At 67.4% G+C, this 42,700-nt stretch carries 38 protein-coding genes and 1 riboswitch (1 of these 39 cut by a window edge); of the genes, 10 read left to right on the top strand and 28 right to left on the bottom strand.

Going from position 1 to position 42,700, the window contains the following annotated elements:
- From ASG74_RS14720 to ASG74_RS14735, 4 genes are all read right to left on the bottom strand, one after another.
- Nucleotides 1-84 carry the start of a DUF2399 domain-containing protein gene (locus tag ASG74_RS14720; protein WP_056145235.1) on the bottom strand. 486 nt of this gene lie to the left of the window's left edge, so only the first 84 of its 570 coding nucleotides appear in the window; it begins with the start codon at nt 82-84; its stop codon lies off the left edge, out of view.
- Nucleotides 81-473, bottom strand: a complete 393-nt coding sequence (locus ASG74_RS17955) for a hypothetical protein (protein ID WP_056145238.1) — start codon at nt 471-473, stop codon at nt 81-83. The genes ASG74_RS14720 and ASG74_RS17955 overlap by 4 nt, the downstream gene beginning before the upstream one ends.
- A gap of 20 nt (nt 474-493) precedes the next feature.
- On the bottom strand, nt 494-979 hold the full coding sequence (locus ASG74_RS14730; RefSeq protein ID WP_056145240.1) for a hypothetical protein: 486 nt from the start codon (nt 977-979) through the stop codon (nt 494-496).
- Between the two features lie 168 nt (nt 980-1,147).
- The gene (locus ASG74_RS14735) at nt 1,148-2,392 is read right to left on the bottom strand and encodes a S1C family serine protease (protein ID WP_162252812.1); all 1,245 of its coding nucleotides are present in this window, start codon (nt 2,390-2,392) and stop codon (nt 1,148-1,150) included.
- A gap of 1,120 nt (nt 2,393-3,512) precedes the next feature.
- On the opposite strand from ASG74_RS14735, the gene ASG74_RS14740 reads away from it, so the two are divergent.
- The 3 genes from ASG74_RS14740 to ASG74_RS17270 are packed head-to-tail and all read left to right on the top strand — an operon-like array spanning nt 3,513 to nt 7,014.
- Complete coding sequence (locus ASG74_RS14740; protein WP_156465426.1) at nt 3,513-5,360, top strand: hypothetical protein; 1,848 nt, start codon at nt 3,513-3,515, stop codon at nt 5,358-5,360.
- Between the two features lie 2 nt (nt 5,361-5,362).
- Nucleotides 5,363-6,346 (top strand): hypothetical protein, encoded by a 984-nt coding sequence (locus tag ASG74_RS14745; protein ID WP_056145249.1) that lies wholly within the window; start codon nt 5,363-5,365, stop codon nt 6,344-6,346.
- Nucleotides 6,343-7,014 carry a DUF6339 family protein gene (locus ASG74_RS17270; RefSeq protein ID WP_156465427.1) on the top strand — a complete coding sequence of 224 codons (672 nt, stop codon included), beginning with the start codon at nt 6,343-6,345 and terminating at the stop codon, nt 7,012-7,014. The genes ASG74_RS14745 and ASG74_RS17270 overlap by 4 nt, the downstream gene beginning before the upstream one ends.
- A gap of 282 nt (nt 7,015-7,296) precedes the next feature.
- On the opposite strand, the gene ASG74_RS16990 is transcribed toward ASG74_RS17270, so the two are convergent.
- From ASG74_RS16990 to nrdR, 5 genes are all read right to left on the bottom strand, one after another.
- The gene (locus ASG74_RS16990) at nt 7,297-9,072 is read right to left on the bottom strand and encodes an ATP-binding protein (RefSeq protein ID WP_082569793.1); all 1,776 of its coding nucleotides are present in this window, start codon (nt 9,070-9,072) and stop codon (nt 7,297-7,299) included.
- 50 nt (nt 9,073-9,122) lie between these two features.
- Nucleotides 9,123-9,602, bottom strand: a complete 480-nt coding sequence (locus ASG74_RS16995) for a very short patch repair endonuclease (protein WP_082569794.1) — start codon at nt 9,600-9,602, stop codon at nt 9,123-9,125.
- A 34-nt stretch (nt 9,603-9,636) separates the two neighbouring features.
- Nucleotides 9,637-11,043 carry a DNA cytosine methyltransferase gene (locus tag ASG74_RS14755; RefSeq protein WP_056145254.1) on the bottom strand — a complete coding sequence of 469 codons (1,407 nt, stop codon included), beginning with the start codon at nt 11,041-11,043 and terminating at the stop codon, nt 9,637-9,639.
- Nucleotides 11,044-11,183: 140 nt separating this feature from the next.
- On the bottom strand, nt 11,184-14,138 hold the full coding sequence (locus tag ASG74_RS14760; protein ID WP_056145257.1) for a vitamin B12-dependent ribonucleotide reductase: 2,955 nt from the start codon (nt 14,136-14,138) through the stop codon (nt 11,184-11,186).
- A gap of 159 nt (nt 14,139-14,297) precedes the next feature.
- Nucleotides 14,298-14,813, bottom strand: a complete 516-nt coding sequence (gene nrdR, locus ASG74_RS14765) for a transcriptional regulator NrdR (protein WP_056145259.1) — start codon at nt 14,811-14,813, stop codon at nt 14,298-14,300.
- 407 nt (nt 14,814-15,220) lie between these two features.
- On the opposite strand from nrdR, the gene ASG74_RS14770 reads away from it, so the two are divergent.
- The gene (locus ASG74_RS14770) at nt 15,221-15,757 is read left to right on the top strand and encodes a hypothetical protein (RefSeq protein WP_156465428.1); all 537 of its coding nucleotides are present in this window, start codon (nt 15,221-15,223) and stop codon (nt 15,755-15,757) included.
- On the opposite strand, the gene ASG74_RS14775 is transcribed toward ASG74_RS14770, so the two are convergent.
- Nucleotides 15,730-16,056, bottom strand: coding sequence for a TfoX/Sxy family protein (locus ASG74_RS14775; protein ID WP_056145266.1), 327 nt, complete (start codon nt 16,054-16,056; stop codon nt 15,730-15,732). The two genes, ASG74_RS14770 and ASG74_RS14775, sit on opposite strands and share 28 nt — an antisense overlap.
- A gap of 47 nt (nt 16,057-16,103) precedes the next feature.
- Between ASG74_RS14775 and ASG74_RS14780 the strand changes: the two genes are divergently transcribed.
- On the top strand, nt 16,104-16,580 hold the full coding sequence (locus tag ASG74_RS14780; RefSeq protein ID WP_056145268.1) for a flavodoxin family protein: 477 nt from the start codon (nt 16,104-16,106) through the stop codon (nt 16,578-16,580).
- 172 nt (nt 16,581-16,752) lie between these two features.
- Here ASG74_RS14780 and ASG74_RS14785 read toward each other — a convergent pair whose 3' ends face one another.
- A complete protein-coding gene (locus tag ASG74_RS14785) occupies nt 16,753-17,271 on the bottom strand; it encodes a hypothetical protein (protein ID WP_056145271.1) in 519 nt (172 codons plus the stop codon).
- Between the two features lie 337 nt (nt 17,272-17,608).
- On the opposite strand from ASG74_RS14785, the gene ASG74_RS14790 reads away from it, so the two are divergent.
- A complete protein-coding gene (locus ASG74_RS14790) occupies nt 17,609-18,208 on the top strand; it encodes a GNAT family N-acetyltransferase (RefSeq protein WP_235499013.1) in 600 nt (199 codons plus the stop codon).
- Between the two features lie 95 nt (nt 18,209-18,303).
- Here ASG74_RS14790 and ASG74_RS14795 read toward each other — a convergent pair whose 3' ends face one another.
- Nucleotides 18,304-19,818 carry a S8 family peptidase gene (locus tag ASG74_RS14795; RefSeq protein WP_056145278.1) on the bottom strand — a complete coding sequence of 505 codons (1,515 nt, stop codon included), beginning with the start codon at nt 19,816-19,818 and terminating at the stop codon, nt 18,304-18,306.
- A 162-nt stretch (nt 19,819-19,980) separates the two neighbouring features.
- Between ASG74_RS14795 and ASG74_RS14800 the strand changes: the two genes are divergently transcribed.
- Nucleotides 19,981-21,102 (top strand): winged helix DNA-binding domain-containing protein, encoded by a 1,122-nt coding sequence (locus tag ASG74_RS14800; RefSeq protein ID WP_056145280.1) that lies wholly within the window; start codon nt 19,981-19,983, stop codon nt 21,100-21,102.
- Between the two features lie 64 nt (nt 21,103-21,166).
- Here ASG74_RS14800 and ASG74_RS14805 read toward each other — a convergent pair whose 3' ends face one another.
- The 3 genes from ASG74_RS14805 to ASG74_RS14815 form a co-directional block, all read right to left on the bottom strand.
- The gene (locus ASG74_RS14805; RefSeq protein WP_268766036.1) at nt 21,167-21,739 is read right to left on the bottom strand and encodes a GNAT family N-acetyltransferase; all 573 of its coding nucleotides are present in this window, start codon (nt 21,737-21,739) and stop codon (nt 21,167-21,169) included.
- 103 nt (nt 21,740-21,842) lie between these two features.
- A complete protein-coding gene (locus tag ASG74_RS14810) occupies nt 21,843-23,249 on the bottom strand; it encodes a plasmid pRiA4b ORF-3 family protein (RefSeq protein ID WP_235499016.1) in 1,407 nt (468 codons plus the stop codon).
- A gap of 259 nt (nt 23,250-23,508) precedes the next feature.
- Nucleotides 23,509-23,916, bottom strand: coding sequence for a LysM peptidoglycan-binding domain-containing protein (locus tag ASG74_RS14815; RefSeq protein ID WP_082569796.1), 408 nt, complete (start codon nt 23,914-23,916; stop codon nt 23,509-23,511).
- Between the two features lie 196 nt (nt 23,917-24,112).
- On the opposite strand from ASG74_RS14815, the gene lexA reads away from it, so the two are divergent.
- Complete coding sequence (gene lexA / locus ASG74_RS14820; protein WP_056145283.1) at nt 24,113-24,862, top strand: transcriptional repressor LexA; 750 nt, start codon at nt 24,113-24,115, stop codon at nt 24,860-24,862.
- A gap of 15 nt (nt 24,863-24,877) precedes the next feature.
- Here the strand turns inward: lexA and ASG74_RS14825 are convergent, their stop codons facing one another.
- The 4 genes from ASG74_RS14825 to ASG74_RS14840 form a co-directional block, all read right to left on the bottom strand.
- On the bottom strand, nt 24,878-25,300 hold the full coding sequence (locus ASG74_RS14825; RefSeq protein ID WP_056145286.1) for a VOC family protein: 423 nt from the start codon (nt 25,298-25,300) through the stop codon (nt 24,878-24,880).
- 44 nt (nt 25,301-25,344) lie between these two features.
- On the bottom strand, nt 25,345-26,229 hold the full coding sequence (locus ASG74_RS14830; protein WP_056145368.1) for a Sir2 family NAD-dependent protein deacetylase: 885 nt from the start codon (nt 26,227-26,229) through the stop codon (nt 25,345-25,347).
- Nucleotides 26,230-26,293: 64 nt separating this feature from the next.
- Complete coding sequence (locus ASG74_RS14835; RefSeq protein ID WP_056145289.1) at nt 26,294-26,953, bottom strand: response regulator; 660 nt, start codon at nt 26,951-26,953, stop codon at nt 26,294-26,296.
- On the bottom strand, nt 26,950-29,043 hold the full coding sequence (locus ASG74_RS14840) for a sensor histidine kinase (protein ID WP_200942635.1): 2,094 nt from the start codon (nt 29,041-29,043) through the stop codon (nt 26,950-26,952). Before ASG74_RS14840 ends, ASG74_RS14835 begins: the two co-directional genes overlap by 4 nt.
- A 196-nt stretch (nt 29,044-29,239) precedes the next feature.
- On the opposite strand from ASG74_RS14840, the gene ASG74_RS14845 reads away from it, so the two are divergent.
- Complete coding sequence (locus ASG74_RS14845; protein WP_156465429.1) at nt 29,240-29,890, top strand: hypothetical protein; 651 nt, start codon at nt 29,240-29,242, stop codon at nt 29,888-29,890.
- 33 nt (nt 29,891-29,923) lie between these two features.
- Here ASG74_RS14845 and ASG74_RS17275 read toward each other — a convergent pair whose 3' ends face one another.
- Entirely contained in the window at nt 29,924-30,112 is a 189-nt protein-coding gene (locus tag ASG74_RS17275) for a hypothetical protein (protein WP_156465430.1), read from the bottom strand.
- Nucleotides 30,113-30,227: 115 nt separating this feature from the next.
- Here ASG74_RS17275 and ASG74_RS14850 point away from each other — a divergent pair, with 115 nt between their 5' ends.
- Nucleotides 30,228-31,172 carry a LysR family transcriptional regulator gene (locus ASG74_RS14850; protein WP_056145294.1) on the top strand — a complete coding sequence of 315 codons (945 nt, stop codon included), beginning with the start codon at nt 30,228-30,230 and terminating at the stop codon, nt 31,170-31,172.
- A 6-nt stretch (nt 31,173-31,178) separates the two neighbouring features.
- Here the strand turns inward: ASG74_RS14850 and ASG74_RS14855 are convergent, their stop codons facing one another.
- The 8 genes from ASG74_RS14855 to leuS form a co-directional block, all read right to left on the bottom strand.
- Nucleotides 31,179-33,557 carry a ComEC/Rec2 family competence protein gene (locus tag ASG74_RS14855; protein WP_082569798.1) on the bottom strand — a complete coding sequence of 793 codons (2,379 nt, stop codon included), beginning with the start codon at nt 33,555-33,557 and terminating at the stop codon, nt 31,179-31,181.
- Nucleotides 33,554-34,303 carry a ComEA family DNA-binding protein gene (locus ASG74_RS17000; RefSeq protein ID WP_235499017.1) on the bottom strand — a complete coding sequence of 250 codons (750 nt, stop codon included), beginning with the start codon at nt 34,301-34,303 and terminating at the stop codon, nt 33,554-33,556. The genes ASG74_RS14855 and ASG74_RS17000 overlap by 4 nt, the downstream gene beginning before the upstream one ends.
- Nucleotides 34,304-34,595: 292 nt before the next feature.
- Complete coding sequence (locus ASG74_RS14865; protein WP_235499020.1) at nt 34,596-35,207, bottom strand: glycerol-3-phosphate acyltransferase; 612 nt, start codon at nt 35,205-35,207, stop codon at nt 34,596-34,598.
- Nucleotides 35,208-35,220: 13 nt separating this feature from the next.
- Nucleotides 35,221-36,063, bottom strand: coding sequence for a DegV family protein (locus tag ASG74_RS14870; protein ID WP_056145297.1), 843 nt, complete (start codon nt 36,061-36,063; stop codon nt 35,221-35,223).
- Nucleotides 36,064-36,098: 35 nt separating this feature from the next.
- Nucleotides 36,099-37,547, bottom strand: a complete 1,449-nt coding sequence (locus ASG74_RS14875; protein ID WP_056145299.1) for an aminotransferase class V-fold PLP-dependent enzyme — start codon at nt 37,545-37,547, stop codon at nt 36,099-36,101.
- Nucleotides 37,548-37,591: 44 nt separating this feature from the next.
- Nucleotides 37,592-37,706, bottom strand: a riboswitch (SAM riboswitch).
- A gap of 74 nt (nt 37,707-37,780) precedes the next feature.
- Nucleotides 37,781-38,728 carry an NAD(P)H-hydrate dehydratase gene (locus ASG74_RS14880; RefSeq protein ID WP_082569800.1) on the bottom strand — a complete coding sequence of 316 codons (948 nt, stop codon included), beginning with the start codon at nt 38,726-38,728 and terminating at the stop codon, nt 37,781-37,783.
- Nucleotides 38,721-39,473: a histidine phosphatase family protein gene (locus ASG74_RS14885; protein WP_056145302.1), complete on the bottom strand. Its 753-nt coding sequence runs from the start codon at nt 39,471-39,473 to the stop codon at nt 38,721-38,723. Before ASG74_RS14885 ends, ASG74_RS14880 begins: the two co-directional genes overlap by 8 nt.
- 28 nt (nt 39,474-39,501) lie before the next feature.
- Nucleotides 39,502-42,417 carry a leucine--tRNA ligase gene (gene leuS / locus ASG74_RS14890; protein ID WP_056145305.1) on the bottom strand — a complete coding sequence of 972 codons (2,916 nt, stop codon included), beginning with the start codon at nt 42,415-42,417 and terminating at the stop codon, nt 39,502-39,504.
- Between the last annotated feature and the right edge of the window lie 283 nt (nt 42,418-42,700).

The raw sequence follows: 42,700 nt of genomic DNA on the forward strand, positions 1-42,700 counted from the left end.
GAGGCCCCGCGCTCGCCCGCTGTCGCTCCACACCTGCCCCTGCAACCTCCACACCAGACACGTCGAGGACACGAGGTCGGTCACGACACCAAGGCGGTGTCATCCCACGCCGAACGACGTTGCCGCCGTCTCGGCGACTGCGAGTCGGCGGCGATGAAGGCCCGCCGGTAGTGCAGCACCTCGAGCGCGGAGGTCACGAGAGTGACAGGCTCCGGGTCCCTGCCAAGGAGAGCGTCCGAGCGCGGGGTCGCCAGCCATCCTCCGACCCACGGCCAGTCGACCTCTGGGTGCGGCTCCACCCAGGCCACGGCCGCAGCGGTCGGCTCGGCGCGACGCGCGGCCTGCCGTGCCGCCCGCGCTCGGCGATCGACCAGTGCCCGCCGCAAAAAGGTCAGCGCAGCCTCAACCAGGCCCAGGCCAGCCCGCATCCTCATCCTCTGGTCGAGGTCGGGACATTCGCTCGGGACTCGCACCGATCCGTCGACGAACGGCTTTAGCTCGAAAGGTCCTCAAGGAACTGCGCAACGGAATTCAAGACCTGCTGGCCGTCCTGGCCTTCGGCCACCAGGGTCTCCACTCCTGACCCGACGATGTACGCCATCAGGTACGCGGCATTTCCCTTGAAGTTCTTGTCCAGGTCCGCCAAGGACGGGCCCGGGGCCAGCTCTTGGGTTCCCGCGCGGTCAGCCTCACGCACTCGCGTGAACAGGCTGTTGAGCATGTCGAGCGCCTCCTCACCGCGGCGTCGACCCGCCAGGATGATGACCTCGGACGGCGGCCGCGGGATGACGGCCACCCCTGCCTCACCGTCGGTGCCCTGGCCACCGAAGTTGTCGCCGAACGCCACGAGCGCCGTGAAGCACGCGTACGTCAGTGGGTAGCCATGCTCGTCCCACGCCTCGCGACTGGCGTCGAGCAACTTCTCTGGTGATTGCGGGGTCGACATGAGGTCCAACGCACGGGCAGCGGATGGGTGCATCCCTTCACCCTAGGTCTGCAAACCGCCGCGATGTGACGACCTCACTTTTGCCCCAATGCGTCGGTATGCCGTCCGCTCCCCTCGAGCAGTCGGCATACCCCTCTTGATTCCAAGACTCGAGCAACGCTGGAGGAGACCGAATTCCTCTCGCCGCCCCAACCAGACCGCTCAGCAGGAGTGATAGGCGGAGCCGCCGCCATGGGCCTTCGCGCGTCGGATCTGCCATGGGTCCCCCGTCGGGACGAGGGTGTAGTCCAGGTCCCAGACAGTGCAGGTCTGCCCCTCCGGCCCCTGCTCCGATGCCTGGGTGCTCACGAAGTACACGTGCGCGGTGGCGCTCCCGTCCTTGCCCGGCTTGACCGAGTGCACCACCACTCCGAAGTCAATGGTCGAGGAGAGTGAGTCGGCAAAGGTGGTGACATCGGACGGGCGCAGACGCGGACTCATCAACGCCCACGCCTGGTCGTAGTCGGCTCCGTTGATGGCCGTGAAGTAGTCGCGGAACAGCTGCGTCACCTCCACAGCCAAGGGGTCGTCACTGGGCGGGACGATGTCGAAGTCACTGGTGCGATCAGGGGCGGTGGGGGCCTCACAGTCGGCGTCGACGACCGACTTCGTGTTGCCCCGCCACTGCTCGGTCAGCCTCCGAACCGTTGCAGCGGGGATGGCGTAGGCGATTCCCTGCGCGTCGGTCCGCACGGCATCGGCAACGCCCTGCACCGCACCCTTGAGGTCCAGCATCGGGCCGCCCGAGTTCCCCGGGTTGATGGCTGCGTCCGTCTGGATGAGTCCTTGGAAGGTGCGGCCCTCGAAGCTGATGGTCCGGTTGAGCCCGGAGACGATGCCGCTGGTGAGCGTCATCGGCTCACCCTGTGGGAAGCCGATGGCGACGACGCTCTGGCCGACGTCTGGTTGCGAGTCGGCCAGGCCGAAGACGTGTCCGTCCAGGTCTCGGTCAGCCCGGATCAACGCCATGTCCGTCTCCCGGTCGATGCCCACCACCACGCCTGACGCGACAGTGGGATCCGACTCGTCACCGAAGGTGAGGCCGAGCGACGCGGCTCCCTCGACCACATGCGCCGCAGTCACGATCAGGGCATCGTCGATCAGGAAGCCCGTCCCGATGCCACCACCGTCACACGTCGACGAGTCGATCCGGACCACGCCGCTGCGCACCTTCGAGAAGATCTGCGCGAAGTCGCCCGGGACCTCGCTGGCCGATGGCGACGGACTCGCACTGGCCGGCGTCGGCGAAGGGCTGGTTGGGGTGGGCGAAGGACTGACGCGCGTCGGCGTCACGGAGGGTGTGGCGCGGGCGCTGTCGACGGGCGTCGTCGACGTCGCGTCGGGTTTGAGGAGCTGTGATGCCGCGAACGCCGCCGACCCAAGCAGCACGACCAGAGCTGCGACCAAGGCCACCCACCGCCCACGGTTTCGACGACGCGGGAAGGGGAATCCGCATTGGGGACAGGACTGGGCCTGCGGGTCGTGCGCGCTGCCGCACTTCGGGCAGAACCCCCAGCCCTGACTGCCGGACCCACTCATTTGCGTTCTCCCCTTGCCCGGCGCGTTCCTGGACTGATCCTAGGTGGCCGCCTCGGGGTTACCGCCGGATTCCTTCAACTCGCCGGATCCGATCACACCACTACTTGGCCTCGTTGACTGCCGCCGCGACGGAGGTTGCGAGGGCCCGAGCGCGGTCATCAGAGACGTTCAGAGCGTCTGTGGAGATCGTGACCTCGGTGTCCAGCGTGGCGCTCTCTGGATGCTTGCCGTACCCGATCGGCTGGCCAGTCGCCACCCACAACCCCGTGGCCGGCTTCGAGTTGAGATATCACGCCCCAAACACGGTGCGGCGCTGGCTCTGCGACGTCACACAGTTGCTTTCGTATGCCGCGTTGCTCGTCTGCGGTGCGAACCGTCACCACGGTCGTGGTGGCGTCATATAGGGCGTGCCCCACGAGCAGCCAGAGCGGTCCGCGACCGGCTGGACCTTCCTTCCGACGATCTTGGCGACCTTGCCTGCTGTGAGGTTGGCGCAGGTGCTCGCCGGCGCTACAGGCACCGTGCCCTTCGCCGGTGGCTTCTTCACCACGGCACCGCTCTTGCGGGCTGAGGCGGACGCCTTCGGTTTTGGCACCGTACTGGTGTTGATTGACGGGGTCGGGCTGGGACTCGACGCCCCTCCCCGAGTGACCCGATCCGTGAGCCCACCAGCCAGCCGGTCCGGCAGCTCTTGGAACGGGGCCAGGCTCACACCCATCCAGAGCATGTCCGCGTCGACGCGGACATGCCGGGACGCATCACCATCGGTCGCCTTCGCCATGCCTGACGGGGCTGGACGGACTGAAGCCCGATGCGAGGTCTTGGCAATAAGGCCTCCGGCAGGCTGCGGTCAAGCCCCTCAACCGAGGAAGTCACCCTCCCTTCGCTGGCATAACCAGACCATGGTCCTCCCAAGCATTTCGGCGGTTTCCGCCCTTCAACCTCGCGATGGTGGTACTTATGATCAGTGCTATCTGAGGGGGAATCTATGAGCAGCAGTGTCGAATGGGTCTTTGATCCTGTCCCACCGTCCGGAGCATTGAGTGGCGGCGACCCCAAGTCGTATGTCTTCAGCCCGAACATCGATTCACTCGTACGTGAGGTGGTGCAGAACTCAACCGATCAGCAGGTCGGCGAGAAACCCGTTCGGGTACGGTTCACGCTTCACGAACTCAGCGACGACGCCCGAGACGACTTCTTGGCAACGCTCAGATGGGAGCGCCTCAGCGACCACCTCGCCGGTGTGGTCAACAGCAAGTCGCTCATCAACGGGCGTGTCCGAGATGCGCTTGACGAGATCGAAGACGGTCGGCTACTGCTACTTCAGATTGAAGACGGCGGAACTAAGGGGCTGACCGGGGAGGAGGACGGGACCGCGGGCAACTTCGCCGCCCTCTGTAAACACGTCTTAGTCACCAACGACGACAAGGCAGCGAAGGGCGGATCCTACGGCTTGGGTAAAGCGGTTCTCTGGCGCTTCTCGGCGGTTGAAACCGTGCTGTTCGGGTCGAAGTTCCGTAAACCCGACGGGGTCTTGGACAGGCGTGTGTTTGGTCGGACCGAACTCCCATTTCACAATGCCGAGAAGCGGCAGTGGGCGGGGCCGGGATGGTTCGGTATGCCAGAAGAGACCTCAGCAGGGCGAAGAGCCATCTCCGTCCGCGGAGGGGCCGCTGCGGATCTGGAGCGAAGGCTTTTTCTGGAGCGCGATGATGAAGTGGGGACCGGCACCACGGCTCTGATCGTCGGCTTCTCCGAGCCGGCGTCTGAGCAGCACAGGCCAGTCACTGACATCGTGTTCGAGATCGTCCAATCGGCTGCAAGGTGGTTTTGGCCCCGCATCAACGACGGAACCCTCATCGTCGAAGCGTCTGGCTACGTTGGCGGAGATCTCATCATTCATGAGTCTGCGGTAGCCGCATTAGCCGACCCAGGTTTTGTCAGCGCCGCGCAGCTGGCTACGACAGGGGACGTGGCGCTCAAGCCGGGAGATGTCGCCGAGCGCTCACTCGAGCTGCGCGTCCCGCGAGAAAAGACCAGCGAACTCCCCGGCGAAATTGAGGGTCAAGTCCTCCTGCGGCTCTTCCGAGTTGACGACGATGGCGGGAGCGACAGTTCGTCGGTGGCCCTGATCCGCGGTGCCGGGATGGTGGTCAAGCATCACCGGGTGGCCGGAATTCCCCTGCAAGGTGGGGGGTACCGAGCTGTACTAGTCGCGGGGACCCGGCACGGTGCCGATCCGTCGGATGCAGCTATCGAGGAATTTCTGCGCTCTGCTGAGCCGCCAGAGCACGACCAATGGGTTCATCACACCAACGCTCTGCGTTCTCGCTATCGCCCCGGCGCCAAAGCGCGCCTAGACGAAATGTGGAACAAGATCCGATTGGCCGTCATGGAGATGACCAGTTCGAAACCGGGCACGAGCGAAGAAGGTCCCTCAATGCTCGCACGGTACTTTCAGATGGGCGGCAAGACCGGCACCCAACGTCAGAAGCATCGCTTCCTTATCGAATTCGAATCAATGCGCTTCGACGGAGTCCAGTGGGCGGTAGAGGGAAGGGCGCGGCGAACCAAGGGCGACAAACCTTGGCACATTGACCTGGACGCGAAACTGGCTGGGGAGAGCGCCAAGGTGCCGTTGGAGATCCTTGACGGATCGTCGCAAAATGCGCATGCGAGCGTGGTCGATGCCGCGCGCCAAGTGTTGCGGATTGAGGTGGCAAGAGACGTTTCCGACGTCCGATTCAAGCTGAGTGCTCTCCCGCGGGAGGAAGATCGCTCCCTAGCTCTGGAGAGCACGCTTCGAGTCGACGCCCGTCCGCATGAGGAGGTCTGAACATGACTTGGCAGCGCGCGTTTCCCTATGCCACCGATAATTTGGCCGTTGTAGGTGTAGCGAAGCTACTGAACAGTGACGTCCTCGAGCGATCCGATGGCACATGGGACGCGTACTCCGAGAGCGTCGCCTGCGTACGCTTTGCGCTGCGGATTGAAAGCCAGATCGATAGGCTCGCCGATTGCCTACCGCCGGGTGCCGACGTCGAGTGTACGCTCGAACTCGTCGTGAGCCTCGAAGGAGTTCACTCTCGTCAGCGCCGAAACCTCTACACGCTGGACGTTGGATCACACGATTTGGAGATCGAACTCGACCCAGCCGAATATCTCGGGCGGGTTGACCTCGCGATCTCCGCCAGGCTGAAGACTGACCTACCGGCCCAGCCCGGCTTTGCGCACCTGAGGGCCTCGCGCGTCTCGCAAGTCTCACTTCCGAGCATCTGGTTCTCTGAGCCACCCACGTCGGTAGGAGACGCGCTAGAGGTCCGCTGGGAGAACTTCGACGAGGACGGAGACCTTGTCGACGGGCAACTCTTCGCAGTCCGACTGGAGGAACGGCCGGTGATTCTCCTCAACTCGGAGATCCCGAAGGCCTACGACATCCTTGGCTCGAAGGGGACTTGGGGCTCCGCCGCCCGAATCAGAGATGCCATCTACGGTCAGATTGTCCATCAGGCGTGGTCATCCATTATCGCGCATTGCATCCTAGAGATCACAAGACATGATGAAGCGGATGCTCCTGAAACAGTTCTTGCCGAACTTGACGAATGGCAGGCCCAAGTGATCCGGGCGTGGGCGTCGGAGTTTGTACCCGGCGAGCCGGATCCCGAGGCTGCCGCAGTGACTCTCATTGAACACTGCCGCGAGACCGGAAGCTTAGTGCTGCTTCATCAACTCCCGGAAGTCATTCAGAGACGGTGCTCCACGATTGACGGGTTCAACGGCCTTATCAAGGAGTCCCACAGGTTCGATGGAGGTGGATCATGACGAGCCTGAAGCGGTTCGGTTCTCCAATTAACGGTGCCCAATTGCGTACGCTCATCGAAGGCCATGCCGTTCCCTCGACCCGGGACCTAGGAGCGTCTGCTGACTTGGGGCCGCTCAAGCAGGTTGTTGCGAGCATCGCACACGGCGGATCCATCGAATCGTCGACGGACGCAGACCTTGCTCCTCACGTCCATGGGACATTTCGTGGTTTGCCACGAAGGGTCCTGCTGGATCATCGATTCTGGCAGTGGTTAACCTGTATGGAGTTTCGTGAATACACACGCGCACGTTGGGCGCCGGAGGTCGATTTCACGCTTGACCCTGTGCTGAAGCCGAGTCAACAAGCCCGATTTCTTGGAAACGCGGGGCTCAATGGTCTGGGGCGCAATGCTCTGTCAAGGCTATTCTGGGCTGCGGAGGTGATGAACGACAGCGACGAGGGCTACGTCCTTACCCGCGCCCTCTTCAAGAAACAGGACCTGGCGGTCGGCGTCGTTGAGCGTTCATTCGGTCTCATCCCGGAGGTCGCGAGAGCTTGCGCGCGCCACTTGGCTGACGTCCCAGAGAAAGAGCATCGTGAGGCGCTGAAGCGACTTAACCTGCGTGCATCCACAGTAGTCCTCGAGGGCGCATCCGAGGAACAAGTCCGCGCACTTCTTTTGGCTTAAGTCACATGTGAATGAGGGACTCACGGCTCGCCGTCGATGGTGAAATTTGGCCCTTAGGGAAACATCTGCTACGCGGCGCTGACTGATTGAACAATCGGCGGCCAATTCTGACGGACTGAGTAGAAAGCAGCCATTGACAACTGCACCAAGAGGGTTGGGTCTGTGAACCTGTGAGCAAAGTCACGCTCCTCCCCCTTGATGTAAGTTGCGCAATCTTGGCCGTTCCTAGGGTTTTCTTGCGACAGTTCCTCGACATGAGCGCCGAGGTATGGCGTAGGACTGTTAGTCTTTCGAGACTCTTTCCGCAAGGCTTTTGAGTACAATCACAGGAATTGGCTCTGGACTGATATCCAAAGGCAGGTTCAATTCATGCGTCACTCCGTCGTACGGTGGTTGAGAGACCAGCGTTAGCGACATCCCGACTTCTGCCACCTTGGCATGATTGGCATCCCAGCAAACGAGCAGGTCTATGTCACCGATGGACTTGATCCCATCGCGGAAGTCGGTAAGAACAGATTCAAGCTTGTCCTTGAACTCGATGACCAGCGGCAGCACATCCCCACCACCCACGTAGTGGGCCAAGAGATCGTACTGAGTCGCGTAACCGGTCGCGAGTGGGCGGAAGTTCGCGATAACACCTGCGCCAAGCAATTCGTGGAAGAGGGCAGCAACAGCGGCCTCTTGATTTGTCGGAACCTTGTGGAATGCGATTCCTGGCCAATTTAGGTCGTGGCGACCTTCCGCTTCTTCCCACATTTTCTTGATTCGCAACTTCCTCTCTGCGGAAGTCTCGGGTGAGGGCGGAAGCGGCTTTGATTCCATGGGACCTTGGTATTTCGCTACCCGCTCAAACTGAATAAACAGCTCAGCAACCGCGTCTTGCAGTCGGCGCTTGTGCTGCCAGTGCATCGATTTTCGACCCAAGTCGAAATCGATGCGATCCGACTCGACCAAGAAAATGCAGCGCTTGTAGTACGCCGGGTAGGCGCCCCGTGCAGCAGGTTCGATTGTGATACCGGTGGGCATCGATTTCGTGACAACGAATATCCCAGCATGGAGGAGAGGGTTTGAGTCCTCTTGATTCATATCCAAATGATACGACTCGGCGAGCGTATCGATGGCCTTATTCCCGGGCAGCATGACTCCATAGACGCGAAGCGTGTCATTTCCGTGGCCGATCACCTTGCTGCCCACCACAACCTTGCCACCAAGGTACTTCCTAGAGGCGCTTTCGGACTTGCCAACTAGGTTGCTGTTGACTTCCTCGATCGTAAGTGCCTTTGGGTTTGCAAGTGGCGGATAGCCAAACTCGACCTTCCCTTCCACATGTTCACCATCTACCGAAGTCCAAGAGTAGGTGATGAGAATTGGTGGCAGGACCTCTCCCCGAAGTACTTGACGCGTGTCACCCACCGCGGTCCTAGTACGCAGGATCCACTTTAGTTGCTCCGTTGATAGGGAAAAGAGATCGGTAGAGGACCGCGATGGAATTCCCGCGATGCGTATTCGAGTGAATGTACCCTGCTCAAAACCCTGAGGTACATCGACCTCGCCGCGCTTGGCGAACTCCGGCGCATGCACTGCCGCGTCTTCACTAGAAACCCAAGTGGCGGCTCCCGTTAGGCTGCACCGCACGGCGTCCTCAGCACTACGTGTCTCAAGCGAAAAGTTGTCGCCACTAAAGGCGACGTAGGTTAGCCCGACGCCCTTCTCACCGATTTGGTGGTCCAGCACAGACTTGTCGCCGCCGCCAGGGGCTAGCACTTCCTCAACGAAGTGACTCGGAATCCCAACGCCATTATCGATTACATCGACTGCCCGCTGAGTCGCATCTAGAGAAATGTGAATCTGGCCCTCGACATGGGTCGACCCTGAAGCGGCCTCCAGTTCCCAACGCCTCTCGATAGCATCGCGCGAGTTCTGTAGGAGCTCTGCAAGGACGTCCCAGTAGTGGTGATAACTCTGGAGGATGCCCTTGAGTTCGCGTTTTACAGCCCGTGCGCTCTTAGCCCGAAGGAAGTCAGGGACTTCGTGACCTGACTGGCTAAACTGAACCACAGATACCCCTTAAGACGAAAGGACAGCGCTGACACCGCGCTAACCGCACCCTACAGCCCCCCCTTCCGGTTGGGGATGGGTTGTGATGCCGCCTTAGGCGACACCAGGTCGCTTAACGCTTGCTCGACGCTCCCAGCGACTACCAAGAGGTTGTTTCGCACGTCATGCTCCCACACACGAAGGACTCGCCAAGCATGTTCTGTCAATAGCTGCGTCGTCTCAGAATCGCGTACCCGGTTCCGATCGATCTTCTCTCTCCACCACTCGGCATTAGCCTTCGGAGGGACGCCATGGATGGGGCATCCGTGCCAGAAGCAACCGTCCACAAAGATGGCAAGGCGCTGCCGTGGAAACGTGATATCTATCGTTCGGCGGGGCAGGCCTGGTACCGGGTAATTCACTCTGTATCGCATCCCGCGACGAAACAATTCCCGACGAAGGGCCATCTCAGGACGCGTGTCTCGCGTCTTCTGGCGCCTGAAGCGGAGCCGTACTCTCTCACTGGAGGGCTGTGGTCGAGCCTTTACCATGCATCCTCAACTCTTGGGGCAGATTTTCTGGACCTCAGCGGTCCAGCACTGCCGCCACCCGCTCGGCGATCTGCACCGCAAGAAGCGGCGGCACGGCGTTCCCAACTTGGTGGTATTGCATGGTTCGCGGTCCGGCGAACCAGTAATCGTCTGGGAAGGTTTGAAGCCGTGCTGCCTCGCGGACGGTCAGACTTCGCATCTGACGTGCGTCCGGGTGGATGTAGTAATGGCCGTCCTTGCTGATGTGCGATGCCACAGTGCTACTGGGAGCATCCCATCGCTGCACTTTGAAGCGATCAGAGAACGGTGTCCCCTGTCCCGAAATGTTGCTGTGCATCGGCCGGAGGCCGGGCGGGAACTCGTGAACTCGGCGCGATATGCCCCTAGCTGCCAATATGGCCAAGTAGGCATATCGCGCGAGATCGAGGTCCATGTGGGCCCGCGGCTCGTGCAGTGAGATGGGTGCGCTGCACCCGTTCAACCAAGTTCGAAGCTCAGCGTGCGCGGTGCCGTCCGTCGCGGGCAATCTCGGGACTCCGTGCACCTCACGCTTGGCAAGCGTAGAACCAAGGATCTGGGCGGACCCCCACGTGAGGCCCCCAGGTCGACGACGCGATACCGATGACTTCACCTGAGGCAGGTCCCCGATGGCATCCCTTACCGTGGTGACAGAGGCGGTCTGTGCGAGGGGCACAAGTCGCTGGGTGCCTATGTCGGAACGCACTCCGACCAAAATGACGCGGTGCCGCGCCTGCGGGATCCCATATCGCTCGGCCCGCAGGACGAAGTCTCGCGGCTCTACGTCACCCCCCGGAACGGCAAGGCTTCGAATCTCGTAGGCGCCCCCCAGTTGCAGGTCGTCGATGATGCGATCCATCATGCTCTTCCCCCCGTGCCCAGCCGAGAGGAGACCTTTGACGTTCTCCATTACAAAAACGGATGGTCTGAAGCGGCGAAGGATGTCCAAGTACTCCCGGTATAAAAAGTGCTTCTTGTCGTCCTCAAATGACTCGTCGTTCGTCCGACGTGCCCGACCGATGAGCGAATACGCTTGGCAGGGTGGGCCACCGATTAGAACCCAGTGTTCAGCGCCGCTGATGGCTCCCTTGATCAGCCGGCCCGCCTCGGCGCGCGCTTCAGGGCCCAACTCTATGGCATGAACGTGATCTTCAGCCTTGGCCATTTGAGCCGCGAATTCAGCGTTCCCGAGCAGATCACGAACAGAGGTCTTTGAGGCTAGCAGGTCGCGGTAGGGCCCGTAGAGCTCGGTGTCACGGCTGAGCGCCCGGACGGCAGAGCGGATCTTGAGGGTCTGCACTGCATGACGGTCCATTTCGAACGACGCAGTGATGTCGAAGACTGGCTCACCGTCGCGCTTGAACTGCGCAAAGCCTTCATTGAGTCCTCCTGGCCCTGCGAAGACATCGACTACTGGCAGCATCTGCGCTGATCTCCCTTATTCACTTCCACAAATGTACCTGCCTTAATGATCCGCTTACCTTGATACGCGAGCGGCTCCTAGGCACGCGCCCAAGAGCCACTCGCGATTGGCCGCCCTCTCGGACCTCAGGTCAGATCAGATCAGCTGCAGCCGCTGGTGCTTCCGCAGCCTTCGCAGACGTAGCAGGAGCCTGCCGGGCGCATCTTCGTGCCGCAGGTCATGCACATCGGCGCATCAGCGGAGACGCCCTGGAACTTCTCGAGCAGCTCGGCCGAGGAGTGCACGTCGTCCGAGATCTTGCGGGCCGAGGCCGCGCCTGCACCGGAGTTGTCCGTGACCTCTTCGCCGACCTTGGCCGAGGAGTCAGCCTTGGTTGGAGCCACCTCTGCCGTCTTCTTCGGTGAGGTCGCACCGACACCCTGCGAGAACGACTCGATCTCGTCCTCGATCGCCTCGGCGTCCTCGTCATCGACCGTCGACGGGGCGTACGAGCCCGTCTCCAGCTGGCGCTGACGCTCCTCGGCGGTGTGGATGCCCATGAACGACCGGGTCTCGAAGTCGAGGTGGTCGAGCGCCAGGCGGCGGAAGACGTAGTCGACGAGCGACTGGCCCATCCGGATGTCCTGGTCGTCGGTCATGCCGGCCGGCTCGAAGCGCATGTTCGAGTACTTCTCGACGAACGTCTCGAGCGGCACGCCGTACTGCAGGCCAACCGACACAGCGATCGAGAACGCGTCCATGACACCGGCGAGCGTGGAGCCCTGCTTGCCGAACTTGAGGAAGACCTCACCGAGGCGACCGTCCGCGTAGGTGCCGGCCGTGAGATAACCCTCGGCGCCACCGATGGCGAACGACGTCGTCTGCGAGGAGCGACGCTTGGGCAGACGCTCACGCGTCGGGCGGTAGACGACCTTCTCGACGACCTGGGCGCCAGCCGCAGCAATACCAGCAGCCTTGTCGGCCGCAGCGTCCTTGGCGGTGGAGCCACCATCGGAGAGCGGCTGGCCGACCTTGCAGTTGTCGCGGTAGACCGCGAGCGCCTTGAGGCCCATCTTCCAGCCCTGAACGTAGACGTCCTGGATCTCCTCGACCGAGGCGTTCTCGGGCAGGTTGACCGTCTTGGAGATGGCACCGGACAGGAACGGCTGCACCGCAGCCATCATCCGCACGTGACCCATGGGGGCGATGGAGCGCGCACCCATGGCGGTGTCAAAGATCTCGTAGTGCTCGGTCTTGAGACCGGGCGCGTCGATGACGTGACCCTTGTCGGCGATGAACTCGACGATCGCCTCGACCGTCTCCTCCGTGTAGCCGAGCTTGCGCAGGGCACGCGGGATGGTGAGGTTGACGATCTGCATCGAGCCGCCACCGACGAGCTTCTTGAACTTGACGAGCGAGAAGTCCGGCTCGATGCCAGTCGTGTCGCAGTCCATCATGAAGCCGATGGTGCCGGTCGGCGCGAGCACCGACGCCTGGGCATTGCGGTAGCCGTTCTTCTCACCGAGCTTGACGACGTCGTCCCACGCCTTCGTCGCGACGCGGTGGATATCCTTGTCCATCGTGTGGATGGTACGGATCGAGTCGTTGGCCGAGGCGTGCTTGCGCATGACGCGCTTGTGGGCGTCGGAGTTGCGGGCGTAGCCGTTGTAGGGGCCGACGACCGCAGCCATCTCGGCGGAGCGCTTGTAGGCGGCACCGGTGAGCAGCGAGGTGATCGACGCGGCGAGCGCGCGGCCACCGTCGGAGTCGTAGCCGTGGCCGGTGGCCATGAGCAGCGCGCCGAGGTTGGCGTAGCCGATGCCGAGCTGGCGGTAGTTGCGCGTCGTCTCACCGATGGGCTCGGTCGGGAAGTCGGCGAAGCAGATGGAGATGTCCATCGCCGTGATGACGAGCTCGGTGACCTGCTGGAACAGCTTGGCGTCGAAGGTGTCGTCGTCCTTGAGGAACTTCAGCAGGTTGAGCGAGGCCAGGTTGCACGAGGAGTTGTCGAGCGACATGTACTCGGAGCAGGGGTTGGACGCGGTGATGCGGCCGGTCTCGGGGTTGGTGTGCCAGTCGTTGATCGTGTCGTCGTACTGGATGCCCGGGTCGGCGCACTCCCACGCGGCCTTGGAGATCTTGCCCATGAGCTCGCGGGCGTCGATGGTCTCGATGACCGAGCCGTCCTTGCGCGAGCGCAGACCGAACTCGGAGCCCTCCTCGACGGCGCGCATGAACTCGTCGTTGACGCGCACGGAGTTGTTGGCGTTCTGGTACTGCACGGACACGATGTCCTTGCCGCCCAGGTCCATGTCGAAGCCGGCGTCACGCAGCGCGCGGATCTTGTCCTCCTCGCGCGCCTTGGTCTCGACGAACTCGACGATGTCGGGGTGGTCGACGTCGAGGACGACCATCTTGGCCGCACGACGGGTCGCGCCACCGGACTTGATCGTGCCCGCGGACGCGTCGGCGCCACGCATGAACGACACCGGGCCCGAGGCCGTGCCACCGGAGGACAAGAGCTCCTTGGACGAGCGGATGCGCGACAGGTTGAGACCCGCGCCGGAGCCGCCCTTGAAGATGAAGCCCTCCTCCTTGTACCAGTTGAGGATGGAGTCCATCGAGTCGTCGACGGCGAGGATGAAGCAGGCGGAGACCTGCTGCGGCGAGGCCGTGCCGACGTTGAACCAGACCGGCGAGTTGAAGCTGAACACCTGGTGCAGCAGGGCGTAGGTCAGCTCGTGCTCGAAGATCTCGGCGTCCTCGTCGGTGCCGAAGTAGCCGTGCTCCTTGCCGGCCTTGACGTAGGTGAGGACGACGCGGTCGATGAGCTGCTTGAGCCCGGTCTCGCGTGCCTCGGTGCCGACGGCGCCGCGGAAGTACTTCGTCGTGACGATCGTGGAGGCGTTGACGCTCCAGAAGTCGGGGAACTCGACCCCGCGCTGCTCGAAGATCGTTGCGCCGGTCTTCCAGTTCTGCTGGACGACGTCGCGCTTCTCCCAGGTGACCTCGTCATAGGGATGCACACCGGGGGTCGTGAAGATGCGCTCGACAAACACGCCCTTGCCCTTGGTGGACTTCCGCGCCCCTGCACGTGCGCCGGCGGTCTCCGTCATGGTGTGGCTCCCTCTTCTGCCCGGCTCAACCCGGACGATTTCTGTGACTTCATTGATGAGTATTGACGTGACCACTGACAGTGGCCGGGGGGTCGCACGAGGCGACCACAGTGCGGTGTTCTTCCGTATGCCGCGTGGTCCGGGGCGGCGGTGGAGCCGTCAGCCCGGCGGGGCGACGGGGGCACCCGAGCTGCTCGACGGCATACGTTCGGGTTCTCGACCCAGCGCCTCGCGCTCGACCCGGAGCAGGGTGATCGCCTGCTCGAAATCCTCGAGGCTGTCGAAGGCCTGGTAGACGCTGGCGAACCGCAGGTAGGCGACCTCGTCGAGGCTGCGCAACGGGTCGAGGACGGCCAGGCCGACCTCGTGGGCGTCGATCTCGGCCTGACCGGCGGCCCGGATGCTCTCCTCGACCTGGTGGGCGAGGAGGGCGAGCTGGTCCTCGGTGACCGGGCGACCCTGGCAGGCCTTGCGGACGCCGACGAGGACCTTGGCTCGGCTGAACGGCTCGGCAGCACCGGACCGCTTGACCACGGACAGTGCCGCGGTCTCGACGGTCGTGAAGCGCTTGCCGCACTCGGGGCACTGACGGCGACGGCGGATGCTGGCACCGTCGTCGGTGGCGCGCGAGTCCATGACGCGAGAGTCGGTGTGACGGCAGAACGGGCAGTGCATGAACCGGGCTCCTCTGCGCGTGTGTGGACCGTGGACGGGCCGCGAAATGGGGACAAGTGTGGGGACGGGCTGGGGACAACGTGTGGAGAACTACCCCGCCCCTGTGAACCACATGTGGATGAACTACATCGGTGTAACCACTAGATGTAGTAGCCAGTATGCGCCCCTGTGACCCGGGTCGCAAGCCCTGCCGGACACTTCCTGCGTGTCGTGCGTGACATCGGCGTGTCGCCCCACCAACCCTCGACTCATTGCCCGTTCGGCCACACCACCGCACCACTTATTGCGCGTTCGAGTAGTGCCAGCGCTCCCGCTGAGCGCTAGCTTCTGAGCCGAGAAGCTGCAAAGCTCCGCGAGTGATCGAGTACCGCCAGCTCTCGCGGCCACCGGCCGACGAGCTGGAACGGGTGGAGCTCGACGCGGTGGGCGCACTGGCCCAGCAGTTGCGGCTCCATCTCCAGAACGACGCCACTGCGATCGCCTCCCTTCATCGACACGGCGCCCAGAGCAAGGCGATCCAGGACCGGGTCGGCAGCCTCCTCGAGGAGCAACTGGGCTTCCAGTCGGAGGTTGTCGTCACACCTGACGAGGGCTTGGTGACCCAGGCCCGGCCTGACTTCTACTTCCCGCTCTCCGACAGGACCGGCGTCATTGCTGAGGTCGAGCGCGGGGGCACCACCGCGAACAACCATGACCTCAAGGACCTGTGGAAGACACACCTGGCCGTCAACGCGAACCATCTCTTCCTCGTTGTGCCCAACCAGTTGTTCAAGGAGTCGGGGGCTGTCCGGGAGAAGGCCCTATCCCAAGGTGGTTCGCCGGATGAGCGCCTTCTTCGGGACACCGCGGTCCCACGTCGATGTCCTGAGCGTCCACATCTTCGGGTACTGACGCCGCGCGGTGGATTGGCGGACCGTCACTTCGGCGGCAGCGACCTCGCGTAGCTCAGCCCTCGGGACACGATCTCGCGCAGTTGCTCGTCGGACTCCACCCCTTCGACGTCGACGTGCAGCCAGCCGGACATCACCCGCTCCCCCATGACCTGCGGCCGGATGTGATCTCCAATGGGGTCCGGACGCTCGGGGTCACGACGGAACATCATCGCTCCATCGGATCCGGCGGCCACCGCCATGTTGCCGTCGACCAGGAACGCCATCCCCCCGAACATCCGCTTCTCGCGGACCCCCGGCTCATCCCGCAGCACGTCACGGATCCGGTCGGCCAGGCCCTCGTCGTATGCCATGCCGCCGAGTATGCCGCGCTCCCCCTCTCTCCGTAGGCTTCCCGGGCATGAGCGACTCAACCCGCCCGCGCCGGCTCCTCCTCGTGCACCACACACCCTCCCCCGGCATGCAGGGGATGCTCGAGGCAGCTCTCGCCGGAGCGAACGACGACGAGATCACGGGCGTGGAGGTCGTCGTCCGCCCGGCACTGGCCGCGACGGCGAGCGACGTGCTCGAGGCCGACGCCTACCTGCTCGGCACGCCCGCCAACATCGGCTACATGTCAGGCGCCCTCAAGCACTTCTTCGACCAGATCTACTACCCGTGCCTACTGGCCACGACGAAGCGGCCCTACGGCGTCTACGTCCACGGCAACGAAGGACTCGAAGGCGCCGTGCGCGCCATCACGAGCATCGCCGGCGCCCTGGGCTGGGAGTCGGTCGCCCCGCCGGTCGAGGTCACCGGCGCTCCCGACCGCAAGGCCCTCGACGTTTGTCGCGAGCTCGGTGCGGTGCTGGCCGCGACCGTCATGCCCGACGCCTGAGCTCCCCGCCACACACTCAATCCGGTTCATGAACCACGTGGTCCTTCGGCATCCGGATCGATCCGGGTGTCGAGGCACCTCGCGGTCCGCGAACCGTTTTGGACAGGCACGCAAAGACGCAGGTATGCCGTCCGCTCACTTGAGCGGACGGCATACCTGCGCTCTTCTTGCGTCAGAGACCGGGCCCTTGGGAGCGGAGCTTGTCGACCTCGCTCATGGCCTCACGGAGCTGGCCCAGCCACTCGTCGGCGTGCTGTCCGACGAGGCGGACCGACCACGCGAGTGCGTCGCTGCGGGAGCGGGCGACGCCGGAGTCGACGAGGGTGTCGAGCACCTGGCGCTCGGGCTGGCGCAGACGGGTCATGACTGGTGCGGCGAGGTGGGTGAAGAGCGCCTCGGTCTCGCCGAGCCGCACCCCCCACGACACCTTGCGCTGGTAGCGGGACTCGGCCTCGCTCGCGATGGCGATGCGCTGCTCCTTGGTGTCGGCCCGCCAGCGGCTGATGCGACCCTCTGCCTCAGCGCCGGGTGAGGCGTCGTCGGGCAGGGTGCCGATCACCGTGATCTCGTCGCGGTCGACGTTGACGTCGAGCGCGCTGAACCACTCGTCGGGCAGACGCCCGGTGAACCAGTCCTGCGCGTCGTCGGCACTGGGGACGTCGGCCTGCTGCCAGCCGCCTGGGCGGCCCATGCCGGGACCGCGACCGCGTCCGCCGCCGCCGTGTCCGCCAGGCCCGCGACCGGGGATGCCGTCCCTCATGCCGTGGCGCATGCCGGGGCCGGTGGGGCGGGGTGAGTTCTCGGAAGTGTCCGGGCCGAAGAGTGTGTGTGGTGGGACCTCATGAGGGTCTCCTTCCGGTGGTGACTGCATCTTCTTGCAGCGCTTACATGATTACACAACTGCACATGCAATGAATTGTTCCCTGAGGATTGCCGGTGTGCACTGCTGCGCTGTGACGCAGCAGTGCACACCGCAAACCAGCACGACCGGTCAGCGACCGTCAGAGGGGGCAGACAAGATGGGACCCATGAGCGCGGAGCCCGAGTGGGAGACGCACCCCGTCACGCCCGACCGGTTCGAGGACTTCGCCGACGTCATCAACAAGAACCGGCGCCAAACCCACTGCTGGTGTCTGTCGCACCGCCTCACGGTCGGTGAGATCGGCGAGCTCGGCGGCGACGCTGACGACCAGCGAGAACAGGCGATGCGCGCCCTCTGCGAACGCGAACACCCACCCGGTGTCGTGACGTATCTCGATGGCGAGCCGGTCGGCTGGTGCAACATCGGCCCCCGCGTCGAGATCACCCGGCTCGCTCGTTCCAAGCTCATGCTCGCGACCGACGACCTGCCAGTGTGGAGCATCGTCTGTCTCGTGGTGCGCAGTGGCTACCGCAAACGGGGCGTGACACGTCACCTCATCGAGGGCGCCGTGGACTACGCCGGGGCCAACGGCGCACCCGCCATCGAAGCCCACCCCGTCGACCCCCAGGGGCGGATGGATCTCACGATGGCCTTCGTCGGGACGCGAGCCATGTTCGAGCGCAACGGTTTCGAGGTGGTCGGCACGACTGGTGCCACGGCAAGCAAGATGCCGCGGCTCACGATGCGCCGCACCCTCTTGGGCTGAGGAGCGCCGGCCAGAAGGCAAACTGCCGGGGGTGAGCGAGGTGCTCACCCCCGGCAGGTCCAGGGTCATGCTGCGTCAGTCTGGGAACCGATGCGTCAGCTGACAGCCTTGAGGGCGTCAACCATGCCCTCTCCGTAGAAGCTGTTGTCCTCGGCAGTGCCCAGGCACGCGTCACCCCTGGTGGTCACGGTGCAGGCCGTGTCGGTCGCGTCCGCGCGCAGCTTGGCCACCATCTGCTCGGGGGTGAGCTCCGGGTGGGCGGTTTTCATGAGCGCGAGGACACCCGCGACGTGCGGGGAGGCCATCGAGGTGCCGCTCTTGTAGCCGTACCAGTTGTTCGCGACGATCGTCGACAGGATGTTGCTGCCGGGGGCCGCGACGTCGATGACGCCCAGACCACGGTTCGAGAACGACGACAGCGCACCGGTGCTGGTGGCTGACGACACGGTGGCGACTCCGGGGAGCTCGGCCGGGATGTCCTGGCACCCGTCGTTGAGCTTTCGGACCACCGCGGTGCCGTCATTGGGACTGCCACGGTCGGTGATCTTGGACTTGTCGGACAGGTCGTAGGCCGAGTTGCCCGCAGCCGCGGCGTGCACGACGCCCTGCTTGGTCGACCACGCCACGGCGCGGCTCACGGCCTCCTTGGCAGCGGCCTGGTCGGGCTGGTCGCTGCACCAGAACTCGAACGGGTCGACGTAGTAGCTGTTGTTCGTGACGTCCATGTGCTTCTGGCCCGCCCAGACGAAGCCACACACGGCGTACTCCGGGTAGATGAAGCCCTCGTCGCTCACAACCTTGACCGCGGCCATGCGCACGTTGGGCGCGACACCGACGATGCCGACGCCGTTGCGCGGCGCGGCGATCGTGCCCGCGACGTGGGTGCCGTGGTCACTCGTGGTGGGGTTCCAACCGGTCGCCGAGGTGTCCGGGCGCCCGCCGTTGGTGCAGTTGACCGAGTCAGCCACGTCGATGTTGGCCTGGAGGTCCGGGTGGTCGGGGTCGATCCCGCTGTCGAGCACACCGACGAGTACGTTGCGGGAGCCTTCGGTGATCTTGTGGGCCTGGTCGGCCTTGATCATCTTCATGTCCCACTGAAGACCTTCGTAGACGTCAGAAGACGATGCAGCCGGAGTGGTGGGAGCCTCGACGTCGCCGTTGGTGGGCTTGTTCGCACCCTTCTTGTAGCCGCTCGCGCCAGGGCCCCACGGGGCCTGCACGTCGGTCGGGGTCCCCTCGAGGACCTCGGCGGTGCGGGTCGCACCCACCGACTCGAGCGCGTTGGCGCCGGCTGCCCGGACGTCGTCACGGAAGGCCGAGTGCTGCGAGTGGGCGACGACCACGCCGATCTGGGGCCAGCTCTGGACCACGACGCCGCCGGCCGCGTTGACAGCCTTCTCCAGGAGGCGCGTCTGGCCGGGGTTGGCGACCTTGGCGTTGAGGATGTAGCTCATCGTCGTGCCCTCGGGCGCCGCGATCGGCACGGGGGTGGACGCCTCGGTCGTGGTCGCGGACGCCACGGTGGGGACTCCGCCGAGAAGGGCGACGGCAGCTGCCGCCGTGACAGCGACGGCGAAGGTTGTCCGCCGACGTTGACTGGAACGAGTCATGTTCACTCCGTTGTGAATGGTGTTGCCGCCCGTCGCACGAGCGGACCGCCCCTCGTCGGGGCGGCGACTCCATCCTCACCGGGCCAGCCCGAAATTGCCACTGCTGAACCGATTCTGACCACTCTTATGGGCCATGTCAGCCCGATTCGTCACAATGAGCCCATGACACGACGGGTCGCCCGCGACTGGGTGCTGCGCCGGCGGATGGCTGTTCAGCGGCTGTCCGCCGCGCCCCTCCCCCACGCCTCGGACGCCGTCCGCCTGCTCACCTGTGTCCAGTCGCAGGACGCACCTCTGGCAGCCCACTCACTCGCGATGCGCTCGTGCGACACCTCGTATGCCGGTGTGCTGGCAGTGCAGTCGGCCGGCGGTTGGGTGCGCACGCACATCCTGCGGCCCACCTGGCACTTCGTCGCACCCGAGGACCTGCGCTGGATCCAGTCGCTCACCGGCGCCAAGGTCGAAGGCGGTATGCCGGCACAGCACCAGCGTCTGGGGATCACCGCCCGCGTCATCGACTCAGGCATCGAGGTGCTCCGTGAGGTCCTGCGGGGAGGCACGGCCCTGACCCGCAAGGAGCTCACACCACAGTTCGTTGCTGCGGGGTTGCCGGGCCCAGGCCAGCCGCTCGCGCACCAGCTCATCAGCGCCGAGGTGCGCTCCGTCATCTGCTCCGGGCCCCCTCGCGGCACCGAGCACACGTACGTCCTCGTCGACGAGGCGATCCCCCCTGCACCGTCGGACTCCTGGTCACGCGAGCAGGCGCTCGTCGAGCTCACCCACCGCTTCTACGCCGGCCACGGACCCGCCTCGGAGCGGGACCTCCAACGGTGGAGCGGTCTCACCCTCACCGAGATCCGTTCTGCCACAGCCGAGCTGACGACCCCCGCGTCTTTGCGCTCCACGCATCCCTTGGAGTCGGTCGAGTGCGAGGGCCAGACCCTCTGGTTCGACCCGACGGTGAGCGCTCACGCGACCCGGGAGCATCCGGCATACCTGCTGTCGACGTTCGACGAGGCGGCACTGACCTACCCGAGCACCGGCTTCCCGCGGCGCGACCACGACGCCGACCGCGCCCGGCTCGTCTCGCAGTCAGGCGGCGGTGTCGTCATCGTCCAGGGTCGGGACGTCGGCACGTTCAAGCGCAAGGTCGAACCCAGCCGCACCCTCGTCACCGTGAGCGCCGACGTCGACCTCACCTCCGGCGAGCGCGACGCCATCGCCGTGGCCGCGCAGTTCCTCGCCGACTTCCACGAGCGCCCACTCCACCTCACCTTTACCTGACATCCACCACGCCGTCCCACTGATTGCCCGTTGGGCCGTTGCACTGATTGCGCGTTGAGGCAGTTCAGACGCGCGCGTCCCACTCCTCGCGCAGGATCGCGTAGGTGCAGCCGTCGATCCAGCCGAGCTCGTGGTGCCAGGAGTCCCGGACGCCGTACTGCTCCAGGCGCATGCCGACCTTCTCGAGGATCCTGCGCGATGCGGGGTTGTCGGCGAAGCACCCAGCCGTCACCCGGCGCAGGCCCAGCTCGTCGAAGGCCAGCGACAACAGGTTGCGGGCGATCTCGGTGGCGTAGCCCCGGCCCGCGTGCGCCGGGTCGATGGTGTAGCCAAGCATCCCCTCGACCCTCAGGCTCTCGGGAGCATCGTCCTGGCCCATGCCGTCGACCACCTCCAGCATGCCGCTGCCGACCGGTTGGTCCCCCACGAGCGCGACGCATGAGTGGTCGTACGGCTCGTCCACCGACGTGAGCCACTTCTCCCGGAACACGACCGGGTCGACCGTCGCCCGGATCAGCCAGCGTTGGACTTCCGGCGTGTTGCGGTAGGTCAACATCTGGTCGACGTCCTTCCCCGTCACCGGTCGCAGCGTGAGTCGCTCAGTTGTGCGCGGCCAGGCAATGGCGCCAGAAGTCACGTGGCCCTGCCTATCAGGCGAAGGACCCTCCCCACCAACAGTTTTGGGGCGAACGCCGGGCCCTCCAAGCGGGGCTGGGCCCAACAGCTCCGCCCGCTGGCCATCAGGACTGCACGATCACGGCACGTGCAGTAGCTGCGACCCCTTGGTCGGTCCCGGTGACGCGCCAGCCCACGCGCGCTGCCCCCGCCAACGTGGTGAGGACATCCAAGGTGGGGCTGCCGGCAGGAGGAGCCGCGCGCCTGTCGTTGTCGATGCGCCAGCCCATGCCGTGCAGGATGCGGCTGACCTCATCCCTCCAGCCCTCCATCGGACTGCCACTGCCCGCCACCGCAAGCGCGGCCCAACCTGCCTGTCGTTCGAAGTCCCCGCGCCCCAGAGGCAGCCGAGCCGCGACGTGCCGCCAGAGGCTCTGGGGGTCCGCGCGGCAGCGGACTGCGACAGCCGTGGGAGTCAGTTGCCCCTTGCGGACGTTCACCAGCCCCAGCGCACGAGCCGAGTCGCGAACCTGACCAACTGGAGGGGTCAGGTCCTCGCGATTGACCTTGCCGATCCACCAGCTCGAGATTCCACTGCGCTCAGCGAACGCCTCGACAACTGCGGGAGGCAGGTATCCCGCCGAAGTGAGCCTCACGCCGTCGCCGATGACATCGAGGAACTCCGCGTAGGTCCGGGTGACGCGGGCGGCCTCGGCGTCCGCCAGCTCGGCCGGTTCACGCCAGGGGACTCGGTCGAGGGCCTCGTGCAGAACGAGAACTCCTCGACGGGAGAGCTGGTCGAGCAGGTCACCGAGCTCGGCCACCACGGCGACGGGCCGCGAAGCATCGCCACCATCGACCGCCGCGCTTGCGCCGCGCGCCAGAGCGGCATTGACCTCGTCGGCATCGAACCGATCCGGGTGCCAGTCGAGAGGCAACCAGTCGCGGGCATGGCTCGCATCGTCGAAGACGTCAGGGAGGTGCTTCGGCGAGTAGTCGCTGCGGACCCAGGCTGCGAGATCGCGGTAGCCGCCGATACCGCCGCAGTCCTCCGGAGGACAGGCGCCGCGTCCGCCGGTGCAACGGACCTGCGCTGGGGGCTCGTCGAGGACCTCTTCGACGGACAGCACATGGTCCCAACCGTCTCCGAAGTCGTACTCGTACCAGAGCTGGTCGCCCTTGCCGGTAACGAGCTGGTCCAGACGGACCTCGTCCTCCAGGGCCCCTTCCTCGCCCTCCTCGACGTCCCAGCCCGTGATGAAGTACGCAGACCGGTAGTCGCCCCCGGTGCGGAACCTGTGGAGGTGGCTGTCGGTCCATCCCATGGCGAGCTGAATCGCGTCGTGCACCTCGGGCAGTGTCAGGTCGCCGGGAAGCTCCAGCCGTCTCCAGACCGGCGGCTTGGTCCCCCGCAGGTCCAGGCGTACGCGGAAACCGCGGACCTGCGCCGGCGCCGGAGCCACCACGGGGGTCGGCGTGCGAAGCATCTCCTCGAGGTGGGCGGTCTGACGAGCGAGCAGCGTCTCCAGCACGGCCCCTGCGTCATCGCCCGCCCCGTGACCTCCGAGCAAGGCCGCCAGAAGCTCCGATTCCGATGGTGTGGCCACGGCGTCCAGTCAACCACCGGCCCCACCGAGCGGCCAGTGGCGACACAGCAAAGGGCGCCCCGCGCGAACAATGGCGGGGCGCCCTCGGTGCTGAGTCGGCGAGGGGTCGAAGCTCGGCCAGGGACTCAGGACCGAACCGGGGTCGAAGCGGTTCGGAGTGGGTGGCTCGTTCAGCGCGCGAGCGTCACTGCTGCGGGATGACGAGAGACTGGCCGGCGCGCACCTGCGCGCTGGACAGGTCATTGGCGGCTTGGATCTCGGCGACACCGGTGGCAACCGAGACGCCGCTGAGGTGCTCGGCCGCGATCTGGGACAGCGTCTGGCCCTGCTGCACGGTGACCGTCTCGACGGGAGGCGAGGCGGCGGCGCCTCCGGTGAAGGCGAGGAACGCGGCGACCAGAGCGGCGAGCACGATTGCGCCCGAGATGAACAGTCGGCCGATGCGGGTCAGCCGCAGGGTCGGCTGCGAGACCTCGCGGACCGCGTCGCCCGTGGGCACGAGGACGAGACGGGGCTGAGGCGTGCGACGCGGAAGGCTCCGCGGAACGGCATACCCATTGGTGGTGCCGTCCAGCACTGCAACTGCACTCATGGTGTCCTCCTGGGTCGATGTCACGATCGAAACGATGTTCGAACGAACGCTTGTACGATTTCTAGCACAGATGTTCGACGACTTCAAGACACGCGTCGAACAGGTGTTTGATCCGCGAGCACGAACTCCGTACGCTGCTTCCATGTCAGGAAGCCAATCAGGCACCACTGACAACGCCCTTCGAGGAGACGAATTCATGAGCGACAAGCGCCGCCAGGACGCCGACGACGTTGTCCATGAGCTGCCCGATCGCGATCCCGGTGACGGCACGCTGACCCAGCGCCAACGCAAGGTGCTCGAGGTCATCCGCAACTCCGTGGACCGGCGCGGCTACCCGCCGAGCATGCGCGAGATCGGCCAGGCCGTCGGCCTCACCTCCCCCAGCTCGGTGTCGCACCAGTTGCACGCCCTCGAGAAGAAGGGCTACCTGCGCCGCGACCCCAACCGGCCGCGCGCGCTCGAGGTCATCTCCCCCGACACCCCGACCGACATCCGCGGCTACCGCGGTGGGGCCACGCCCGACGACATCGACGCGGATCTCGACCCGACCGGCTCCGGCGACGCGAGGCCCGAGGCGAGCTACGTGCCGGTCCTGGGACAGATCGCCGCCGGTGTGCCGATCCTCGCCGAGGAGACGGTCGACGAGGTCTTCCCGCTGCCGAAGCAGATCGTCGGCGAGGGCTCGCTCTTCCTGCTCAAGGTCGTCGGCGAGTCGATGATCGACGCCGCGATCTGCGACGGCGACTGGGTGGTCGTGCGTCAGCAGCCCAACGCCGACAACGGTGACATCGTCGCCGCGATGCTCGACAACGAGGCGACGGTCAAGACGTTCAAGCGCAAGGACGGCAAGCTCTGGCTGCTGCCGCACAACCCGGCCTTCGACCCGATCGACGGCGACCACGCGACGATCCTGGGCAAGGTCACCGCGGTCCTGCGGCGCATCTGAGCCGGAGCGGCGGGCTCAGCCCATCATCTCGTCGATCGCCCGCTGGATCTCCTCGGGCGTCATGCTCGGCTGCGTCTGCAGGAGCCACTCGTGGCCGAAGGGGTCACGCACCCGACCTCCTCGCGCACCGTACGGCTGGTCCGCCACCTCGAACACGATCTCGGCGCCAGCAGCCACGGCACGCCCGGCCACCGCGTCCGGGTCCTCGCACACGACATCGACGATGACGGGCACCCCGCCGAGCCGGGCGGGAGAGCGGTCCGTGTCGTCCTCGTCCTTGAGCGAGATGAAGCCGCCGAGCAGCTGCATCGAGGCCATGACGACCGTGTCCCCGGCGGTGTACTTCTCCACGACCCGGGCGTCAAACGCCTTCTCATAGAAGGCGATGGCTGCGGGAGCGTCGTGGACGACGAGCTTGGGACGAAGCATGGAAGGCATCGCCCCACCCAACGCCCGTCCGGCCAGGACGTCAACCGTCGAGGTCAGTCGGAGCCGGCCATCACCCGCGGCAGAGTGACCTCCGCCAAGGCACTCAGCGTGACGCCGAGCGGTGCATCGATGCGATGCGTGGTCTCGGCTTCTGCGCGCGTGGGGCCCTTCGTGACGACGACGACCGGTATGCCGTGTGCGGCCGCCCGCCGCACGAACCGGTAGCCGCTCATCACCTTCAGGGACGACCCCAGCACCACGAGGACCGGCGCCGCGTCGGTGAGGGCGAAGCACTGCTCGACCCGCGGCTTGGGCACGGAACCGCCGAAGAAGACGACGTCGGGCTTGAGGGTGTCCTCACGGCATACGAGACAGCGCGGAGCGATGAAGGACTGCACCGCCTCGTCGTCAAGCACGATGTCGCCATCGGGACGGATCTGGCTGCTCACCCGCGAACCGTCACCGACGAGCCCCAGTGCGAGAGAAGCGAACTCGGGGTTGGCGTCGTGCATGTAGGCCTGCACGAGGTCGCGGTCGACCCGCTCCTCGCAGGTGAGGCAGACGACCTCGGCAAGGTTGCCGTGCAGCTCGATGACGTCCGTGGCGCCAGCACTCTGGTGGAGACCGTCCACGTTCTGCGTGATGATCGGGCCGAAGGCTCCCGCTCGTTGCAGCGCGGCCACGGCGAAGTGGCCCGCGTTGGGCTCGGCCGCGGTGAAGCGCTGCCACCCGATGAAGCTGCGTGCCCAGTAGCGCTGCCGCGCAGCACTGGTCGCGGTGAACTCCTGGTGTGACATGGGGGTGACTCGGCGGTTGCCGTCGGGCCCGCGGTAGTCGGGGATGCCGCTCTCGGTGGAGATGCCGGCACCGGTGAGGACGAGCGCCGGCCCCCGCTCGCGCAGCAGCGCGGCGACCTCACCGACCGAAACCTCACTCATGACCTCACGACTCACCCCGACATCGTAGGCACCCGGCGAGCCCAGCCCACATTCGTGCAACAGGTCATGGATGGCTCGGGTCGCGACCGAGCCCGGCGTCCCGCGCCCTGATGATCGCCTGGGTCCGATCGGCAACCTGGAGCTTGGCGAAGATGCGTGAGACGTTGTTCGCGATGGTCTTCGCGGCAAAGCCGAGTGCGTGGCCGATCTCGGCGTTCGTCCGCCCCGCAGCGATGTGGTCGAGGATCTCACGCTCCCGTGGGGTCAGCTCCGGGAACGACTGGTCCTGGCTCTCCCGTGGCGAGGTGAGGAAGGCCAGCACGCGCTCGGCCACCCCAGGTCCGAACACGACCTCACCTGCGGCGACGCCGCGGATCGCTCGCAGGATGTCGTCCTGCTCCGCGCCCTTGACGAGATAGCCCCGGGCGCCCGCGCGGACGGCGGCAAACACCGCATCATCGTCTACGGACATGGTGAGGACGAGCACCCCGGTCTGCGGCGAGAGGCGCGCGACCTCGCGCGTTGCGGCATACCCGTTGAGCTCTGGCATGTCGAGGTCGAGCAGCGCGACATCGGGCTTCGTCAGAACCACCTGACGCACTGCGTCCTTGCCATCGGCCGCGACACCAACCAGCTCGAGGTCGGGGATCGAGTCGATGAGCGCACTGAGTCCGGCTCGCACGATCGGATGGTCGTCGGCCACCACGACCCGAAGGACGTTCATGGCAACACGGAAGGCATCGGCGATGCCCGGGTCGGCGATCGCACGGGCAGCGAGACGCGGATGATCCCGCCCTCCGGTCCGGGTCCGGCCTCGAACACGCCCCCCAGCTCGGTGGCCCGGTCGGACATGGAGTGCAGCCCCACACCCGGCACCCAGGGTCCACCCGTCAAGCCATTGTCGACGACCTCGATCTCGAGCTGCTCAGAACACGTGAGGGTCAGCCGAGCGCGGTGGGCCGAGGAGTGACGCACGACGTTGTTGAGCGCCTCCACTGCGATGCGGTAGCCCGCGACCTCCACGGCCGCCGGCAGCTCTGGCAGGTCCGCGGGCGCACTGATACCTACGTCGAGGGCGCCACCGTCGGACGACCGGGTGAGCAGGGACGCGTACTGGGTCAGCGCATCGACCAGACCGAGCTCATCGAGCGCCGCTGGGCGCAGAGCATCCACGACACGGCGCAGCTCGGACAACGTCGTGCGAGTGTCGCGACGCAACGAGTGGAGGAGCTCTCCCACCTCGGCGTGATCCCCACCCAGGATGTTGGCGGCAGCATCAGCGGTCAACGACATCCCGGTGAGGGCCGGCCCCAGTCCGTCATGCAGGTCGCGTCGAAGCCGGCGTCGCTCCTCCTCCCGCGCGACCACGATCCGCTCACGGGACGCCTGCAGGTGGGCGGTGAGCTCCACGGCTCTCACCGCCACCGCGACGATGACCGCCACCACCTCGAGTGCCTGGCGGTCGCGTGCCGAGAGCTCACGCTCCCCCACGCGCGGCGAGACGTCGAGAGAACCCACGGGCTCACCGGCATACGCCAGGGGCAGCTGTACGACGAGTGGGCTCGGCGTGCCCGACTCGGCCACCGTCACACCGCCCGTGGAGACCGCGACGAAAGGTAGTCGCAGTGCCTCACGGATGGAGCCGGCCACGTCGTGGAGGGGATCGTGCCCCACCGCCAGGCGAGCCCCGACCCGCGAGACCACCCGGCCCGGCTCGTGGCTGTCACCGTAGATCACACGGTCCACGACCCGCTGCAACCGTGGAAGGACCGGGGCGAGCGCCAGTGCCACGACGACCGCCGAGATGCCGGCCCGACCGGTCGCCTCGACGGCCAGGTCGGCGAGGACTCCGGCGACGAGGACGTAGAGCAGGATCGCGAACAGCATGAGACCGGCCCAGGCGACGGCTCGCGACACCACGAGCCGGATGTCGAGGACCTGATGTCGCACGATCGCCACCGTGAGGGCGATCGGGATGAGAGGGATGGCGAGCAGGACACCGACCGGTGTCCCGGCGACGTAGGACCACGGCACGACGATGGCGAACACGACGGTCGCCGCCAGCAGGAGCCACAGCAGCTGGCGCCGGCCCGTTTCGTCGGCCCGTCGATAGCGGACCACCAGCGCCACCACGCCGAGCGCCAGGGCGCCGGTCGTGCGGAGCTCGGCCAGGGTCCACAGCCAGCCCAGCCGGTCATAGATGGGCATCGTGAGGTAGGGCTCGGGTAGTCCCGCGGCAAGGGTCCCCGGTGAGGCCCCCATCGCGAGGACGAACAGGGGTGCCGTGGCCGCGACGATCACCACCGCCGGACGCCAACGCCGGGAAACCGCCCGACCGTCGGGGAAGAGCAGCAGGGCCAGAGGCAGGAACAGTGCAATGGACCAGGGCCACGAGTAGGTGAACACCGTCTCGACGAGTCGCACCGACCACGCCGGGGCGTCCGCCGCGTGCAGGACGGCGGACAGCGGCGCAGCCATGGCGCTGAGCAGGTGCCCCGCACCATCACCGACGAACAACCAGCCGATCACGTGTCGGGGTCGGTGCCACAGGATCAGCGCGCCACACAGCCCGAACGTCAACCCCATCAAGGCGTTCGTCACGATGAAGGCGTTGAATGCATCGGCCCACGAGAATCTGGCGCCGTAGGTGAGGGACGCGGACAACGCCGTCCCGCTGACGGACAGGGCCGCCAGTGTCGCGGCCAGCGCCCGGCGCCGAGAGAGGACTGCCGGCGCCGGAGAGGCAGGCGACGACGGGAAGTCGGCCGGTGGGGCAGCCGGCGAGGGTATGGCCCACGGCATGGACCCGGTCATGGACCCAGTGTGCTCGCCGTGGGGTTCCCGCAGGTCGGGAATGTGTTCCCGGGACGCGTGACCACAGCCCGCAGACGGGGGACCACGCAAGGTCCGAGTGTGGAGTGGTCCGCTCCACCACTACCTGGAGGTCCCCATGTCCACGTACACGCCTTCGGCGATGTCGACGTCGCCCACGCCACCACCGTCGAGCGGGATGCCCACCGCACCCCGTCGGAGCCCCGCCGGGCGCCTCGGCATCCTGCTGGTCCTCCCCCTGGCTCCGGCGTTCATCGCCGTCCTGAGGTTCATCCTCCCCTACTACCAGAGCACCGAGAACGCTGACGTCGTCCGGGACGTGACCGCCCATCAGGGCAGCATGAACGCCGTCATCTGGCTCGGGTTCCTCGCGTCGCTGACCCTGCCCGTGGCGGCTGTCCTCGCCGCGCGGCCCTTCGCCGTACTGGCTCCCCGCCTCACCACGGTGGCCGAGTTCCTGCTCGTCCCGGCCTACCTGTGCCTCTCGTGGCTCGTCGTGGGCGACGCGATCCTCCTGCGCGGCGTCCGGTCGAGCGTCGACACCGCGACCATCGGCACCTTCTTCACCGGCCTGCACCCCGTGGCCGACCTCGCCGTCGGGATCTTCGTCGTGGGCCACGTGCTCGGGACGGTCCTGCTCGGTGTCGCGGCGATCCGAACCCGGGCCGTTCCCCTCTGGGCGGCAGTCGCCCTCACGGTCTGCCAGCCCGTCCACCTCATTGCCCTGGTCGTCCTGGGTAGCCCAACCCTCGACCTCATCGGGTGGGGGCTCAACGCCGTGGCGTTCGGCGTCATCGCCGTGACGATCGTGCGAACCTCCGAGGCGTGAGCTCCCCAGCGCCATCTGGGGCGACTCAGGGACTCATTCTCCGGGGCACGCGTTCTGGTGGACCAGGGCCCCGGTGACCATCCAGCGCCAGTCCACCACCGACCCGCCGGCGTGGGCTCCCGCACCGCATTGGCACTTCCAGTACCAGCGGCCCAGGGCGTCGCAGCTGACGTCCGGGTGGTGGCTGCGCCGGGCACTGCGCCGGCGAATCGTGGTGTTCATGTCAGGAAGGAGTCGCGGGTCCCGCGACAGATACACCCATCCGTCACCCAGCGCTTCCATCACGTCCTGTCACGAGGACTGGCACTGTGATAACTGAGCGTTATAGGATGGAGACATGATCGATGCAGCCGGCCTCCGCGTCATGCGCGCCATCGCCGATGAGGGCAGCTTCACGGCGGCGGCGCTCTCCCTCGGGTACTCGCAGCCCGCCATCTCGCAGATGGTGCGCCGCCTCGAGACCCGCACGGGGACCACCCTGGTGGAACGCATCGGCCGCAGCGTGCGCCTCACCGAGGCCGGTCAGGTGCTCGCCCGCCACGCCGGCCCGGTCCTGTCGGCGCTCGACGCCGCCGAGGAGGAGGTCGCCTCCATCGCCGGGCTCCGCTCCGGGCGGGTGCGCCTCATGGCGTTCCCGAGCGCGTCGGCCACCCTCGTCCCCAAGGCTCTGGCCAAGGTCAAGGCCGAGCACCCCGGCGTCTCGATCACCTTCAGCGAGGGCGAGCCCCGCGAGTCCCTCGCCGCGCTGCGCGCCGGTGAGTGCGACCTCGCGGTGGCCTTCGTCTACGAGGGCACCGACCTCGGCCGCGGCGAGGAGGACCTCGACGCCTTCGTCACCACCCCCCTGCTCGACGACGAGGTGCTGCTCGCGGTCCCCAACACGCACGCACTCGCACACTCCAAGAACGTCGACATGGCAGCGCTCAAGGACGAGACCTGGATCGCCGGCTGCCCACGCTGTCGCGGCCACCTGCTCCAGCTCGCGAGCACGGCCGGCTACGTCCCCGACATCGCCTACGAGACCGAGGACTACGTCGCGGTCATGGGCCTGATCGCCGAAGGGCTCGGGGTCGCCGTCATCCCCGACCTCATCCTCAAGACCGTGCACCACGAGGACGTCGCTGCCCTCCCCATGACACCGGCCTCGCGTCGTCACATCGTCGCGGTGACCACTCCGGACCTGCAGCGGGTCCCGGCGGTCAAGGCCACCCTCGACGCCCTCGTCGAGAGCGCCAGGTCCACCAGCGCCAAGACCCGCACGAAGGCCGCAGCGGCCCGCTGAGCCCGCTCATCGCGCCGTGACCACCTCGATCCGGTCACCGCGCTGGACGATGGCGATGCTCCCCCGCTGGTCGGTGCGATAGGCGGTGTAGCCGTCCCGACGCAGCATCGCGAGGTGCGCCGCCGTCGGGTGCCCGTAGTCGTTGTCCTTGCCCACGCTGATCACGGCGACAGGAGCACGCACCTCGGACATGAGGTCGGCGTCGAGGTTGGCGCTGCCATGGTGCGGTGCCTTGACGACGTCGAATCGCGCTGCGGCAGAGGACATCTCGAGGTCGCGCCGCATCCTCAGCACCAGGTCGTGGGCCGCCTCCCGCTCGACGTCGCCGAGCAAGAGCGCATCCACCTCACCCACGTGGACGGAGAGCACGACGCTCGCGTTGTTGGGCACCGACCCAGCTGCGATGCGACGCACCGGAGCCCACACCTGCGCGGTCACGTTCCCGAACGAGAGCCGGTCACCGGCGGCAACAGCAGACACCGGTATGCCGCGTGCGCCAGCCCACCGTGTCACCTCATCCACCTGGTGGGCCGGCTCCGCGATCGGTGACACCAGCACCTGCCCGACGGTCCGACCACCCAGGACTCCGGGCAGCCCGTCGACGTGGTCGGCATGGAAGTGCGTGAGCACGATGGCATCGATGGCCGTGATGTCGAGGGCGTCCAGGCATCCGTCGACCAGCGCCGGCTCGGGGCCGGCGTCGACGACGAGTGCTCGCCGAGGCCCGGTGCGGATGACGGCAGCGTCACCCTGACCGACGTCGCAGAACACGACCTGCCAGCCGTCGGGTGGCCACGTCACCACGCGGGTCGGCAGCGCCATGGCCGCGGTGAGGGCCGCGACGACCAGCGCGACCAGCGGTTTGGCCACGGCGAAGCGGCCGAGCCATCGACCACTGCCCAGCAGCAGGACGGTCAGCAGTGCGAGCAGGAGCGCGCCGCGCCCACCATCCGGCCACGGCATCGTGCCACCCGGCACGTCGGCCATGACCCGGGCCGTGCGCGCGATCCCAAGAGTGGGTAGGGCGCCGACCCACCCGATGAGCTGGGCGGGCGCATCGGCCACGACGGACACCAACGCGGCGGCGACGCCGGCGATCGTGGCTGGCGCGACCAGGGGCGCGGCGACGAGGTTGGCCACGACACCGACGATGCTCACCGAGCCCTGGAGCAGCACGATGAGTGGGGCGCACATCGCCTGTGCCGCAACGGGGATCGCGATCGCCGGTCCCATGAAGGCCAGCCTCGAGGGCAGCCTGCGCGCGATCGCGTCACCCCACGGCCGGGTGAACAGAAGCAGACCGAGCGTCGCGAGCGCTGAGAGCGCGAACCCGAACGAGCGAGCCATCCAGGGGTCCACGAGGAGCACGACGACGATCGCCCCCGACAGGACCGGCAGCCCTGCCGAACGGCGTGAGCGGCTCATGCCGATGAGGCCGATGAGCCCCATGGCGGCGGCGCGCACGACACTGGGCTCGGGCCGGGCGAGCACGACGAACCCGAGGATCGCCAGGGCGACGACGGGTGGGCGCCAGCGTCGGCCCACCCCGACGAGGACGCACAGCCCGAGCATCATGCCGCCCACCACCGCGATGTTCGAGCCACTCACGGCGGTCAGGTGCGTCATGCCGGTCGCCTGCATCGCCTCGGTGAGGTCCGGTGGAGTGCGGCTCGTGTCACCGATGACGAGCCCGGGCAGGAGCCCGCGGGCATCGGCAGGGGCCGGGTCGACCGCCCTGCGCAGCCCGGCCCGCAGGTGCTCGGCGACCTTGGCCACGAGGCCGGCCCGCCGCGTGACCTCCTGGCCGGAGACCCGCAGGACCGCCACCTCCGGATAGCCGGGCAACGGTGGAGCGAGCCGGCCGTGCAGGCGCACGGAGTCGTGCCACTTCAGCGCCAGAAGCTGCGGGTCACCCCGCAGAGAGATCGGCGCGTGGGCCGGGGTGCTGTGTCCTCGTCCCTCCACCCGGTGCGCCTGGGCCTTGACGAGGACGACCGGGTCACCGCTCCCCCGGGCCGCGAGGGTCCGGGGATCCGAGGTGATCGTCGCGTCGAGGGTGACCACCGCCCGGGCAGCAGTGAGATCGTCGAGCTCACCAACGCCCCTCAGTGCGTGCTGCCCCTGTGCGGCGACCTGGACCAGCAGCGCCACCCCGAGCATGAGCACGATCCGTCGAGCACGCCCCATGACGTGGAGCAGCACGACGGCACCGCCGAGGATGCCGGTGACGGTCCATCGAGGACCGGCCGACCACGTCAGAGTCACTGCGAGCAGGCTCCATCCCGCGAGCGCCGGCACGAGCAGGCGGATGTCGCTGAACTGCACCTTCTCGCGAGTCCACCCGTCGCGCCGTGCCCGCAGGCCGGGGTCCTCGGCAGCACTCACAACGTCACCTTCGGAGAGAGCTGGGCCAGCAGCTTGTCACCGATACCGCTCACCTCGCCCAGCTCTTCGATTGTCGTGAACCGTCCGTGCTCGGTGCGCCAGTCCAGGATGCGCTGTGCGAGAACGGGACCCACGCCGGGCAACGTGTCCAGCGCGGACAGGTCGGCGGAGTTGAGGGAAACCTTCCCGTTGGTTGCGCCAGTTCCCCCAGCGCCACCCGCAGACCCGGATGACCCACCACCGCCCGCCACACCGGACGAGCCAGAGCCACCCGGTCCGGGCGCCGCCACGAGCTCACCCGGCTTGGGGACGACGATCTGCTCGCCGTCCACGAGGATCCGCGCGAGGTTGACCGCCGCGAGGTCGGCTCCACGGGTCGCACCCCCGGCTGCCGTGACGGCGTCCCCGACCCGCACACCCGCCCGCAACCGGTAGACCCCGGGCTTGTCGACCTGCCCGACGACGTGCACGACCACAAGCCCTGCCACCGCGGCTCCGGGGCTCGCCGACGGTCCGGCAGGTGCCCCTTCACCGGCCGGAGATGACGTCGACGGCGAGCTCCCTGGTGAGGCCCGCGACAACGTGGAGGTGCCACGACTCACCCCGCTCGGTTCGGCACCGGCGACGCCCCGCGGCCCGACAGCCGTCCCCTTGTCATCCCCGGCCAACCACACCCGCGCACCGAAGACGACGGCGACCAGGGCCACGACCCCCAGCACCGCCGCCACCGCCGATCGACTCGGCACCCACCGCGCTCCCCGCAGGCTCACCGGCAGCTCGAAGACGGGCCCACGCGGCACCTCGAGCGGCCGATGCCTCCCGCGCCCGTCATCACCCCCGCGCCTGTCAGCGCCGCCACTCCTGTCATCACCCGGGCCACTCCCACCGCCGCGCACCCTCGCCGAGGCGCGCGGTGACACGGTGTCGGGTTCGCGGCGCAACGGCATACCGCGACGTTAGGAACGCGCGTAGCGCCGCCCAAGGCCGTGAGCCTCATCTGTGGACAGGCGGGGCGCAACCACCGGCTTGTGGACAACCTCAGGGGGTCAGGCGCCCCATCCAGGAGGCGATGTTGCTGCGGTGGCGGGCCAGCACGATCGACGCCATCACCACGAGCCATATCCCCACGCCTCGGTCGGGCGTGCCGTCAGCCCGCACCACGAGCCACACCCCCGCCACCCACAGGAACGCCGACGCCACCACGGACGCGTTGCCGAGCCTGCGCACGAAGGGGACGCACACGGCGAAGACGACGAGCGATGCCAATGCCACCCACGGCACCACCGCGAGGATCGCCCCCACGGAGGTGGCCACGCCCTTGCCGCCACGGCCACCGAGGTAGGGGCTGTAGATGTGGCCGAGCACGCAGGCGATGCCGGCGACGAGCGCCACCCAGGTGTCCATCGTGAGCATCACGACCAGGGTCGGCACGAAGCCCTTGAGCACGTCGATGACCCCGACGACAATGCCCCACTTGCGGCCGAGCGCCCGTCCGAGGTTGGTGGCACCGGGGTTGCCCGAACCCACCGACGAGACCTCGACCCCACGCCACCGGCCGATGATCGTCGCCGGGTTGATCCCGCCGATCGCGAAGCAGGCCGTGGCCACGACGAGGGCCACCACGATGGTGCCGGTGGTCGACAGGGTCACGGTCGTGCTCGGCTCAGACCCGAGGGCTGACCGCGATGGCCAGGGTCCCCGGCCCGACGTGCGCACCGACGACCGCTCCGAGCTCGACGACCATGACGTCCTCGATCCCGTCGATGCGGGAGTGCAGGCGCTCAGCGAGCTTCTCGGCGCGCTCGGCGGAGTCGAGGTGGTGCACCGCCACGTCGACCGCCTGCGAGCCGGCTGCCGCGACGGCGAGCTCCTCGAGCCGCGCGATGGCCTTGGAGGACGTCCGCACCCGCTCGAGCGGGACGATCGCCCCGTCGGCCAGGCCGAGAATGGGCTTGATGGCCAGCGCCGAGCCGAGCAGCGCGTTCGCCTTGCCGATCCGTCCGCCACGCCGCAGGTGCTCGAGGGTGTCGACATAGAACACGACGGTCGCCCGGCTGCAACGGGCCCGCACAGCCTCCGCGACCTCCTCCGCGGTCGCGCCACCAGCGGCGAGAGTGGCGCCGGCGAGGACGGCATATCCCATCGCCATGCCCATCGAACGGCTGTCGATCACGGTCACGGGAACGGGCGACTGGTGTGCGGCGAGCTGCGCCGAGCTCAGCGTGCTCGACATGTCCGCCGAGATGTGCACCGAGACGATCGAGTCCGCACCCTTGTCGGCGAGGTCGCGGTAGACGTCGAGGAACGCCTGCGGCGCCGGGCGCGACGTCGACACGGGCTTGAACCCGCGCAGCGCCTCGGCCACCTCGCGCGGCGCGATGTCGACGCCCTCGCGCCGCTCCTGCCCGCCGACGACGACGTGGAGCGGGACGACACCGATGCCGTGCCCCTCGACGAGGTCAGCGGACAGGTATGCCGTGGAGTCGGTGACGAGTGCGGTGGCCACGCTCCGAGGTTAGTGCTCGGACAGGAGCGTCGTGGTCACCAGGGCAGATCGACGAGCGTCTCGCGCTGGTCGCCGGCCGGCACCCAGCCGCGTCCCTCAACCCTGTCGTATGCCGTCCCCGGACCGTGCGTGGCCAGCTGCGCCACTGCTGTCAGCAGGCGCTCGACGTGCTCGTCGGTGGTGGCAAGGCCGGCACTGACCCGCACGGCGGTCGTGACGTCGGGCTCCTCGTCGGCCAGGAGGGTGTCGACGAGGAGGTGCGCGCAGAACTTGCCGTCGCGCACGCCGATGCCGTGCTCGGCCGACAGCGCAGCCGAGACGAGGGAGGAGTCGAGGCCCTCGAGGGTGAAGGCCACCACCGGCGCGCGGTCCGCGTCATCGCCGAAGATGCTGAAGGTCTCGACGCCCTCGATGGCGCGCAGGCCGTCGACGAGCCGCGAGGTGACCCGCGACTCATGGGCCTCGACGGCACCACGGTGCTCGCGGATGGCGGCGCAGGCCGCGGCGAGGGCGACAGCGCCGAGGACGTTGGGGCTGCCGCCCTCGTGACGGGCCGGGCCGGTCTGCCAGGTGGTGCTGAGGGGTCCGACGCTGGCCGTGGCCCCGCCGCCAGCGAGGTAGGGCGCGGCGGCGTCGAGCCAGTCGGCGCGACCGACGAGGACGCCGGCGCCATAGGGGGCATAGATCTTGTGCCCGCTGAACGCGGCGTAGTCGACACCCAGCGCGTCGAGGTCGATGCGGCGGTGGCCGGCGAGCTGTGCGGCATCGAGCGCGACGCGGGCGCCTCGGCGCCGGGCGATCGCGGCGAGGCGCTCGATCGGCCAGTACTCACCCGTGACGTTGGAGGCGCCGCTGAGGACGACGAGCGTGCTCGAGGACGTGCTGCGCCGGAGCGCGTCGGTGAGCAGCGCTTCGGCGTCCTTGTGGGTGAGCGGCACGGGCAGGCGCGTCGTGCGACGGGCGTCCCACGGCAGGAGCGTCGCGTGGTGCTCGGTGGCGAAGACGATGACCTGCGTGCGGCGCGGCAGCGCGCGGGCCAACAGGTTGAAGGAGTCGGTGGTGTTGCGGGTGAAGATGACCTCGTCACCCTCGCGGGCACCGACGAAGCGGGCCACCTCGTCACGGGCGGCCTCGTAGTAGTGGCTCGACACCTGGCTGGCCCACCCCTGTCCGCGGTGGACGCTGGAGTAGGTCTCGGTGGCCCTGTCGACCGCAGCCTTGACGCTGACCAGGGCCGGGGTGGACGCGCCGTGGTCGAAGTTCGCGTACTCGACGAACGTGCCGTGGCAGGTCGGGACCCTGGGCGCCGCGACGACTGCAGGGACCTGGTGTGCCGGTGCCTCGGTCGGCGCCGTCGGGGCCGGAGCCGCCGGGCTCGGTGAGGTCTGGGCCAGGGCAGTCGTGCGCGGAGCGGGGACCGAGCGCAGCCACGGCTGACGGCGTTCGCGGGTGAAGGTGTGCGGGATCGAGCTGGCGATCGACATGTGGTGCTCCCTGGAGAGTCGTTGGACTCTCGAAGGTGCTCGCGAGTCCGCGCTTGCCGACTGCGATGCTGCAGCCGACCAGGTCGTCACCCGGAGCACCCCACCGCGGAGGAGGGTTGCCGACCAGCAAGCCGGGGCTGAACACTGGTACTCGTGACCTTGGTTATGGAGTCTAGGGCTGGAGCGCCGGCCCGGGGGACCCGCAGTCCACGATCTGGAACGCGGCGAAGCGTTCAGTCCCCGCGCAGCGAGCCGAGCACGAGCGGCAGCTGCGGCGGAATCTCACCGGCGAGGTAGCCGACCCGACCCAGTCGCGCGGCGAGGTCGTCGCCTGCGGCGGCGTGGACGTACTTCGCCCAGACCAGCGCCTGCACCAGCCCGGCCCTGCGCGACAGCAGCCCGAGGGCGGCCCCGGCGACGACATCACCGCTGCCCGAGGTGCCCAGTCCGGTGTCGCCGGTTGTCACCTGCCAGACCTTGTCGCCGGCGACGATCCAGGTGTTGGCGCCCACCACCGCTCCGAACCGGCGCGCCACCGCGAGCGCCGCCTCGACCACCTCGTCGTCACCGGAGAGCGTCTCCTGCTCCACGAGGCGGGCGAGCTCACCGGAGTTGGGAGTGAGGAGTAACCGCCCGGAGAGGCGTTCGACGACCTGCACGGAGACGTCCGGCAGGGTCGTTGCCCCGAAGGCGTCGAGGACGACCGGTGTGTCGTCGGGCAGAACCGTGACGACCTCCTCGAGCAGACGGGCCGCGCCCTCGGCGTCGGAGAGACCGGGACCGAGGAGCACGGCGTCAGCGCGCGACAGCTCCTTCTCGAGCAGCGCGCCGGCCCGCTCGCCGGTGATGGCGCCCTCGTCGTCCTGGGGCAACCCGGTGGTGCCGCACTCCGGCAGGGCGACGGCGACCGGCATCGCGACGTCATCAGCCGTGCCGATGTGCAGCCGGCCCGCACCCATCCGCAACGCTGATGTCCCTGCCAGCATGACTCCGCCCGGCGTGGAGCAGGAACCACCCACGACGAGGGCGAGCCCGCGGCTGTACTTGGTGCCATCCGGCTCGGGCAGCGGCCAGGAGCGCAGGAGGGCCGGCGTGACGAGACGTGGTGAGCCGGGTGAGCCACCCTCCACGCCGGCCGGGACGTCCTCGCGGTCCTCGCGTCGGGCCGTGTCCTCAGACATGCTCGCCCCCGACCTCGTCCGACGCTCCGGGCTGGTCGGTCACCTCGATGCCCTCCTCGCGCAGGTGCGCGTCGAGGTTGTAGTCCGTCACGACCCAACCGGTCGCGGAGTCCTCGTCGCGCTGCAGGCGGCAGATGGCGGCGTTGCGCAGCCCGTTGGTGCGTGCCCGATCGAGGACCTCCTTCTCGTTGAGGCCCTCGGCGACATAGCAGAAGAGCAAGATGACGACGTCGTGCGCGGTGATGAGGATGCGCTCGTGCTTCTCGGTGTGGGCGAGGTCGGTGAGCACCCCACGCACCCGCAGTGCCACGTCGGCCCACGACTCACCGCCCGGTGGCCGGTAGTAGAACTTGCCGAGCCACTCGCGCCGCTCCGCCTCCTGCGGGAACTGCGCGATGATCCCTTGCGCGGTGAGCTGGTCGGTGATGCCCATGTCCCTGTCCCTCAGCCGCTCGTCGACGCGGTAGTCGAGCTCGACGTCGGCCACGGCGAGGGCACGGTCGGCCGTCTCGCGGGCTCGACGGTAGGGACTGGTCCAGATCACCTGGGGCTGCTCGTCCCCGGGCAGTCCGCTCAACCACCGGCCCACGGCGTCGGCCTGCTGCTGCCCGGTCTCCGACAGCACCACGTCGGGGTCCCGGGCGGGGACGTCGATGCGGTCCAGGTGATCGCGCTGAGCCTGCTCAGCGGCGACGTTGCCCTCGGACTGGCCGTGTCGGACGAGGATCAGCTGGGTCAGCGCCATGCGCCGAGCCTAGAACAGCACGAGCACCTCAGAGCGGGACGACGTTGACGAGCTTGGGGGCCCGCACGATCACCGTGCGCACCCCCCCGGCCGTCGCCTCGAGCACCTTGGGCAGGGCGAGCGCCTGCTCGCGCAGGTCGTCCTCGCTGATGTCGGCCGCGACCTCGATGCGGTCGCGCACCTTGCCCTTGATCTGGATGACGCACGTCACCGAGTCCTCGACGAGCAGCGCGGGGTCGGCCACGGGGAAGTCCTCGTGGGTCAGCGACTCCGCGTGCCCCAGACGCGACCACAGCTCCTCGGCGATGTGAGGCGCGAGTGGAGCGACCATGAGCACGAGCTGCTCGGCCGCCTCGCGCGGCACCGCGTCGAGCTTCGTCAGCGCATTGTTGAGCTCGATGAGGCGGGCGATCGCCGTGTTGAAGCCCAGCTCGTCGTAGTCGCGGCGCACGGCGTCGATGGTCCGGTGGAGCACCCGCGCCGTCGGCTCGTCCATGGGCGCCTCGGCGACGCGGACCTCGCCGGTCTCCTCGTCGACCACGTTGCGCCACAGCCGCTGCAGGAAACGCTGCGACCCCACGATGGCGCGGGTGTCCCAGGGCTTGCTCTGGTCGAGCGGGCCCAGGCCCATCTCGTAGAGCCGCAACGTGTCCGCGCCGTACGCGGCATACATCTCGTCCGGCGACACCATGTTCTTGAGCGACTTGCCGATCTTGCCGAACTCACGGGTCACCGGCTTGCCCCGCCAGGTGAAGCTCGGGTGCCCGTCGGCGCCGACGCCCTCCTCGACCTCGGTGGCCTCGACCGGCTGACCGCGGTCGTCACGGAATGCGGCGGCCTGGATGTAGCCCTGCGAGAAGTAGGTGCGGAACGGCTCCTCGCTCGAGACGTGCCCGAGGTCGAAGAGCACCTTGTGCCAGAAGCGCGCATAGAGCAGGTGCAGCACCGCGTGCTCGACGCCACCGATGTAGAGGTCGACTCCCCCGGGGTCCCTGGTGCCGGCCGGTGCGCCGTCAACAGCGCTGTCACGAGGGCCGATCCAGTACTCCTCGTTGGCTGCCGACACGAGCTCGTCGCGGTTCTCGGGGTCGAGGTAGCGCAAGTAGTACCAGCACGAACCGGCCCAGTTGGGCATCGTGTTGGTCTCACGGCGATAGCTCTGGACACCGCGGCCGTCACCGAGGTCGAGCTCGACGTTGACCCAGTCCTCGACCCGGCCCAGCGGCGGCTCCGGAGAGCTCTGCGCGTCCTCGGGGTCGAACGTGCGCGGGCTGTAGTCCGGGACCTCCGGCAGCTCGATCGGCAGCATGGACTCGGGCACACCATGGGCGCTGCCGTCGGTGTCGAAGACGATGGGGAACGGCTCGCCCCAGTAACGCTGGCGGCTGAACAGCCAGTCGCGCAGCTTGTAACTCACCGTCGCCTGGCCGTGGCCACGCTCGACGAGCCAGTCGATCATCGCCGCCTTGGCCTCGGCGACCGGCTTGCCGTTGAGGTCGATCGAGTCGTTGGCCGAGTTGATCGCCGGGCCGTCCCCGGTGAAGGCCTCGTCCTCGGGATGTCCCTCACTCGGCTGCACGGTGCGGATCTTCGGCAGATCGAACACGTCGGCGAAGTGCCAGTCGCGCTCGTCCTGGCCGGGCACCGCCATGATGGCGCCAGTGCCGTAGCCCATGAGCACGTAGTCGGCGATGAAGATCGGCAGCTGCTCACCCGTGGCCGGGTTGGTCGCCCAGGCACCGGTGAAGACACCGGTCTTGTCCTTGCCCTCGATCTGACGCTCGACGTCGCTCTTGCGGGAGGCCGCACGCCGGTATGCCGTGACCGCAGTCTGCGGGCCCGGCTTCCCACCGGTCCAAGCCGGGTTGGTCCCGGGGGCCCACTCCCCTTCGGGCACGAGGATGTCGACGAGCGGGTGCTCCGGCGCGAGCACCATGAAGGTCGCCCCGAAGAGCGTGTCCGGGCGGGTGGTGAAGACCTCGATGGGCTCCGCGCCCTCGTGCGTTCCGACGACGGGGAACGCGACCCGTGCACCGTGGCTGCGACCGATCCAGTTGCGCTGCATGGCCTTGACCTTCTCGGGCCACTGCACCCGGTCCAGGTCATCGGCGAGCCGGTCGGAGTAGTCGGTGATCCGCATCATCCACTGGCGCAGGTTGCGTTTGAAGACCGGGAAGTTGCCCCGCTCGGAGCGTCCGTCGTTGGTGACCTCCTCGTTGGACAGCACCGTGCCCAGCCCGGGGCACCAGTTGACCGGAGCCTCGGACGCGTAGGCGAGGCGGTGGCTGTCGAGGATGTCGGCGCGCTCGAGGTCGCTGAGGTCCTCCCAGCCACGCCCGTCGTCCGAGGGCAGGGCGCGCTCCCCCGAGGAGTACTCGGCGACGAGCTCGCTGATGGGCCGGGCGCGGCCGCGTCCACCATCGGCGCGCTCGGCGTCGCGGTCGTACCAGGAGTTGAAGATCTGGAGGAAGATCCACTGCGTCCAGCGGTAGTAGTCCGGGTCCATGGTCTGGATGGATCGGCGCTGGTCCAGGCCGAGCCCGAGCCGGCGCAGCTGGCGCGCCATGATGACGATGTTGGCTTCGGTGGTGACGCGAGGGTGCTGTCCCGTCTGGACGGCATACTGCTCGGCCGGCAGGCCGAACGCGTCGTATCCCAGGCAGTGCAGGACATTCTTGCCGAGCATCCGGTGGTAGCGCGAGTACACATCGGTGGCGATGTAGCCCAGCGGGTGGCCGACGTGCAGGCCGGCACCGCTGGGATAGGGGAACATGTCGAGGACGAGCAGGTGCCCGCCATCGCGCTTGGCGAGTTCGTCGGGGTCCGCGAGGGAGCCCTGCGGGTTGGGCGCGTTGAAGACCCCGCTGCTCTCCCAGCGGTCCTGCCAGGCCAGCTCGATCTCGTCGGCCAGCTCGGCCGTGTAGCGGTGCGCCGTCTCGCTCATGTCATTCCTGCCTGTTCGAAGCCCTGCTCGGGAAGCTGCCCACAAAAAAGCCCCTCACACAGGAGGGGTTCGCCGCGGTGACGTCCGGTGGAAGCGTCAGCGCGGCTGGAGAAGAAGGAGCCGCCGTGCCATGGGCACAGAGTATCTCAGGCACGCAATGCCCCCAAATGAACAGGTCCCCGGACATGAGAAATGGCCCGCCATGGTGGTGGCGGGCCATTTCCGTGAATGGTTGTCCGGCTGCGTCCTACTCTCCCACACCGTCACCAGTGCAGTACCATCG

Origin of the sequence: Knoellia sp. Soil729, assembly GCF_001427985.1 — a bacterium.
Lineage (GTDB): Bacteria > Actinomycetota > Actinomycetes > Actinomycetales > Dermatophilaceae > Knoellia.

Excerpts from the sequence above, each read along its gene's own strand:
- ASG74_RS14730 (WP_056145240.1), bottom strand. The coding sequence starts at position 979 with ATGCACCCATCCGCTGCCCGTGCGTTGGACCTCATGTCGACCCCGCAA.
- ASG74_RS14740 (WP_156465426.1), top strand. The coding sequence starts at position 3,513 with ATGAGCAGCAGTGTCGAATGGGTCTTTGATCCTGTCCCACCGTCCGGA.
- ASG74_RS14745 (WP_056145249.1), top strand. The coding sequence starts at position 5,363 with ATGACTTGGCAGCGCGCGTTTCCCTATGCCACCGATAATTTGGCCGTT.
- ASG74_RS17270 (WP_156465427.1), top strand. The coding sequence starts at position 6,343 with ATGACGAGCCTGAAGCGGTTCGGTTCTCCAATTAACGGTGCCCAATTG.
- ASG74_RS16995 (WP_082569794.1), bottom strand. The coding sequence starts at position 9,602 with ATGGTAAAGGCTCGACCACAGCCCTCCAGTGAGAGAGTACGGCTCCGC.
- ASG74_RS14755 (WP_056145254.1), bottom strand. The coding sequence starts at position 11,043 with ATGCTGCCAGTAGTCGATGTCTTCGCAGGGCCAGGAGGACTCAATGAA.
- ASG74_RS14760 (WP_056145257.1), bottom strand. The coding sequence starts at position 14,138 with ATGACGGAGACCGCCGGCGCACGTGCAGGGGCGCGGAAGTCCACCAAG.
- nrdR (WP_056145259.1), bottom strand. The coding sequence starts at position 14,813 with ATGCACTGCCCGTTCTGCCGTCACACCGACTCTCGCGTCATGGACTCG.
- ASG74_RS14775 (WP_056145266.1), bottom strand. The coding sequence starts at position 16,056 with ATGGCATACGACGAGGGCCTGGCCGACCGGATCCGTGACGTGCTGCGG.
- ASG74_RS14780 (WP_056145268.1), top strand. The coding sequence starts at position 16,104 with ATGAGCGACTCAACCCGCCCGCGCCGGCTCCTCCTCGTGCACCACACA.
- ASG74_RS14785 (WP_056145271.1), bottom strand. The coding sequence starts at position 17,271 with ATGGGCCGCCCAGGCGGCTGGCAGCAGGCCGACGTCCCCAGTGCCGAC.
- ASG74_RS14790 (WP_235499013.1), top strand. The coding sequence starts at position 17,609 with ATGAGCGCGGAGCCCGAGTGGGAGACGCACCCCGTCACGCCCGACCGG.
- ASG74_RS14795 (WP_056145278.1), bottom strand. The coding sequence starts at position 19,818 with ATGACTCGTTCCAGTCAACGTCGGCGGACAACCTTCGCCGTCGCTGTC.
- ASG74_RS14800 (WP_056145280.1), top strand. The coding sequence starts at position 19,981 with ATGACACGACGGGTCGCCCGCGACTGGGTGCTGCGCCGGCGGATGGCT.
- ASG74_RS14815 (WP_082569796.1), bottom strand. The coding sequence starts at position 23,916 with ATGAGTGCAGTTGCAGTGCTGGACGGCACCACCAATGGGTATGCCGTT.
- lexA (WP_056145283.1), top strand. The coding sequence starts at position 24,113 with ATGAGCGACAAGCGCCGCCAGGACGCCGACGACGTTGTCCATGAGCTG.
- ASG74_RS14825 (WP_056145286.1), bottom strand. The coding sequence starts at position 25,300 with ATGCCTTCCATGCTTCGTCCCAAGCTCGTCGTCCACGACGCTCCCGCA.
- ASG74_RS14830 (WP_056145368.1), bottom strand. The coding sequence starts at position 26,229 with ATGAGTGAGGTTTCGGTCGGTGAGGTCGCCGCGCTGCTGCGCGAGCGG.
- ASG74_RS14835 (WP_056145289.1), bottom strand. The coding sequence starts at position 26,953 with ATGAACGTCCTTCGGGTCGTGGTGGCCGACGACCATCCGATCGTGCGA.
- ASG74_RS14840 (WP_200942635.1), bottom strand. The coding sequence starts at position 29,043 with ATGACCGGGTCCATGCCGTGGGCCATACCCTCGCCGGCTGCCCCACCG.
- ASG74_RS14845 (WP_156465429.1), top strand. The coding sequence starts at position 29,240 with ATGCCCACCGCACCCCGTCGGAGCCCCGCCGGGCGCCTCGGCATCCTG.
- ASG74_RS17275 (WP_156465430.1), bottom strand. The coding sequence starts at position 30,112 with ATGAACACCACGATTCGCCGGCGCAGTGCCCGGCGCAGCCACCACCCG.
- ASG74_RS14850 (WP_056145294.1), top strand. The coding sequence starts at position 30,228 with ATGATCGATGCAGCCGGCCTCCGCGTCATGCGCGCCATCGCCGATGAG.
- ASG74_RS14875 (WP_056145299.1), bottom strand. The coding sequence starts at position 37,547 with ATGTCGATCGCCAGCTCGATCCCGCACACCTTCACCCGCGAACGCCGT.
- ASG74_RS14880 (WP_082569800.1), bottom strand. The coding sequence starts at position 38,728 with ATGTCTGAGGACACGGCCCGACGCGAGGACCGCGAGGACGTCCCGGCC.
- ASG74_RS14885 (WP_056145302.1), bottom strand. The coding sequence starts at position 39,473 with ATGGCGCTGACCCAGCTGATCCTCGTCCGACACGGCCAGTCCGAGGGC.
- leuS (WP_056145305.1), bottom strand. The coding sequence starts at position 42,417 with ATGAGCGAGACGGCGCACCGCTACACGGCCGAGCTGGCCGACGAGATC.